The sequence below is a fragment of the Phycisphaerales bacterium genome (assembly GCA_029268515.1).
GTDB lineage: Bacteria > Planctomycetota > Phycisphaerae > Phycisphaerales > SM1A02 > JAQWNP01.
In genome coordinates this window covers 1-57671 of sequence record JAQWNP010000015.1, presented here as the reverse complement: position 1 = coordinate 57671, position 57671 = coordinate 1, and the positions used below count along the sequence as shown (strand labels likewise).

The 57671-nt window shown below is 49.0% G+C and carries 48 protein-coding genes (1 of these 48 running past the window's edge); 24 read left to right on the top strand and 24 right to left on the bottom strand.

The annotated features are described in order from the left end of the window. Window positions 1-1318, bottom strand: the 5' portion of a protein-coding gene (locus P8J86_10170; GenBank protein MDG2055061.1) for a sulfatase. Its footprint begins 200 nt before the window's first position; only the first 1318 of its 1518 coding nucleotides appear in the window; its start codon is at window positions 1316-1318; its stop codon lies beyond the left edge, outside the window. 356 nt (window positions 1319-1674) lie between these two features. Between P8J86_10170 and P8J86_10165 the strand changes: the two genes are divergently transcribed. The 4 genes from P8J86_10165 to P8J86_10150 all read left to right on the top strand — a co-directional run bounded on the left by P8J86_10165 (window position 1675) and on the right by P8J86_10150 (window position 7172). After that, a complete protein-coding gene (locus P8J86_10165) occupies window positions 1675-2244 on the top strand; it encodes a disulfide bond formation protein B (GenBank protein MDG2055060.1) in 570 nt (189 codons plus the stop codon). Window positions 2245-2465: 221 nt separating this feature from the next. After that, window positions 2466-4718 (top strand): NADP-dependent isocitrate dehydrogenase, encoded by a 2253-nt coding sequence (locus P8J86_10160; protein MDG2055059.1) that lies wholly within the window; start codon window positions 2466-2468, stop codon window positions 4716-4718. Window positions 4719-4748: 30 nt separating this feature from the next. Then, window positions 4749-5738 carry a DUF2891 domain-containing protein gene (locus tag P8J86_10155; GenBank protein ID MDG2055058.1) on the top strand — a complete coding sequence of 330 codons (990 nt, stop codon included), beginning with the start codon at window positions 4749-4751 and terminating at the stop codon, window positions 5736-5738. Window positions 5739-5843: 105 nt separating this feature from the next. After that, window positions 5844-7172, top strand: a complete 1329-nt coding sequence (locus P8J86_10150; protein MDG2055057.1) for a glycosyltransferase family 87 protein — start codon at window positions 5844-5846, stop codon at window positions 7170-7172. 69 nt (window positions 7173-7241) lie between these two features. On the opposite strand, the gene P8J86_10145 is transcribed toward P8J86_10150, so the two are convergent. Beyond that, a complete protein-coding gene (locus P8J86_10145; GenBank protein ID MDG2055056.1) occupies window positions 7242-7637 on the bottom strand; it encodes a DUF4870 domain-containing protein in 396 nt (131 codons plus the stop codon). 99 nt (window positions 7638-7736) lie between these two features. Next, on the bottom strand, window positions 7737-8027 hold the full coding sequence (locus tag P8J86_10140) for a DUF4870 domain-containing protein (protein ID MDG2055055.1): 291 nt from the start codon (window positions 8025-8027) through the stop codon (window positions 7737-7739). Window positions 8028-8434: 407 nt separating this feature from the next. On the opposite strand from P8J86_10140, the gene P8J86_10135 reads away from it, so the two are divergent. Continuing rightward, window positions 8435-9595, top strand: coding sequence for an AEC family transporter (locus P8J86_10135; GenBank protein ID MDG2055054.1), 1161 nt, complete (start codon window positions 8435-8437; stop codon window positions 9593-9595). A 167-nt stretch (window positions 9596-9762) separates the two neighbouring features. After that, window positions 9763-10701, top strand: a complete 939-nt coding sequence (locus tag P8J86_10130; GenBank protein ID MDG2055053.1) for a sulfotransferase — start codon at window positions 9763-9765, stop codon at window positions 10699-10701. 63 nt (window positions 10702-10764) lie between these two features. On the opposite strand, the gene P8J86_10125 is transcribed toward P8J86_10130, so the two are convergent. Then, on the bottom strand, window positions 10765-12771 hold the full coding sequence (locus P8J86_10125; protein MDG2055052.1) for a hypothetical protein: 2007 nt from the start codon (window positions 12769-12771) through the stop codon (window positions 10765-10767). Between the two features lie 130 nt (window positions 12772-12901). Further along, the gene (locus P8J86_10120) at window positions 12902-14143 is read right to left on the bottom strand and encodes a hypothetical protein (protein MDG2055051.1); all 1242 of its coding nucleotides are present in this window, start codon (window positions 14141-14143) and stop codon (window positions 12902-12904) included. A 78-nt stretch (window positions 14144-14221) separates the two neighbouring features. Here P8J86_10120 and mog point away from each other — a divergent pair, with 78 nt between their 5' ends. Together mog and P8J86_10110 are read left to right on the top strand one after the other, a co-directional pair. Next, the gene (mog, locus tag P8J86_10115) at window positions 14222-14812 is read left to right on the top strand and encodes a molybdopterin adenylyltransferase (GenBank protein MDG2055050.1); all 591 of its coding nucleotides are present in this window, start codon (window positions 14222-14224) and stop codon (window positions 14810-14812) included. Window positions 14813-14828: 16 nt separating this feature from the next. Then, the gene (locus P8J86_10110; GenBank protein MDG2055049.1) at window positions 14829-15701 is read left to right on the top strand and encodes a CPBP family intramembrane metalloprotease; all 873 of its coding nucleotides are present in this window, start codon (window positions 14829-14831) and stop codon (window positions 15699-15701) included. A 22-nt stretch (window positions 15702-15723) separates the two neighbouring features. Here the strand turns inward: P8J86_10110 and P8J86_10105 are convergent, their stop codons facing one another. The 8 genes from P8J86_10105 to P8J86_10070 form a co-directional block, all read right to left on the bottom strand. Further along, window positions 15724-16551 carry an alpha/beta fold hydrolase gene (locus P8J86_10105; GenBank protein ID MDG2055048.1) on the bottom strand — a complete coding sequence of 276 codons (828 nt, stop codon included), beginning with the start codon at window positions 16549-16551 and terminating at the stop codon, window positions 15724-15726. 81 nt (window positions 16552-16632) lie between these two features. Beyond that, window positions 16633-18972, bottom strand: coding sequence for a M56 family metallopeptidase (locus P8J86_10100; protein MDG2055047.1), 2340 nt, complete (start codon window positions 18970-18972; stop codon window positions 16633-16635). After that, entirely contained in the window at window positions 18969-19358 is a 390-nt protein-coding gene (locus tag P8J86_10095) for a BlaI/MecI/CopY family transcriptional regulator (GenBank protein MDG2055046.1), read from the bottom strand. The genes P8J86_10100 and P8J86_10095 overlap by 4 nt, the downstream gene beginning before the upstream one ends. A gap of 132 nt (window positions 19359-19490) precedes the next feature. After that, window positions 19491-19937 carry a hypothetical protein gene (locus P8J86_10090; protein ID MDG2055045.1) on the bottom strand — a complete coding sequence of 149 codons (447 nt, stop codon included), beginning with the start codon at window positions 19935-19937 and terminating at the stop codon, window positions 19491-19493. Next, on the bottom strand, window positions 19934-20422 hold the full coding sequence (locus P8J86_10085) for an SRPBCC family protein (GenBank protein ID MDG2055044.1): 489 nt from the start codon (window positions 20420-20422) through the stop codon (window positions 19934-19936). The genes P8J86_10090 and P8J86_10085 overlap by 4 nt, the downstream gene beginning before the upstream one ends. Further along, window positions 20412-21782 (bottom strand): deoxyribodipyrimidine photo-lyase, encoded by a 1371-nt coding sequence (locus tag P8J86_10080; protein ID MDG2055043.1) that lies wholly within the window; start codon window positions 21780-21782, stop codon window positions 20412-20414. The genes P8J86_10085 and P8J86_10080 overlap by 11 nt, the downstream gene beginning before the upstream one ends. Next, the gene (locus P8J86_10075) at window positions 21775-23274 is read right to left on the bottom strand and encodes an SDR family oxidoreductase (GenBank protein MDG2055042.1); all 1500 of its coding nucleotides are present in this window, start codon (window positions 23272-23274) and stop codon (window positions 21775-21777) included. The genes P8J86_10080 and P8J86_10075 overlap by 8 nt, the downstream gene beginning before the upstream one ends. A 100-nt stretch (window positions 23275-23374) precedes the next feature. Beyond that, on the bottom strand, window positions 23375-24304 hold the full coding sequence (locus P8J86_10070) for a fasciclin domain-containing protein (protein ID MDG2055041.1): 930 nt from the start codon (window positions 24302-24304) through the stop codon (window positions 23375-23377). 158 nt (window positions 24305-24462) lie between these two features. On the opposite strand from P8J86_10070, the gene P8J86_10065 reads away from it, so the two are divergent. Next, window positions 24463-25341 (top strand): hypothetical protein, encoded by an 879-nt coding sequence (locus P8J86_10065; protein MDG2055040.1) that lies wholly within the window; start codon window positions 24463-24465, stop codon window positions 25339-25341. A gap of 108 nt (window positions 25342-25449) precedes the next feature. On the opposite strand, the gene P8J86_10060 is transcribed toward P8J86_10065, so the two are convergent. After that, window positions 25450-26748, bottom strand: coding sequence for an MFS transporter (locus P8J86_10060; protein ID MDG2055039.1), 1299 nt, complete (start codon window positions 26746-26748; stop codon window positions 25450-25452). 195 nt (window positions 26749-26943) lie between these two features. Here P8J86_10060 and P8J86_10055 point away from each other — a divergent pair, with 195 nt between their 5' ends. From P8J86_10055 to P8J86_10035, 5 genes are all read left to right on the top strand, one after another. Then, the gene (locus tag P8J86_10055) at window positions 26944-27816 is read left to right on the top strand and encodes an FAD binding domain-containing protein (protein MDG2055038.1); all 873 of its coding nucleotides are present in this window, start codon (window positions 26944-26946) and stop codon (window positions 27814-27816) included. Between the two features lie 12 nt (window positions 27817-27828). After that, window positions 27829-30558, top strand: a complete 2730-nt coding sequence (locus tag P8J86_10050; GenBank protein ID MDG2055037.1) for a molybdopterin-dependent oxidoreductase — start codon at window positions 27829-27831, stop codon at window positions 30556-30558. After that, complete coding sequence (locus tag P8J86_10045; protein ID MDG2055036.1) at window positions 30555-31163, top strand: nucleotidyltransferase family protein; 609 nt, start codon at window positions 30555-30557, stop codon at window positions 31161-31163. The genes P8J86_10050 and P8J86_10045 overlap by 4 nt, the downstream gene beginning before the upstream one ends. Before the next feature lie 6 nt (window positions 31164-31169). After that, a complete protein-coding gene (locus tag P8J86_10040) occupies window positions 31170-31427 on the top strand; it encodes a hypothetical protein (GenBank protein MDG2055035.1) in 258 nt (85 codons plus the stop codon). Between the two features lie 219 nt (window positions 31428-31646). Then, the gene (locus P8J86_10035) at window positions 31647-32555 is read left to right on the top strand and encodes a hypothetical protein (GenBank protein MDG2055034.1); all 909 of its coding nucleotides are present in this window, start codon (window positions 31647-31649) and stop codon (window positions 32553-32555) included. Window positions 32556-32671: 116 nt separating this feature from the next. On the opposite strand, the gene P8J86_10030 is transcribed toward P8J86_10035, so the two are convergent. The 4 genes from P8J86_10030 to P8J86_10015 form a co-directional block, all read right to left on the bottom strand. After that, window positions 32672-34447 carry a DEAD/DEAH box helicase gene (locus tag P8J86_10030; GenBank protein MDG2055033.1) on the bottom strand — a complete coding sequence of 592 codons (1776 nt, stop codon included), beginning with the start codon at window positions 34445-34447 and terminating at the stop codon, window positions 32672-32674. A gap of 482 nt (window positions 34448-34929) precedes the next feature. After that, window positions 34930-36531, bottom strand: a complete 1602-nt coding sequence (locus P8J86_10025) for a hypothetical protein (protein MDG2055032.1) — start codon at window positions 36529-36531, stop codon at window positions 34930-34932. Window positions 36532-36827: 296 nt separating this feature from the next. Continuing rightward, on the bottom strand, window positions 36828-38393 hold the full coding sequence (locus tag P8J86_10020; GenBank protein MDG2055031.1) for a hypothetical protein: 1566 nt from the start codon (window positions 38391-38393) through the stop codon (window positions 36828-36830). 190 nt (window positions 38394-38583) lie between these two features. Beyond that, window positions 38584-39519, bottom strand: a complete 936-nt coding sequence (locus P8J86_10015; GenBank protein ID MDG2055030.1) for an SMP-30/gluconolactonase/LRE family protein — start codon at window positions 39517-39519, stop codon at window positions 38584-38586. A 377-nt stretch (window positions 39520-39896) separates the two neighbouring features. On the opposite strand from P8J86_10015, the gene P8J86_10010 reads away from it, so the two are divergent. The 5 genes from P8J86_10010 to P8J86_09990 all read left to right on the top strand — a co-directional run bounded on the left by P8J86_10010 (window position 39897) and on the right by P8J86_09990 (window position 45474). Continuing rightward, the gene (locus P8J86_10010) at window positions 39897-40940 is read left to right on the top strand and encodes a hypothetical protein (GenBank protein ID MDG2055029.1); all 1044 of its coding nucleotides are present in this window, start codon (window positions 39897-39899) and stop codon (window positions 40938-40940) included. A 185-nt stretch (window positions 40941-41125) separates the two neighbouring features. Then, a complete protein-coding gene (locus P8J86_10005) occupies window positions 41126-41272 on the top strand; it encodes a hypothetical protein (protein MDG2055028.1) in 147 nt (48 codons plus the stop codon). A gap of 276 nt (window positions 41273-41548) precedes the next feature. Further along, window positions 41549-42664 carry an alpha/beta hydrolase gene (locus P8J86_10000; protein ID MDG2055027.1) on the top strand — a complete coding sequence of 372 codons (1116 nt, stop codon included), beginning with the start codon at window positions 41549-41551 and terminating at the stop codon, window positions 42662-42664. A gap of 59 nt (window positions 42665-42723) precedes the next feature. Beyond that, the gene (locus P8J86_09995; protein MDG2055026.1) at window positions 42724-43734 is read left to right on the top strand and encodes a cupin domain-containing protein; all 1011 of its coding nucleotides are present in this window, start codon (window positions 42724-42726) and stop codon (window positions 43732-43734) included. Window positions 43735-43746: 12 nt separating this feature from the next. Beyond that, the gene (locus P8J86_09990) at window positions 43747-45474 is read left to right on the top strand and encodes a hypothetical protein (protein ID MDG2055025.1); all 1728 of its coding nucleotides are present in this window, start codon (window positions 43747-43749) and stop codon (window positions 45472-45474) included. Window positions 45475-45500: 26 nt separating this feature from the next. Here the strand turns inward: P8J86_09990 and P8J86_09985 are convergent, their stop codons facing one another. Further along, entirely contained in the window at window positions 45501-46484 is a 984-nt protein-coding gene (locus P8J86_09985; GenBank protein ID MDG2055024.1) for a hypothetical protein, read from the bottom strand. A gap of 561 nt (window positions 46485-47045) precedes the next feature. Here P8J86_09985 and P8J86_09980 point away from each other — a divergent pair. Then, window positions 47046-48011, top strand: coding sequence for an alpha/beta fold hydrolase (locus tag P8J86_09980; GenBank protein ID MDG2055023.1), 966 nt, complete (start codon window positions 47046-47048; stop codon window positions 48009-48011). A gap of 43 nt (window positions 48012-48054) precedes the next feature. Here P8J86_09980 and P8J86_09975 read toward each other — a convergent pair whose 3' ends face one another. Next, on the bottom strand, window positions 48055-48963 hold the full coding sequence (locus tag P8J86_09975) for a rhodanese-related sulfurtransferase (GenBank protein MDG2055022.1): 909 nt from the start codon (window positions 48961-48963) through the stop codon (window positions 48055-48057). Between the two features lie 89 nt (window positions 48964-49052). Here P8J86_09975 and P8J86_09970 point away from each other — a divergent pair, with 89 nt between their 5' ends. Beyond that, entirely contained in the window at window positions 49053-49949 is an 897-nt protein-coding gene (locus P8J86_09970; GenBank protein MDG2055021.1) for a glycoside hydrolase family 18 protein, read from the top strand. Window positions 49950-49959: 10 nt separating this feature from the next. On the opposite strand, the gene P8J86_09965 is transcribed toward P8J86_09970, so the two are convergent. Then, window positions 49960-50400 (bottom strand): hypothetical protein, encoded by a 441-nt coding sequence (locus P8J86_09965; protein ID MDG2055020.1) that lies wholly within the window; start codon window positions 50398-50400, stop codon window positions 49960-49962. Window positions 50401-50504: 104 nt separating this feature from the next. Continuing rightward, window positions 50505-52427, bottom strand: a complete 1923-nt coding sequence (locus P8J86_09960; protein MDG2055019.1) for a PAS domain S-box protein — start codon at window positions 52425-52427, stop codon at window positions 50505-50507. A 197-nt stretch (window positions 52428-52624) separates the two neighbouring features. On the opposite strand from P8J86_09960, the gene P8J86_09955 reads away from it, so the two are divergent. Further along, window positions 52625-53623: an FAD-dependent oxidoreductase gene (locus tag P8J86_09955; GenBank protein ID MDG2055018.1), complete on the top strand. Its 999-nt coding sequence runs from the start codon at window positions 52625-52627 to the stop codon at window positions 53621-53623. 67 nt (window positions 53624-53690) lie between these two features. Next, a complete protein-coding gene (locus P8J86_09950) occupies window positions 53691-54836 on the top strand; it encodes a diaminopropionate ammonia-lyase (GenBank protein MDG2055017.1) in 1146 nt (381 codons plus the stop codon). Here the strand turns inward: P8J86_09950 and P8J86_09945 are convergent. Continuing rightward, a complete protein-coding gene (locus P8J86_09945; GenBank protein MDG2055016.1) occupies window positions 54793-55221 on the bottom strand; it encodes an alkyl hydroperoxide reductase in 429 nt (142 codons plus the stop codon). The genes P8J86_09950 and P8J86_09945 overlap by 44 nt on opposite strands. Next, the gene (locus P8J86_09940) at window positions 55218-55940 is read right to left on the bottom strand and encodes an SDR family oxidoreductase (protein MDG2055015.1); all 723 of its coding nucleotides are present in this window, start codon (window positions 55938-55940) and stop codon (window positions 55218-55220) included. Before P8J86_09940 ends, P8J86_09945 begins: the two co-directional genes overlap by 4 nt. Window positions 55941-56288: 348 nt before the next feature. Here P8J86_09940 and P8J86_09935 point away from each other — a divergent pair, with 348 nt between their 5' ends. After that, a complete protein-coding gene (locus P8J86_09935) occupies window positions 56289-56903 on the top strand; it encodes a fasciclin domain-containing protein (GenBank protein ID MDG2055014.1) in 615 nt (204 codons plus the stop codon). Window positions 56904-57671: the final 768 nt, after the last annotated feature.

Here is a 57671-nt window from a genome sequence, read left to right as displayed (position 1 = left end):
CTCGCTGTGGCTGGGCCAGGGAGAGATCCTGTGATTCGCCAGGATCGGTCGAAAGATCAAAGAGCAAGACTTTGCCGCTGTCATAATTTTCAACCAGCTTCATGTTGCCTTGGATCAGCGCTGACTGTGGTCCATCTGACCCCTGATAGTGGGGGAAGTGGAACGTGACAAAGTCTTTCGAACGCGTGACCTGATCTGTTTTTCCAGTCGCCAGAGGGAGGAAGCTGCCACCTTCAACACCTTGGGGAATTGCTTCTTCGCTCCCGGCCATCTCAACAAAGGTCGGTAGCAGGTCATAGCCAACAATCGTGGTGTCTTGCGTCGCATTGGCCGCGATACCAGGGCCGCGCATAATGAACGGTACGCGAATGCCACCTTCCCACAAGCCACCCTTACCGCCACGCAAAGCGCTACGAGCGCCACCATTGTCAGACATATAGATGATGTAGGTGTTGTCGCCTAACCCAATTTGGTCAACGTAATCAATGAGTTGCCCGACACCCGTGTCGAGATCTTCAGCGAGCGCCGCCATGCCAAGAGCGCGTTCGTTGCCGCGCCGACTTCGTTGCCGGTATTTTTCAATGGTGGCAGCGTTGGCATTCTCAGGGTGATGCAGCGCGTAGTAAGACATCTGTATAAAGAAAGGTTTCTTTTCAGCAACGCTCTGATCAATAAAGGCTTCGGCTCGTTCGGTCATGCCAAAGATATCAACGGGGTTGGGGTCTTTATGGGGGATGGCATCTTCATTGCCAGTCATGCCATCATGAACGTCATAGCCGTGGGCGCCAGGTCCGTTGCTATTGAGATGCCACTTGCCAAAGTGAGCGGTGCGGTAACCAGCGCGCTTAAGCATTTCGGCCACCGTCGCTTCTGCACTGTCGACACGTTGTTTGTTGGTCGGTGGATTAAGTTTGTAGCCTTGCGTAGCGCGCACATTGGGACCAGCCTTCGTCCAGTGCAACTGCCCTGGACTTTTGCCGGTGAGAATGCTGGCCCGCGTTGGTGAACACACCGGCGCCGGTGCATAGGCGTTTGAAAAACGAGTGCCCTGGGCAGCAAGCTTTTCAAGGTTGGGCGTTTGCACCAGTGGACTGGCTGAACGTGGGTTCTGCGGATCCATACGAACCGAAAGGCCATCCCACGATTGATCATCAGAGATCAAAAGAATGATGTTGGGTTGCTTTGAGGCTGGGGTCGCAGGTTTCGTTTCTGGGGTAGGACTGTCTTGTTTCGCATCAGCAAGGGCTGAGATGCTCAAGATGCAACTCATCGCAAGAAGCGATGTGGTGGTCGTCAAGATGGCAATGCTTGATCTCATGGTTCCACATCCTATTGGTGGTCTATGTATGAAAGGGGACAAAAAGGAGGCAAACAGAAAATTGTTGCTGCTTGCCGACCCCTCTGGGCCGATGAAGATTCTCAGACAGGCGTGAGTCGTTCTTGTGGCCTGATAAGACGGCATCATGATGAGGCCTGAAGACCTCTCATAACCTTTGGAGCGATGAAATGGTTGCTGCACTGATATTTCTTCTGCTGTTTGCCACGCTGGTCAGCGCCCGTATCCAGAAACGCTGGTTAGTGGTTTCTCTCTTTATCAGTTGCTTAGTCATTATCTCACTTCTGTTCTGGCATCACGTTACCGACCCTCTCCCCATCAGTCTGTGAGCAATATTTATGTGGTCAAAGATTGAATATGTCTTGCTTCACTTATACATCCTTGGCATCTGCGCGGTGCTGGTTGGTGCCTTTGTTGTCCAAATTTCTGGGAAAGAGTTTCCATGTCCGCTGTGTCTCTTGCAGCGCATGTCGATGATTCTGGCAGCGATGGGACCAGCCTACATTATTCTCAGTGGGCGTCGTCATCACCACATTGGCATGTCAGTCTTGGCCGCTGGTTTTGGCATGGCCATTTTGGCTGCGGTTGGCGGTCTTTCCCAAGCGGCTCGTCAAGACTTGCTGCACATCGCGCCTGGTGACAAAGGATATGGCACACCAGTCTTTGGTTGGCACCTCTATACATGGTCTGTCGTGATCTTCTTAGTGATCATCATTATCAGTGGTATCACCCTGTTAGTTGGTGACAAGTTGGTGGCCGAAAACAATCGCAAGATGCGCTGGTTCTCGCATGTCACCATTTGGATTTTCGGCATCGTGATTCTTGCCAACGCCTTTAACGCACTGGCGATTTCTGGTTGGCACTGGTTCTTGCCAGATAATCCAGACAGCTACCTTCTCTTCCAATAGGTCAGCGACCAGCCCCATCTCAGATTCTTGGTTGATTCCAGAACGGCCTGTTTCCGTCGCAGTAGCGCTGCCGTCGCGCTATTTGGCAGTGCCTAGCAGGCTCGAATGGTTGACATGGTGTTGAGCATCAGCGGCCTTCAGATCGGTTAGAATACGTGGCTCTGGGATTCCCAATGAGCCCATTTTCTGACCTTTCATTTTTAGCGAGAATAAGCACCAGCATGTCAGCATCACCAACCATCATTTATACCCACACCGATGAGGCCCCAGCCCTCGCAACGTATTCTTTTTTGCCGATTGTTCGCGCTTTTGCCGGGCATACCAACATCGAGATTGAAACGCGGGATATCTCTTTGTCCGGCCGAATCGTGGCGCATTTTCCTGATCGGCTCACCAAGGACCAGCAAATACCTGATGCGCTCACTGAGCTTGGTGAGCTTGCTGAATCTCCCGATGCAAACATCATCAAGCTGCCCAATATCAGCGCATCAGTGCCACAGCTTCAAGCAGCGATTGCCGAGCTGCAAGCACGGGGATACGACCTGCCTGATTATCCAGAAGAGCCATCCAATGATGAAGAGCGGCAGATCAAAGAACGCTATGACATGGTCAAGGGCAGCGCCGTCAACCCTGTCTTGCGTCAAGGCAATTCTGACCGACGTGCCCCCAAGGCCGTCAAAGAATATGCCCGTCAGAACCCACACTCCATGGGCGCGTGGTCACCCCAAAGCAAGACCCATGTGGTCACGATGTCAGAAGGCGACTTCTTTTCAAATGAAAAATCAGTAGAGGTTCGAGAGGCCACCAAGGTTCGCATTGAACATGTGTCCAGTGATGGCACCGTGACTGTTCTGAAAGAAGATATTGAGCTACTTGCTGGCGAGATCATTGACGCAACTTTCATGAGCAAAGCGGCTCTGATTCACTTTCTAGAGAAACAAGTTGCTGATGCTCGATCGCAAGGCTTGCTCTTTTCGCTGCACATGAAGGCGACGATGATGAAGATCTCAGATCCCATCATCTTTGGACATGCTGTGCGTGTGTATTTCAAAGCACTCTTTGAAGAATATGGTCAGACCTTCAATAAGCTTGGTGTCGACGTCAACAACGGCTTCGGCGATCTGATGAGCAAGATTGAAAGCTTGCCTGCAGATCAAAAGCAAGCCATTGAAAATGACATTAAGAAGATCTATGAAAGCTGCCCCGATTTAGCGATGGTTGACTCTGATCGCGGAATTACCAACCTGCATGTACCAAGTGATGTCATTATTGATGCTTCAATGCCAGCAATGATCCGCGCCTCAGGTCAGATGTGGAATCCTGCTGGTGAACTACAAGACACACTCGCGGTCATTCCTGACAGCAGTTATGCGGGGGTTTATCAAGCAACCATCGCGTTTTGCCAAAAGCACGGTGCCTTTGATCCGACGACCATGGGAAGTGTTTCCAACGTTGGTCTGATGGCACAAAAGGCAGAAGAGTATGGTTCACACGACAAGACATTCGAAATTGAATCACCTGGAACAGTGCGGGTGGTTGATGCAGCAGGCGACACGCTCATGCATCATGAAGTTCAAACGGGTGACATTTGGCGTATGTGTCAGGTGAAAGATGCCGCAGTCAGTGATTGGGTCAAACTCGCCGTCTCTCGCGCACGTGCGACTGGCGCTCCAGCGGTGTTCTGGCTTAATAGTGCTCGGCCCCATGATGAAAACCTCATTAAGAAGATCGAGATCTATCTCCGAGACCACGATACTAAGGGACTCGAATTCCACATCATGGCCCCAGTTGATGCAGCAACATTCTCTCTAGAGAGACTCAAGGCAGGGGAAGATACGATTTCAGTTACTGGAAACGTGCTGCGTGATTATTTGACTGATCTGTTTCCAATTCTTGAAGTTGGCACCAGCGCTAAGATGCTCTCCATTGTTCCACTGATGAACGGTGGGGGACTCTTTGAAACCGGTGCTGGTGGTTCGGCGCCAAAACATGTGCAGCAGTTTGAAAAAGAGAATCACCTGCGCTGGGATTCGTTGGGCGAGTTTCTCGCACTGGCTGCTTCGCTAGCCCACCTTGGCGAACAGTACAACGATGCCCATGCGAAAGTGCTTGCGGAAACGCTTGATGAGGCAACTGCTCAGTATCTCATCGAAAATAAGTCTCCATCACGAAAGTGTGGTGAGCTTGATAATCGTGGTAGCCACTTTTATGTCGCGATGTACTGGGCTCAGGCGCTGGCATCGCAAACAGCAGATGCTGAATTAGCAGCTCAATTCGTGGAAATCGCCGAGCAGTTAGCAGCCAGTGAAAGTGTGATTGTCGATGAGCTCAATGGCGTGCAAGGCCAAGCAATGAATATCGGTGGTTACTACATGCCAGATCCAGATCAGGCGAATCAGGCAATGCGGCCAAGCCCAACGTTCAATAAAATTGTGGACGCTTGCGCAGCCCAGTGCTGTGAGACAAGTCGCTAATCAACGTGTTCTGGTGCACACGGTCTATTTATGAGTGATCAGAAAATACAACGGTTGGCTCAGCTGGCACTGGATAGTGTGCATCGACCATATCCATACCATCTGACCCATGTGATGCAATCGCCTGGAGCCATCGCATCACCACAGTCTCTGACGCCTGCGTTCTATGGTTGTTTTGATTGGCACTCCGCAGTGCATGGTCATTGGCTCTTGGCACTTGCGGTACGACATGAAGGCAACAGTGATTTCGGGGCCGCCTGTCGAGCAGCGTTGTCGCAGAGTCTGACCAAAGAAAACCTGAAAACCGAATCTGAATATGTTTCCAGTCGCCCTGGCTTTGAGCGTCCCTATGGTTTGGCGTGGCTGCTGATGCTTGATGCTGAACTATCTTTACATCAAGATAAACAAGCAGCCCAGTGGCGTTCGAGCCTGCAGCCGCTGGTAGAAGTCACCGTCGATCATTTATCTTCGTGGCTTCCGAAGCTTACCTATCCCGTGCGGTCTGGTACGCACAATCAGACTGCCTTTGCAATGACGTTGGCATTTGATTGGGCAACACTGGTCGATTGTAAGGCGATGGTGAACCTCATTAAGGATCGAGCGATGGTCTACTTTGCAGATGACCGTGACTATGCGCTCCATTTAGAACCAGGGGGCGAAGACTTTTTATCCCCATCACTGAGCGCCGCATGGCTCATGACTCGCATTCTTAAGAAAGATGCGTTTGGCGACTGGCTTGATCGAACCATGCCCGGGCTTGGTCGGGACTTTGTTTTTGAGCCGGCCCTGCCAAGTGATCGAAGTGATGGAAGACTCTGCCATCTTGATGGGCTTAACCTCAGTCGAGCCTGGATGCTCGCGGCCATCGCAGCGAAAATCGAGAATAAAGATTCACGAGTATCTCAGCTTCAGGCATCTGCTGAGTCACATCAAGCAGCCGGTATGGAAGGGCTTCAATCGGGTCACTACAGTGGATCACACTGGCTCGGTACATTTGCGGCCTACCTTCTATATAGCTAGGCATGCCAAAGGGGCCGACAGTGCGAACAGAGCCTGGGTTTATCAGACAAAAAGAGATTTGATCAGATCGTATGACGGCCAGCACGGAATAACCGTATCAAACAAATGACATCGCAATCATCTTCTTTGAGTGGCATTCATCCGACGCTTGTTTTGGCACTTGTGTGCTGGCTGGGCATGAGCCTCGTGTTGATTGTGCTGGGCTGGATACATGCCGCCGCATTTACAGAAATTGCAGATATGGATATCCGCGTGTTCTACGATGCGGCGCTGGCCGTGCGCAACGGTGATGATCTGTTTGCAGCTTACAGTGATGATCCATATCTCACTTATATATACCCGCCTCTACTTGCTATTGTCTTCACTCCACTGACGCTGCTGTCTCTTGAATCAGCGGCGGTAGTATGGACGGTCATCAGCGTGCTTTTGCTTGCCGCTTGCCTTGTGTTTGGCGGCAGGAATTTTCTAAAAAGGTTTAAAGCTCGGATCGATGTGGCTACTTTGCCGGTGGTTCTCTTTATCAGCGTGTTGTTGTTTTTTCCGCGCATCAAAGCAGAACTTGATCAAGGCCAGATCGACTTTATTGTCTTGTTGGCCATTATCCTTGGGCTGATTTGGATCAATCGCTACCCAGTGCTGGCTGGCATTGCACTGGGCCTTGCCGCGAACATCAAATATCAGACCATTATTTTTCTGCCCTTCTTTGTGGTGCGTGGTTGGTGGTCGGCAGCGATTGGATTTATTGCAGGAGCGCTGGCCGGCGTCCTTTCTGGAGTCTTGGTATTCGGTTGGTATGGCAACCTTGATTATCTTCGGCGAGCCTTTGCGGGCATGGCGTCCATGCTTGGCTTACCAGCGGGAGAAGGTCCGCTGCCGGTCATTCGACCAATGGACTGGGGCGACAGCTTGTCACTAGCGAGTACATTTGCCCGGTGGAGTGATCATGGTGCGGTCGTCATTGGCATGATTGGTCTGGCCGCGCTGATCTGTTTCTTGTTTGCTTGGCTTCTCTATCGTATCAATGGCCAATCACTTTTCTGTGGTCGTACTGGCCTCCATGGTCGAACGGATGAATCGCAGCAGCCATTAATTGCATTGGAGTGGCTTGGTCTGTTGGTCGCAATGGTGGCGTTTGCGCCGCAAACCAAGATGCGGCACCTGGTCTTTTTGCTTCCGGTCATCATGCTCACAGTACAGCTGTTAGTCGTTCGCCGTCAGGGTGTTTGGCGTTTGCCACTTTTGATTAGCCTGATCGTCATGATGATTGGTTTTACCTTGCCGCCAGGATCACCAGAGTCGATGGCGGAGTGGCGTGAGCAATGGCGCCGTGAAGGTGGGCCGACCTGGTGCGCGCTGCTGGTGTTCTTCACCATGCTTTGGACAGGACTTCGCTGGGTCAGATCGAGTCAGCAAATGAAGAGCGAATGCCCTTGAGACAGGGGCTCGCAAGTCTGATCCGTGATCTTTGGATGTTTTCAGGACAGCAATTGCTCTTTATGAGAGCTAATTAATCAAGCGAATTGTGAATGGTATGCGGTAGGGGGGCGTATCTTCGGTCGCGCTCATTGTTTGAATAGCTGCCACCAAGCAAATAATCAGTGAGTAAACGTACAGTGCAATGAGTACGAAAATGCCGACCAGCACCAAAACAAGAATTCCGCCGGCAACGCCAACGATGAAACAAAAGATCAAGAAGTTAATCGCTTCTATCGAGGTTTCACGAACGAATTTGCTCTCTTTACCTTTTGTGTTTAAGAGAACGATAGGAATGATCAAGCTGGCAAATGGAATTGGTATAACAAATGCCCAGAAGGCAAGTGACGCAATGCCAGCGTCTGGCCGTGGCGTACCAGGGCTACTGGTTGGACTCGGAGGCGTCATTTCTGGGAGTTCATTCATTGTCGTACTTTCACTTATGAGCAGTCTGTTTCTTGTTGGTAGAACAATTCTGTATAAGTGTAATCTATTGAAGTAACGTTCGTGATCGCTAGATTTCTGTTACTTGATAAATCGAAACGGAAGTGCATAGCGATATGACGGTGTGTCGGTCTTTGCTTGGATTGTATAAATGCCAGCAATGATGCCGAAGACCGTGCAGTAGAGAAAAACAAGGCACCCCAAGATCCATGCAGGCAATAGAAGTATGACTGTAACAGCCATGACAATCGTAATGATATCTAAGATGACACGCCAAATGCCTACATTGATCGCCTCAATCACGTTGGTGCGAAAGTAGGCACTTTCTTTGCCTTTAACGACCAGCAAAATGATGTTAATGACCCAGGCCAACTGAAGATCACCATCCAGTGAGGGACTGAGGCAATACCAGCTTCCGGATTTGCCGCACCCGAGCCAGAGGGACTTTGTAGGCCCGTGGTCTCTTTTATTTCAGATTTCATTTCGGACATCTTTGACGAGTTGTGTTCGTTGTGTTCATCCATAGAAGCAGTATTGGGGTTCTGGATATCTCATGTCAATAGAACATAGGCGAGGTGGATAACTTGTTTCTAGACACAAACCTTGTGCTCTAAATGGTTTGCTGAGCCATTGTCTTTCTTAGAATTATGATTCCTGGGGGCGTTTCGAAAAAGAAATCCTGTCAAGAGGCAGGTTTTTACGATACACACGTTTGCCAGCTGATAGCCCATCACACAGATTCTGAGACTCTGATCTATAAAAAGAGGTAAAGCGAGCTTATGTCTTATGACGTCATAATGTATGTGGTGATACCGATCTTTTTATTCGTCGTGGCGGGCTATATTTTTCGAAAGTTGGGCAAGTTTGATGCCAGCCAATCGGGCAATCTGATTGGCTACGTCATGAAAGTTGCGATCCCTAGCATGATTATCGTGGCCTTGGCCAGCGAGCCAGTCGAAGAATACCTCCAGTATTTAGCCTTCTTTGGCACGTTTCTTCTCATCACAGTCATCATTTTTATTGTGGCGCTCGTCTTTGCACGGTTCAGAGGCATGCCAATGCTGGAAGGCTCATACTTTTCAGCAACCGCTTGTCTTTCAAATACATGCATGATTGCACTGCCAATTTTAGTGTTGCTGATGGGCAAGCCGGGCGCGGTCTACGGAATTCTTGGTGTCATTGTGCTCATCATTGGCTTGCAGGTGATGTCAGTCATCTATGACTATCACCATGGGGAAGACGGCGACTCAGTTTTAAACAGTACCTTGAAGTCACTTTGGAGCGCGGCTAAGCAGCCTTACTTTGTCGCGATGATCATTGGCATCATCCTCTCAGTGGCAGATTTAACAATCCCTTCAACCATCAATATCACATTGACTTGGCTGGGTAATACCACAGCGCCAGTGGCACTGTTTGCTGTCGGATTAGACTTAGATTTCTCGGTCTTCAAAAGACATCTTCGAGCGATATGCGAATCAGTTGTGTTCAAGCTTATCTTGATGCCGATCTTGGCGTGGTTTTTAGCCGCTTGGATGGGTCTTTCACCAGCTTCTTATGTTGCTGTCGTACTTTGTAGTTCTGTGGCATCAGCAAAGTGCCAATACGCACTGGCCAAGCAAAAGCACATCTACGTTGAGGAAACAGCAGCTATTGTGGCCAGCGCCACGATCCTCTCAATTATCACGCTGGCGATCGTGCTCATTCTGCTGAGTAATCGTGATCCAGATGTGTTTAAGAGAGATGGTCATTTCCATAACGCGACTGATAATCCAGTGCCCAATGTGAGTGAGACAAATAAAGTGGTACCTAAGAGTGATGACAAAGACAAGTCAGCACCTAAGACCAGTGGGCTTGATCAGCTCAGACCTCTCAGCATTGATGCGCAGGAACAACGACTTTGGAGCCATCAGCACAATGTTCGGCTGGTGCTCGTTACCTAGAAAACACAATGATGTAGGTCAGGTAGTGTTTTTTGTTGTAAAGGGCTTCAGCTTAGAAGAAGAGCTTTTAGGCCATTGTTGTAAATGTAGCCGTCACGCCGATAGTAACCAAACAGGCGATATCTTGTTATTCAGTCGACACCAGTGCATTATTGCTGATAAGAATCATGACTAAGCAAACAGAAAAACTAATCGCCGTTTATGGAGCCATGCGTTCCGGTACGACGCTTTTGCGGCTCATGCTGGACCAACATCAAGATGTTTCTTGCCCCGGCGAAACCGATTATGTTTTTGATCATCTTAAGCAGGATGAGCGTGGCGTCTGGCACTGCGAAGTGCATGCACTGAACCAAGATCGAATTTTCCAGATTCATCGTTCGAAATTTCCGGATCCGTTACCCACACCAATGTCTCCGGAGTTCATCGTTGGCTGCTTGTTTGAAAAGGAGCAACACGGCATCTTGATGTTGCACCGTCACCTTGATCGAATACTCGATATCTACCCAGATATGAAGATTATTCATCTGCTGCGCGATCCTAGGGATGTGGCAAGATCTTCAATCGCTATGAATTGGGCCAGCAATGTCTATCACGGAGCTTCACATTGGATTGATACAGAGCTTTTATGGGCCCAATACGGTACGAAGCTTCCCGCGCATCAGGTGTTGACTTTGCACTATGAAAAGCTGATTAAAGAACCCGAATCCCAATTGCAACGGCTGTGTGAATTTATAGGTTTTGATTTTGATTATGACATGCTGAACTATGATCAACGATCGACTTATTCGAAGCCGGATGTGTCGTTGACGTATCAGTGGAAAAGAAAACAAACCCCGTACGAGATTGGTTTAGTCGAAGCGCGCATTGGGCCACTTCTTGAGTCGTGCGGCTATCAACCAAGCGGTCATCCACCAAAGCCATTGGCTGGGCCTCGCAAGCTCTTATTGAATGTTCGGAACCGAGCATCGATTTACCATGGACGTATTAAGCGATATGGTTTTAAGAATTGGTTGACAGCAGGTCTGGCGCAGCGTTTGCGAATGCATCGCTTAAGTGAGGCCGTTCGTCTACGACAACATCAAATTGAAAACAAAAACATTAAATAGCATTGAGTCAGTATTTATCGCCGAAGATAAGCCTTGCTTTTCTTGCGCATGATATTTGATGCTTTAGGGGCATTGACCCCATTGCTGTAAGAGTAGCCCCAGATCATCCGCCCCAACGCCGCCATCATGGTTGAGATCGGCGCGGCATGCATCTGGTGAGCTTTCCTGGCAACCTTGACCAAGGACACCAAATAGAAACAGTAGGTCAAACACATTAACCATTTGGTCGTTATTGAAATCGGCTGGCGAGCACGGTGCGCAGCGATCTCGGACAGCCATCGAGTTGTCGCCGCCTGCTGAGACCAGAACGTGATCATTGATCAGCGTTGGTTCACGAGCCTGACCATATTGGAAGGGGCCGAAGATGGAGTTTGGACCACCACCACCGCCTGGGCCTGGGCCAGAGTTAACCACGCCACCCCACGCAACGATCTGGCCGTGGCGTGTCAGTGCAATCGAATGCTCTGTGCCGCCATCAGTGACCGTGACATCTTCGAGATCGGCTGGAATGCTCAGTTGTCCGTTGCTGTTGCGTCCCCAACCAATAACGGTTCCATCTGCACGGACCGCAAGGCAATGATCTGAGCCACATGCAATGGAAACGACATCATCTAAACCGGGGGGGACCTGCGTTTGACCGTAGTTGTTGCGGCCCCAAGCCATCACCGTACCGTCTGACTGTAGCGCCAAGCTGTGGTGCTTGCCGCCGGCAATCATGGTGGCTTCATAAAGTGTCGTTGGCACCTCTGACTGCCCGTAGTTGTTATTGCCCCATGCAGTCACAGTGCCATCAGCGTTAATGGCTAAGGCGTGCTTGCTACCAGCGCCGATGGCGATGACATCGGTCAAATCTGCTGGTACATCAATTTGGCCATCGTGATTCGCGCCCCACGCGCGAACATATCCATTTGATTGCAGCGCCATCGAATAAGCATCGCCACCGTTAATGGCGATCACCTCGGTCAGATCTGCCGGTACGTTTGTCTGTCCCGATTCATTCGAGCCCCAGGCGACAACACTTCCATCATCGCGTAAGGCTAAGAGGTGGGCTTCACATGCAGAGATCGCTTTGACATTGGTGAGGTCCATGTCGACGGTGGGGGTGACACTTGCTTGGCCAGAAGAATCATCGCCCCATGCAAGGATCGTGCCGTTGCTTGTGAGCGCCATTGAATGCATAGCGCCGCAGGCAGCCACATCAACGTTGGTGAGGCCTGCGGGAATACTGGTTTGACCTTCAGCGTTGCGGCCCCAGCCAATCACCGATCCATTGGCTTGGACGGCCAGTGAGTGAAAAGCGCCACCGGCGACCGAGACGACATTGTGTAGGTCAGCTGGGACATCACACTGCTGTTGACTATTGCTGCCCCAGGTCACGACCGTACCGTCTTGGCGCACAGCTAAACAGTGGTTGTATCCACAAGCGATCGAAACAACATCATCAAGGCCGGCTGGTACATCAGTTTGTCCATGTTGGTTGTCACCCCAGACCACAACGGTGCCATCGCCTTGGAGCGCCATGGCATGGTTTGAGCCGGCGGCAATAGCTTTGACATTGGTGAGATTGGTAGGCGTCCAGTTCTCTCGTCCATGTGTGAAGATTGTTCCGTCGGCCATCAGCATTAAGGAAAAATGAACATCGGTGCCAGCGGCAATAGCAACCACATCAGTCAGGTTGTTGTATTGATAGCGCTGGTTGAGGTTGGCTCGATTGCGTCCCTGTAGCTTGCCATCATGTGAGAGTGTCAGCATCCAAGTACCACCAAAAGCAACAGCTTTGGTGGTGAACTGAGCAGATGCTGGTATGAGTGGTGGAGGGCCGTGGCTGCCTGTGAGCACGGCCGATTCTTCCTCGCCCCAAACAACGACCATGCCATCCGAGCGCAACGCGATAGAGTTGCTCTCTCCACTGCCAATCGCAGTCACGTCAACCAGCGGACTTGGTACGTCACGCTGTTTGGTAAGCCCCCAGGCCATCACATCGTCGCATCCTTCTTGAGCGGCTTGGATTGGCGTGTAAGCCAAGAGTACAGAGATCACTGTGGCGGAGACGAGGCGATAGACAGGCATAAGTAAGATCCACCAGGTAGAGATGTCCCCAGAGGCCTGATCAATTGCAGTGATCTCTTTTTAAAATATTCTTGCTCAGATCGCCTCTTGCCAAGGGCGACGGTCGAAGAGACCAACGGGCTCAATAAGACTATCCATCCCAATCTGTGATGGGGCGGGGCAGACGCAGCACACCTTCAATGGCCGCCAGTAAATCAGGTTCGCCCTCGAGGTTGTCGCCAACACTTAGCGAAGTTGCTGTTTGCACCCCAAACCATAGACGAGAAAAGGCGGCGGCAGATGCTCGTAGTAGGGGCAGTCCTTTTTCATGTTGGCTCTTAATAGAGCTCGATGGCCCCAGGGTGACACACCACTGGCCACCAATTCCACGCCAACCTTCATCGTCAGCAAGATAGGTCTCAATGGGATCATCGAGATCGAGGTTGAAGCGGACCGAATCACCAGGGAGTTGAACGGCGGCAATACAGGTAGGTAAATCGAGAATACGGATCTGCTCCCAACTCAGACTAAATGGTTTTACGTCAAAGTCACTTTTGCGGCGCGTTCGTAACACACGAAATGGTTCTTTCAATAAGTCCTGTAGCTGTACGAATGCCGGTTCTTCAAGACGGACACCATAAATCTGATCAGCCAGCGATCGAACTAGGCTGAGTAGCTCTATCAATTGCGCAGGCGTTTCATAGGCCATCCAACCAAGGGTGTATGGGCCATGTTCTTGCCCTGGCTTCATGGTCAAGTGGTGGGTCAGGCGTCCCTGATCGTTGTTAAAACCAAGGCCAAAGAAATCTTGGCGCCAGACAAAGTTGTTTTTTGTGGCGAGACTACTTTCAAGATTACAGGCGCCGTGTGTCTTCAGTCGCGTCAGGCGGTTTTGATGGACCTCTTCAACATCATCGAGGGTCAATCGTCGTGGCGTGCGGGTAAGTGAAGGCACGCGTAACTGCGCAGGGTCGATGGTCAGCTCCCGTTGGTATGAAAGAGAGCCGAAGCCGAGACGATCGTAGTAGCCTTGATCAAAGGCGCTCAAACGAGCAACGGCAGCGCCGGCGCCAGCTGTCTTTTGCATGAGAAGAGCCGTCGTTCGACTGGCCAAACCGCGCTGTCGCGCAATGCGGCTGGTGAGTACATCAGAAACATGACTCAGTGGTAAATCCTCAGTGAGATAACGCATCGTTCCTTTGACTGATTGAGCCAGCACTTCTGCGGCTCCATCAAGTTCAGTGACCAGTGTGTCACCGGATTTCCACCAAGCGTCAAGCTCAGAGATTTTTTCAAATTCGCTATGCTCAATCCAATTCGCTTCATGATAGATACGCGCGACATGGTCGCGATCGCGTTTGGAGTCATAGTTGCGCGTTACATTCTTTGCCATCACCCACCATTCTAAGCCATGTTCTTAGAATCATGCAGCTTGGTTCCTAAGGCGACCACTGAGAGGTGCCTCACAGCGATGGCATGCATTTCAGAGCAAAAAAACACGTCTACTGATAGCATTGATGGCATGTCAACCAAAGCATCTATCGGCATTGTGACGATTTCTGACCGCGCCTCTCGCGGTGATTATGAAGATCGCAGTGGCCCAGCCATTGAAGCCTGGCTTCTTGAAGTGCTGACGAGCCCTTGGCAACCGGAACGGCGTCTGGTGCCTGACGAGCAGCCGCAGATTGAGGCAGCTTTGTGTGAATTAAGTGACGAACTGAAGTGCGGTTTAATTGTCACGACAGGAGGCACTGGTCCGGCGCTAAGAGATATCACACCCGAAGCGACTGAAGCTGTTTGTCACCGAATTCTGCCAGGCTTTGGTGAGTTGATGCGCACCGAATCACTCAAGTCAGTTCCGACTGCGATTTTGTCGCGGCAAATAGCTGGCACGCGTGGCTCTTCATTGATCATCAATTTGCCAGGAAAACCAGCCGCCATTGCGGAGTGTCTCAATGCCGTCTTTGCGGCGGTGCCATATTGCATCGATTTGATTGGTGGACCCTATCTGGAAACCAATCCGAAGATCATTCAAGCGTTTCGTCCGCAATCAAAAAAATAAGAGGACTCAGTTCTATATGGCAATCGACTTACTCAAGCAAACCGATGGTTCCCGTTCATCCTTAGAGTGGATGGGTTCTGTCAAAGTAACGGCTTGGTGGTTTATTGTTCTGGTTCTGTTTGTCCATACTGTAACCAGCAGCTTCTTAAACCTAGTCTATTTCAAACAGGAATGGTCGGCACCGATCACACAGGCGACCGCTGGTCTGATCGGAGGCACACTTCAGGCCTACATCATCCAATTTATTATCATCGGGACATTGTTTTGGTGTATTGGACGGCTCCGTTTTCATGATCTGGCCTTGTTTCGAAAAAAAATATTGCCTGGTATTGCCTGGACAGTTGTTATTTGGGGTGCGGCCCAGATTGTGCAGCTCATTGAAAGTGGCGGAGATGCTACTTGGGCTCTGGGGTGGGGAACACATTTAATAGGTAATTTTCTAGGGCAGATTTTTGGGAATGCGCTCTATGAAGAGATTCTCTACCGCGCGTTCTTGATCAGTCAGATCTTTGTTCTACTGCGCATTGCTGGTATGCGAAGAACAATACCGATGCTCATTATCGCTATCTTGGTCTCACAATTTATTTTTGCTCTTGGACACGTACCAAATCGCCTCTACAAAGGTCGTTATGAAAATTGGCAGGCTGTTTGGAACGATCAATTAAGTTTGTTTATCTCTGGTCTCTTTCTGACAGCCTACTTCTTGCTAACCAACAATATCTTTATTGCCGTTGGTATTCATGCACTATCTAATGTGCCTATGCCTCTCGTAGAGGGTGCCAGCTTAAGGGGTCTTTCAGAACCATTACTTGTGGTCTTTGTGCTCCTGGCACTGTGGCGCCGCTGGCGGCGACGCACGAGGAAAATCCATCGTGAGCCTGCTAGTTAACCAGAGAGCTATATAGGTCGAGTTAGTTCTTTACGGGCTGCTCTGTCGCCTGCTCCTCAGCAGGGATCTCAGCTGGCTTGGCGCGCTGCTGAGCAAACATCCATTCTATGCCGCCTTGCGGTCCGTAAGCAATGTCCCAAGCGTTGTGGCCAACACCACGTAGCTCGGTGTGGCCCACCTGGCCGCCAGCATCACGAATCGCATTCACGAGATTACGTGAATACTTAATGTCAACCACCGAATCTTTATCGCCATGGAAGTTCCAAATTGGCAGATCGCTTTCAGCGAGTGTTTCAGCAGTGGCAGTACGCCCGCCGCCGCAGATCGGAACCACGGCTGCAAACCACTCGGGATGGCGCGCGGCCAAGTCCCATGATCCAAAGCCACCCATGGAAAGACCAGTGAGATAGATGCGCGAACGGTCTACGGAAGGATCTTGGGCGAGCTCACGAATCTTCTTGATCAGCGCTTGCATTGAGGGTGTCGGTACATTTGGATCAACCGGATCCTGGCCTCGGCGCGGGCGCGGTGACCAACCTCCGCCAGTGCACTGCGGCGCGAGCACAAATGCCTGATGTCGCATCAGGTGTGGTTCGGTCAGCATCTGTTTGGGAAAGCGCCTCAGTTGCATTTGATTGTCATTGCCGGTCTCACCACGACCATGGAGAAAGATGACCAAGGGAAGTGGGTTGTCGGCACTGGCGGTGGTGGGGCGGTGAAGACGATAGGGAAAAGTAGCTTCCGCGCCTTCAACCATGATGGTCGTATGCCCTGGTTCATAGGCTGCGAGGATATCATCCGGTGCAGAGGGTTGGGTCAGCAATAAAAGCAATATTGGCAAGACGGACATGAAGTGGCTCCTTGATGGCGCACAGCAAAGAAGAAAATAATCACGCAGCCGATTGCATTGAGCAATAAAGAGACACGGTGATTAGTCTCTCATGCGTTCATGCATCTCTCGCTCCATCTCAGCGTATTTATCTTTGGCTTCTCTTTCAGTCATGCGTCCGCTTTCAACGGCCTTTTCGAGTCGCTGAGCCACGCGCTTCATGTACTCTTCTTGCTGATCGGCATTCATGTGATCGTTGTCGCCACGTGAATGGCGCTTCATTTCTCGCTTCATCTCCTCGATACGCCGGTCTGCATCTTCTTCAGAGATTCTGCCTGATTCCACACCTCTCTTGAGTCGATCGACCGCACGGTTGTAGTCTTCTTTTGACATACCATCGCCTTGATCTCCACGCCTTTGATGATCTTGATCACGGCCCGTCATGTGCCGCTCCATCTCTTTCAGGCGTCGATGGGCATCTTCTTCACTGATATCACCACGGCGAACGGCTTCCATGAGTTCTCTTTCTTGTCGCTCAAAATCAGCATGACGTTCATCATGTTCATGGTGCTGCATCATGCCCATGCGTTCAGCGGTTTCCATGATCTGCCGCATTGCATCTTCTGGAGACATGCGTCCAGATTCAACGGCTTCGCCGAGGGTCATGAGCATGCCACCAATGCGGGCAGCCATGATGCGGTCGTGCCCCTGGTCATGATGGTCGTGCCCTTGGTCATGATGGTCGTCCCTGTGCTGGTGATCTTCTCGCCCATGACCATTTTCTTCATCGAGCATCGCCATGACACGATTACGAAATGCTGGGCCAGCGTCTTCATGTGACATTCGGCCTGATTCGATGCCGGCTTGGAATCGCTCGTAAATGGCCATAATTTGTGCAGCCTGTTCGCGATTAACGTCGCCTTCTCTGAGGCCATCTTCAATACGTGATCTCAGCGCTTCATGGGTTGGGAAAATCATTCTGCGTGAATCGGTTTCATCTTCGTCATGGTCGTTCCAGCCGAGGAGTTGGAGTACTTCTTCATGAAATACGCGAGCGGCTTCCTGCTTTGATAGCTCACCATCGGCGATCTGTGTTTGGAGCTCTTTGTGCAGTGTCATAATGTCACCAGCCTGTCGGCGACTCACTTCACCTTCTTCTACACCTTCCGCAATCATGTCGCGAAGCTCTTGGTCATCAGGGAAGTGTTCAAAGTCAATGTCATGCTCGTCGTGATGGCCGTGGTCATCATGATGCTCGTGGTCGTCATGATCTGCGTGGCTATGCCCGTCATGATCTTGGATCGCCTCACTGGTCTCATTGCCAGCATTCGCGGTGGCGTAGGCAGTGCTTGCAACATAGGTCATACCGCTCATCAGTAAAAGTAGCGTCAGGAGTAGGGCCAGCGGTGTTTTCGATTGAAGTCGATTTGCGTCTTGAGATGAAACTGGATTAACGATGCGTTTGATACGGGACATGAGCGAACCTCCGGTCAGTGCGAGTGCGGTATTTGGCAGTTGGTTTTGACGTTTAATGCGAAGTGCTTCAAGTTCGATAAGTGCTTCAGCAAATAATCGTGGTTTGCTAGTTACTGTTATTGCGGCGTCATCACAGCAATATTCTCTTTCGATACGAATATTCTTTGAGAGCCACCAAGTCATTGGGTGAAAAAAGAGCATTATTTCAATAGCACCTTGGGCGATATTGACCAGGTGGTCATAACGGCGAATGTGTGCAAGTTCATGAGTTAGGATCATTCGGATTTGATCTGTTGTCAGCGAGGTAAAGACTGATGTCGGAATCAGTACCACTGGACTCATCCATCCAATAACCATTGGCGTTTCAACGAGGCTACTTTGAAGTATTTTGATGCCTTTATTGATGCCCAGTTTTGCTTTGATTTCATCAAAGAGGCGATGCCATTTTTGATCAGGAGTGATGACTAGATTGGTTTTTAAATAGCGAGCAGTATTCCACTGCACCGCGAAGCGCGTCAACATAAAGAGAGCGCCGGCAAGCCATATCCAGGCCAGGGTATTAATAGTCCAGAGCGCGGTTGCCATTTGCCAGAAGGTGACATTTTCAGCAGGCAATGTTCCAGTGCTTTCATCGATGATGCTCATTGTCATATCGATTTGATGTTGTGCTTCTGATACAGGTGAATCAGCAAGTATGGTTGAAGACATCAGGAGGTCGCTATCGAGCCCTGATAAGGGTGCTTCACCACTTTGTGAGAAGATCAGAATGAAAGTGGTTACAAAAACAACAAGACCAAAGATCATGGAAACACAATTCACCATGTAACGAGATGTTGGAGTGGCTCGTCTTAAGATGGCGAGCACAAGTGCCGTAATGGCCGCGATCAAGAAGCCCTGCCATAGGAAGTGGGCGATTGTCAGTCCCAGTGTGGGCCATAGGTAGGAAAAGAGCGTTGCTTCATTCATTGTTGCCGCTCCAGTTTTTTGACCAAGTCACGTATTTCCTGAAGTTCTTCCGGCGTGGTTTTTCGCATTGAAAGTGCTTGGAGAACAAGATTGCCTGGAGAGCCACAAAAGGCTCGGTCAAGAAGATCTGCAACCATTGTTTTCTGTGTTTTCTTTTGTGAGTGACAGGCCTTATAAATCTGGGGTCGCACGTTTGTATCGCGGCTCAAAAGGCCCTTGTCTGTCATGATCTGCATGAACTTTAATACAGTTGTATAGCCAATCTCACTCTCGTCACTGAGATCATCATAGACCTCGCGCACAGTAGCACTGCCGCGTCTCCAGATGACATTCAGGATCTGGCATTCGGCATCGGTTGGTTTGCGTGCGCTCTTTTTCTGGGTCATATGGAGTATTGCCTCGTGTGGGATATCGTTGAGAGTATACACGAAGAAATTCGTCAGTCTAGTTGTGGCGTGTCGAAGGATAAGGATTTGACGGATAGCGATGGTTTTGGAGCCGTCCGAGGGTGATCGGCGCTAGTTGGCCATCGCCATCGCGAGCATCCATACTGTAATGCCGGCGCGGCCTGTCCATGCAATGGTTCGGACCCAGTTGGTGAGTACCAATCTGGCGATGACGGCATCGTCCTTGGCCCGCTCTAGCTTGAAGTGGCAGGGGATCTGTAAGGCAGCGGTCGAGAGCCAGATGATGACAATGAGAGCCACACCAATCCAGGCAGCCAAGAGCATCATTCCTTGAAGCGGTAATTGGACGAGCCAAACCGCGGCAATCAACTCGATGAGCATTAATGGACCGACGACAAAAGTAACACGAAACATGTGTGATGCTTGATAGTCAACAAAACCATCGGCGGGTACATGAATTTGGAGCGGATAGTGAGCGAGCTGGATAAGCCATATAAGGCCAAACATGCCACAACTGGCAAATGCCTGTGCAATGAGCAGTATCGATTCGGTGGTCATTCGTTCTTTGTGCCTGGGAAAAAGGAAGCAAGTACTTCGCCTCGATAGGCGAAGATCTTGCGTACGTCGCGTTCAACCATCAATCGATTAATCAGGCGACCGCCCCAAACGCGGTACCTGACGATGTCATCCATGATGGTGCTATCACCATCCTCTATAAAGATATGTTGGTGAAGCCATTTGCGATATGGGCCTTTGAGCTGATTGTCCTCAAATTTGTAGGGCGGGTCCCATGCGGTAATCTCTGTTCTCCACCGGATAGGTATTCCTCGAACACGAAGTTTGTAGTCAATCAAGGCGCCCTGGTGCATTTTGATTTCCCCAGGCGTGAGCACTTTGAAATTCAGAAACTCTGGTGTGAGTCGTTCTAGATTACGCGCATTTGAAAAAAAATCGAATACTTCATCACGGGGACGTTCAACGCGCGCTCTCGCTCGCAAGACAAAGTCACCATTTTCGCGTTGGACATCAGGTTCAATTGTCACTTTCAGTTGCTCCTGCCTTGGCAGACTTAAAAGCTTGGATCGCAAACGCTCTTGTCGTCTTTAGATCAACAATTTGCGTGGGGCGGCTATGCCCATTGAGCCATTGCGCTTGGTATTGCCGATCGGGATCGAACTTTTCTGCCTGTGACTCTGGGTTGAATATTCTGAAGTAAGGTGCCGCATCGGTTCCGGTCGAAGCCGCCCACTGCCAGCCGCCGTTGTTGCTCGCGAAATCATAGTCAATCAAATGCTTGGAAAAGTGTAGCTCGCCGAGACGCCAGTCGACCATCAGGTTCTTAGTCAGAAACATTGCAGTAACCATGCGAAGTCGATTGTGCATCCAACCAAGCTCTCTCAACTGAATCATAGCGGCATCGATGATATCAAAACCAGTTTGGCCATTCGTCCAAGCATTGAGTGCATCAGCGTCACTTCGCCATTCGAGTTTTTCAGTCCAATCCTGCATCGGCTGATTTTGTGAAACTTTGTCACGTGTCATCATGACATGTCGGTAGAACTCGCGCCAAACCAGTTCTTGTCGCCATACACGCGGTCCATCGGGCCATTGTTCTGGGTCCAGTCCATAGCGCTCAACTAACGGTCGAAGGCACATGACAGGTGAGATTGCTCCAACAGCAAGCCAAGGTGACAGGGTGCTGGTGCCATTGAGGTCAGGTCTGTCACGGTTGGTGTGGTAGTGATCAATAGGTCCTTGGAGAAAGGTATTGAGCCTTTCTAACGCCGAAGCTGTGCCAGCACACCAAGCGGTATGACTCCAAGTCGCTTCACCAAGATCGATATAGGGAACTTGCGGACTCGCTATTGGCGTTGCCGAGGCATGCGCTTTATCTAGATCAGGCAATCCCACCTGACTAAGTTGAGCGTCCCAGGCACGTCTAAAGGGGGTGTACACCGAGTAGGGGAGGTCTGACTTGCTACGGATGAGCTCCACTGGAAGAATTGACTCAGTTGTATGCTCAACCAATTTGATTCCGACATCACTGAGTTCTCTTTTGATGTTCTGATCACGTCTTCGCTCATCAAAGCCAGCCTGACGCCCGACATGCACGCACTTCGCTTTCATGTCTTGAGCCACTTCTGAGACGATGGTGCATTGAGATTTACATGTCGTTGCAATTTCAACCCGAAGTACAATGCCCATTGCGGCAAGTTGATCCGCAAGTGCTCGTACCGTATCTGTATACCAGGTCATGCATGGGATACCCCATCCATGAGCTTTCCATTGGATTCGATCCACAATGACAAGGCCGACGACCTCTTGAGAGGATCGCAAGGCTGCGTTGAGCGCCGGTTGCTCGGCCACTCGTAGATCATGTCGAAACCATACAAGTTCACACATCGGTTTGCCTCCCAGGTAGTGACTCGGCAAGCCTTCGGGATTCCCGGACAATCCCGTTGAGCATGCCAGAGAAGACAATTCCATGAAGTGGTTTGACCGCCATCCAATAAGCGATACCAAAGAGTCCTCTGGGACGAAAACGTGCGGTTTGAACTATTGAGGTGTTTTCATCAGTTTGTTCCAGAGAGAATTCGAGCGTGGCCGTGCCAGGCAGCTTCATTTCTGCAAAGAGGATCAATCTTCGGTCACGATCTGCGTGAAGCACCCGCCAGAAATCCAGGGCATCGCCGGTGCTAATGACGCGTTCGGTTCGCCGACCACGCCGCAAGCCAGGGCCTCCTGCAAGGCGGTCCATGATGCCACGAAGTTTCCAGAGCCAGTCTGCAGCGTAGTAGCCGTGGCCTCCACCAATCAGCGTAATGGCCTCATAGACTGCATGAACAGGTGCATCGACGGTGATCGAGCGTGAATCCGTGTAGACGCGACCGCCTGACCAGTCAGGATCTCCTGGCAACGGGCCGGCATCTGTCCAAGATGATTCAACGCTGTCGTCACGCGTGTGCTCCAAAGCAGCATCAATAGCAGCAGCGGCCGTCAGAGGTTTCCGGCCAAGCAATTCGTGGGAAGCGTTATCTCGACAGACAACACGGTTGCTCAGTCCGGCAGCAAGAGGTTGGGCAATAGCAGCGTCGACTGGCGTGACGAGATGGATCCAAAGAGCGCTGAGGCGTGGTGTTAAGATGGGGACAGGAATGACGCGTCTTGGTTTGAGGCCAAGTCGAACGGCAACCAGTCGCATGAGGAATTGATAATCGACAACATCAGCCCCTCCGATATCTAAAGTTTGGCCACTGGTCTCCGGATGTTCAATGCATGCCTCAAGTAATCGCAGTACATCAGCGATGGCAATTGGTTGCGACTCGGTGCGAACCCATCTTGGTGTGACCATGATCGGTAGTCGCTCGACGAGATAGCGAAGAATCTCAAACGACGCTGATCCGCTGCCAATAATCATGGCCGCTCGAAGCGTGGTCAGAGGTATGGACGTAGCGGCGAGGCTCTCTTCAACATCGCGTCGCGATTGGAGATGCTCACTAAGACGATCCTGTGACTCACCAAGTCCCCCGAGATAAATAATTCTCTGGACACCTGCTCGCTCAGCAGCCTGAGCGGTGTTTTTAGCAAGGTCATCGTCGACCGTGGCGTAAGACCGCCCGGCTGAACGCATCGAATGAACTAAGTAGAAGACGATTTCCTGGCCTTCAAGTTGTTTGGCAATATCGTCGGTATCTTCAAGATTGCACTTTGCGACGGTCAGGTTCGCTTGGTTCGGGAATGCTCGTGAAGTGAGCTTTTGAGGACTTCGAGCCAGGCAGTGCACCTGGTACCCGCTTCGCAGCAGCTGTGATATGAGCCGAGAGCCGACATAGCCGGTTCCGCCGAGTATGGCGATGCGAGGCTTTGGTTTGGATGATTCAGTTGGTTGGTTCATTGTTTTCATCCTTCAGGGGAGGTGCTCGAGGCACCTCCCCGAATGGAAGAAAGAGGGCTAGGGAAGTTACTTCTCAACAAATGAGCAGAGGAAGGAGCGATCAGTTCGATTGCGTCGTTTTCATGGTTGGGATCATGACGCGATCAATGACGTGGATGACGCCGTTACTTGTGTCAATATCAGTTGCAATGATTTTGGCTTTGCCAACCATGGCTCCATTTGACTGAACCGTGATCGGAAGAGTCGTGCCTGCGAGCGATGTTGCGGAGCCAGCAGAGACTGCGGTTGGTGAGTACACCCGACCTGCAACCACATGATGCTTCAAAATAGTCGCAAGCTGGTCACGATTCTCAGGCTTCAGCAGATTCGCAATCGTCTCTTTGCCCAGGGCATTGAATGCATCATCGGTGGGTGCGAAGACAGTAAACGGACCCTTTGTATCAAGCGTTTCTGCAAGTCCAGCCGCCTGAGCCGCAGCAAGCAGTGTTTTGAATGACCCAGCTTCTTTTGCTGTTTTTACAATGCTGGCGTCGGATGGCATCATCACTGTGTCGATCACATGAATGGTGCCGTTCTTGCAGACGATGTCAGCTGTCACGACTTTGGCGTCGTCGACCATGACCGCGTCTCCGGACCGCGAAAATTGGACCCAGCGTCCACCCGCCGTCTGTCCGCCGTTGGTCGACATTACCTTGCTGGCGGGCATATTCCCTGGAACCACGTGGTACGTCAGAATATCCGTAAGCGCTTGCTTGTTTTCTGGTTTGACCAACATCTCGACGGTTCCTGGCTTCAACTTGGCAAAGGCAGCGTTGGTTGGAGCAAACACCGTAAAAGGGCCGGGGCCTGCCAATGTCTCTGTCAGTTCTGCAGCATTGATCGCAGCGACGAGTGTTGAAAAGTCTGGATTGCTGGCAGCGACTTCGACAATTGTGGGTGCAGGTTGGCTGATCGAGGTTTGTACTGATTGGTTCGTGCTATCGCACTGTGCGAAGATTGCTGAGGCTGTGATGACTGAGGCGAGGAGCATGGTGAAATCCTTGTGAAAGTGGTAAATATCGTTCAAATCGTTCAAGTCTGTGTGAAGGATAGGTATATTTACGGCTTCGTCAAGCCAATATCCCAAAAAAAACGTTCAAAACATTCAATTCTTTTGTTTTATCCCATCATGGCCGATATACTCCTTATATGGCTGATGTCTGGACATCCCGCACGATTTCGCCTCGTGATCTCGCCAAGGCAGTTGGTGTGAGCGAATCTTCCGTAAAGAGGTGGGTGGATCAGGGGCACCTGCAATCAACTCGCACGGCGGGAGGTCATCGCAGAATTACTGTCCTTGACGCGCTCAGTGGTGTTCGGGCTCTCAGGCTGGAGATTCGCGATCCGGCGGTGTTAGGCATTGAGCATCTCATCGGCGCAGATGTCTCGGCAAGTACCTCGCCGGTAGAAGCGCTCGAGGCATCTTTAAGAGCTGGAGATCAGGATGCAACTCAGCAGTTGCTGATATCAGAGTTTTTAGCTGGTTGTTCCATGGCAGAACTTGCAGATCGCTTCGTTCGTCCAGCGATGCACTCAATAGGATCGGATGGGCATACGACTCAAGGAATACTGATAGAACATCGTGCGACGCAGATTTTAATGGCTGTCGTACACACGCTCCGCTCAATGACCGTTCATCAAGAACCGCTTTTTACGGCAACCGGTGGTGGGCTCGCTGGAGATCCGTATCAATTGCCATCTGCATTTATCGCCAGTGTTCTTGAGGATTGTGGTGGTTCGGTCAGCAATATTGGACCGAATACCCCGGTAGAGGTGATTCGGATGAACAGTATTGATTTGCCCAAAGAGGAACGTCCAGAGCTGGTGTGGGTTTCAATCAGTAGTGTAAAAGATCCCGTTGCTCGCTCTGAAGAGCTCAATAACCTGTTACATGATTGCCAGGCCCTTGGCGTGTTGCTCGCAGTCGGTGGTCGGCAGGTTGGAGAATTATCACTTGATGCGCTCCCTTGCCTCAGTATTCACACCTCAATGGCGACATTGAGTGAATTAGCCAAGTCGATTGGCTGAGTATCTTCAAACTATATTTTTGTAGTCAAAAATGATTGCGTTGTGTCGAATCACACTGTGCTCGTTGACTCATCGCCGAATATCTTTGTCCAAAAATTTACCTTAGCCTCATCCATCGCTCGGTTGAGTTTTGGGTACATCGCGGAGAAACAGTGATGCGATGATTGCCAGTATGACTGCGGCCATAAGTGGGAGCATGCTTATTCTAAAACTAAAGACAGTTTCTATCTGATCGCTATCAAGATTCATGTAGCTGAGCCAAGCTGACGGAAGTGTGTGAAAATCTGGAACATTTCCGAGAATGCTGGGCACGATAAGGTTGAGTATGCCAGCACCTATGTATCCACATGTTGTGACGAGACCGATCGCCGTGCCTTGAACGCTTCGTGGGCAATACTGAATCGCTGCAGGAAAGGCAAGCGTTGATCCACCTACGAAAAATCCAGATAGGAATAACAGGAGGGGCACCACAATGACAGGAAGATAGGGTGTGTAAATTAGTAAGCCGAGTAAGAAAACTGATGCGATCGCACAAATGCGACATGGAAAGGCTACTTTTCCGATCATGTCAGAAAACCAACCAAAACAAACACTACCGAAACCAAGCCCGATAGGGAGGAGGGCATTCAACAAAGCTGCAGTCTCTATTGGGTAACCATATGCTTGTTGGATTTGAATGTTCCAGAAGTCTGCGTAGGACAGAAAAGTGCCAAAAAGGCCCGTGAAGAAGATGCAAGCAAGCCAAACCTGCCATGAGCTAAACAGAAAGGCAAAGCCTTTGATCATTCCCATGGTTTCTTCTTCATCATCTATTTCGATTTGAGGCGTCTTGTTTTTGACGATCAATAGAATCAACGCCGCAATAACAACGTTGATAATCGCCCACCAAAGAATCACCGGTTTATACGGCAAACCAGCAATCGCCCAAGATCCAACTGCGCCCGCTATATTGGCAGACATATTGGTAACGCCACTCATTAAGCCAAAGCGTGATACGGGAAACCACTTGCTTGCCAAGTAGAGTGCACCTACGAATGCTGAGGAGAGGCCAATGGCCATAAGTGATCTGCCTAGATACATCACGAATGCGCTATCTGATGAGACGAACAAGAGCCCGCCTAAGGTTGCCATCACTGCTGTTACACCAATGAGCCAGCGACTTCCCAGCCGATCAATGAGTAGGCCAGCAGCAAGCTGTGCTATTGAATAAGCGAAAAAGAACAGGCCAGTCATTGCACTCAGATTTGCTTTTGATAATCCAGCTTCCTTCTCAATCATTGGCATCAGTACTGCAAATGACACGACACTAAATACACAAGACATGAGATAGAGGGCTGCGAGGCCCCAATTCCACCAGGACGCTGTATTCGGCAGTGTCTTTGGAGTCATAGACTGGTTCGTGGTCATCAAAAAATCCAAAGGTATGTTCGAGAAAGGTGCTGATAAAAAGTGACTGCAGATATCATTCTGGTATCACCAATCTTACAATATCCAGTACCGTAGTTCTGTTTTACTGTTACTACAGCTAATTGAATAGGTGCAAGTTTAGTCCCAAGTAGTTTGTTTAAGCTTGGTTTAAGAACGGGTTTACAAGGTGATGTCATGAATATCGCAGGCGTCCGTGACTATTTAAAGCCAGCGAATGATGAACAGGCTCGGCAATGGAAGCCGGGCAGTGCATTCTTGGCGGGTGGAACCTGGTTGTATTCAGAACCACAGATGACTGGGCGAATCACACCTGGGCAAGTTGACAGTAACGATGCCCCAGGCATTGAAACAATCATTGATTTGACTTCACTGAATTGGGATCCAATACAAGTCAGTGAATCTGGTCTTGAGATTGCTGCCACATGTCGCATTCACGAATTACTTGAGTATCAGTATCCATCTGATTGGCATGCTTGCGAGTTGTTTGAGAATTGTGCAAAGGCGCTTTCTGCATCATTCAAAATATTCAATGAAGCGACAGTGGGCGGTAATATTTGTATGTCGCTACCAGCTGGTTCAATGATCAGCATGGCAGCAGCATTGCATGCCGAGTACACCATCTGGCCTCATGGGGAAGACCCGATCAAGTCTTCGTCAATCGATTTTCACAGGGGTATTCTTGATAATGCTTTAGGCCCCGGTGACATACTTCGTAGTATCCATTTACCTAAAGCATGGTTGAAAAGACGTGTCTTCATGGATTTACGCTCCTTGACACACATTGGCCGTTCAGCAGCGCTGGTGATCGCAACAATTGATGACAAAACCAGAGAGGTTGAGTTCACGTTTACAGCATCGGTGACCAAGCCGTATCAAATTGCGTTTAAAAAACTACCAAGTTCAGGTGAACTGGATGTCGCTATACGGCAAGCGATTCCAAAAGAGGCGTATTTTGATGATCAGCATGGGGATGTTTTTTATCGTGAATCAATGTCGCACTATTTGGCTCAGCAGTTGCGCTCTAAAATAGACCACGGAGCAAGGTAAACAGTGTCTTTAATGGAGTTGACAGTAAACGGCATTGTGACTGAGGGTGTTCCCGAGCCAGGTGAGTGCCTTCGGAGTTATTTAAAACGCCTGGGTTTCACAGGCGTACGCCGTGGTTGTGATCAAGGTGATTGTGGAGCTTGTACGGTCTGGCTGGATGATAAGCCTGTGCATAGTTGTTTGGTTCCTGCGCCGAGATGCGCGGAGCGACATGTAACAACAATCGAGGGTTTGGCAACTGATGATGGTCTCGCACCGATTCAACAAGCGTTCCATGATGCCCAGGGTTTTCAATGTGGATTTTGTACCTCGGGCATGATCATGACAGCCGCTTCATTGGGCGACGTTGACGATGAAGACTTGCCTCAAAAACTAAAAGGTAATCTCTGTCGATGTACTGGATACCGTTCTATTCGCGATGCTCTACATGGTGTCTGTAACATTGACAAGGCGGAATCCAACGGTGGTGTTGGTGTTTGTCAGCCACTTTCATGCTCACATGAAGTGGTCACGGGCGCCACAAAATATGCGGGTGATGTTGAGCCTGAGGGAATGCTTCATGTGCGTGTATTGCGATCTGAGATTCCTGCGGGCAAGATAAAAGCCATTCATGCTGATGCAGCTCGGGCATTGCCGGGAGTGCATGCAGTGCTGACCTGGGAAGATTCACCTCGGCGACGATTTTCCACAGCGCTTCACGATGATTACAGAGTTGATGCAGATGATAAAAGGGTACTGGATGATGTGGTTCGTTTTGTGGGCCAGCGCGTTGCCGCAGTGGTCGCAGAAACGGATTCTATTGCTCAGGAAGGGTGCCAACTACTCGAAGTCGAATATGAACGGAAGCCGTCAGTACATGATCCAGAGCTTGCCATGCAAGATGACGCGCCCCGTGTTCATGATGATGATTATGGTTCAGTGCTTCTGGCTCCAAAATCAAATGTGTTGTTGGCCCTAGAAGGTGGTGTTGGTGATATTGACCAGGGATTTGCTGAAGCAGATTTGATCCATGAATCAATTGTGCAAACATCGCGTGCGCAACATGCGCATCTAGAGACACATTGTTCCATTGTGTCGATTACAGGCGAGGGCGATCTTGAAGTGCGAACAAGCACTCAGGCGCCATTCATTGCCAGAGAGAAGCTGGCACATATCTTTAGTGTGCCGATGCCAAAAATAAGGGTCTATAAGGATCGTGTGGGTGGAGGGTTTGGTGGAAAGCAAGAGGTGATTAGTGAAGATCTTGCCGTCCTTGCGGCCATGAAGACAAGGCGGCCATGTAAGTTCGACTTTACGAGGCAAGAAGAGTTTATAGCGGCCTCTTTTCGCCATCCCATGAAAGTAAGTGTCAAGACTGGGCACAAGAGTGATGGCACGATGACCGCGTTGCAGATAAAAGTCATCTCTGACACGGGTGCCTACGGAAATCACGGCGGAGAGACGTTGTACTCCGCTTGTCATGAACCTGTGTCACTCTATCGATGTCGCAACAAGAAAATTAACGGCTTTTCGGTTTATACCAACAACGTACCAAGCGGTGGTTTTCGTGGCTATGGGGCAACACAGACCGGACATGCAATAGAGACGCACTTAGATGCGGTGGCGACGAAGCTTGATATTGATCCGCTCGAACTCAGGCGAATAAATGTGATTCGTCCCGGCGATGCGATCACCGCGTTCAGTGATGATCATGGAACACATGAAATTGGTAGCTATGGTCTGTCTGAGTGTATTGATCGCGTGCAAGAACGAATGAGTGGAGAGGGTGGTGTTTCAGACCCTCCCGAAGAAGAAGGTTGGGTATGTGGTAATGGCTACGCAGTTGCTTTACAAAGCTGTACGCCACCCACCGTGCATCGCTCAATGGCAAGACTCGAGCTGCGGCCAGATGGTGCGTTTGATTATTACACTGGTTCTGCAGATATGGGCAACAGTACTGATACAACATTGGTGCAAATTCTGGCTGAGGCGATGGGTGTCCGCACTGAACAAATTCAAATTCATGCGGGTGATACTGCTGGCGGCGCCTTTGATACAGGCACTTTTGCAGGTGCAACTACTTTTGTCGCAGGAGGTGCCGCGGTTCGGGCTGGTGAGGCAATGCTCGAACGACTTAAAGATGAGGTATGTCAGATGACAGGTTGCGAGGCCGCAGAGAGTAAGCTCTCTGAAGGTGTCATCTGTACGGAAGACCGCTCTGTCTCACTTGTTGAGTTGCACAAGTTTATAAGCGATCAAGGTCGGGTTTGTAGCGTTGTTCGAAATCACCAGGCCGATCCAAGTAGTATTGGGTTTTGTGCTCAAGGTGTCCGTGTTGCGGTCAATAAGTACGATGGACACATCCGAGTGTTGAGATTTGTTGCAGGTGTTGACGTTGGTACGCTCATCAATCCAATGGTGTGTCGTGGGCAGATTGAAGGAGCGATAGCACAGGGGCTCGGTTGGATTCTCTCAGAGCGTATTTTGGCGGATGAACAAGGACGTATTCTCAATGATGCAATACGGCACTACAGGCTGCCCGCATATGCTGATATGCCTGAAATGGAAATTGACTTCATCGATACCCATGATCGGTATGGCACCATGGGGGCGAAGTCAATTGGAGAAATTGGTATCCACGCAGTTGCCCCAGCGGTAGCGAATGCTGTCTACCATGCGGTTGGAATTCGCTACAAGGAAATGCCTCTCATGCCACACACGGTGCTCAAAGGAATTGAGAAACGTGTGGGAGAAAAGATTTGAGTGTTGTCGGTCTTCTGCTTGCAGCTGGTCAAGGGCGTCGGATGGGTGGCGGTAAGCAGTTACTACCATGGCCACCACCAGATGGATCTGGCACGCTTATTGGTAGTGCTTTTGATCATCTCCAAGTTGCCTGTGATGAAATGATCGTTGTCTTGGGATATCAGCAACAAGAAGTAGAAGAGGCGCTTGTGCCCCGTGCCTATATCTCAGTTACTGCTGACCCAAGTAGAGAAATGTCTGCTTCGATAAAGTTAGGTTTAGTGCAGGCGCTCGCTTCCAAGGATTGTCAGTGCATTATTCTTCAGCCTGCTGATCACCCTGAGGTTTCTTCGCAAACGCTGGTGGCTCTCATTAGCGAGGCCTGTCAAAATAATGTAGCCGTCACGCCTTGTTACCAGGGACGCAATGGTCATCCCATAGCGATTCCAAGAAGTCTTGCTCAAACAATTGTTGATTCCGAAATACCTACAGGACTATCTAATTGGTTTCGTTTGAATGCATTGAGTCGAAAAATGATCGATGTCCATGACGCTACAGTAGTTGTCGATATTGATACCATAGAAGATGTCGAAAGAATAATAGCATCAAAGAATATGAGTAGATAAGAGAAAATGAGCGCCACGCAATACGTTCACGCGAAGTCTGATCAGACTGACTGGAATTTTGTTCCAGAGAACCTACTGCTTGGAAACGCTTTTGACTCAGTATGGTGTCGGCAGCTCATCGCGGAATTGCCAAATGTATGGCAGGTTAAATTGACCAGTGGGCAAGAGCTTCCTTCGCACTCGTTTGGATCTACAGTGGCACAGATCATGACCTATGGATCAGTATCCATAGAGGGTGAGTATGATTGCGATTCAGAAAGATGAGCCTCTAGGTGTGAACTGGTCCGATACGTAAAAGGAAGATGGGGCACCTATCTTTTACTGCAGGCAACTCTGCATGAAGTCTCAAATCAGTTTTGCTAAAGTGCGAATCTAATGACGACCGTTGACCTTGACAACTTACGCATATGTCTTCTCACAACTCAGGAGCTTGATGCTGCTCCTTTTCCGGAGGATGACTGGCCATGTGATCCGAGGCCTTTTATGCCAGAAGCTCTGTGGCATGTTGCCACACTTGTTGGTAAAGAAGCATCTGTCAATCAGGTAGAAAAACTCATTGCATCAAATGAATATGATGTCTTTTTTAACCTTTGTGACGGTGCCGCAGATCAAGATCTACCGGGTATTGAGGTGATACATGCGTTAGAGAAGGCTGGAGTTCCATTCACTGGTGCAACCTCAGAATGTTATGAACCAAGCCGTGTCGAAATGAAGGAGGCCTGTTATGCCTTGGGAATTGCGACACCGAACTATGTGCTGGCTCGCACTACTGAGGATGTAGAGCGTGCTGCTGCCACACTAAAGTTTCCTCTGTTTGTGAAGCACTACAGCAGCTATGCAAGTGTTGATTTGAGTCGTCGTTCACGCGTAAAAACTTCAGCTGGCTTGCGCATTCAGGCAAAAAAGATTATGTCTCGCCACGGTGCAGCACTCATTGAGGAATACATAGCCGGTATTGAATGTACGGTGCTGTTGGCAGAGAATCCTGAAGATCCAAGGAACCCGACAACCTATACGCCGGCACAATATAAGTTTCCTGAAGGAGAGAGTTTTAAGCACTCTGATCTAAAGTGGGTTGAATATGAAGGTCTCTCTTCTTTTGCCGTTCCAGATCCAGTCCTTGCGGCCAGACTTCGAGATGAATGCGCAAAATTTTTCGTGCAACTGAAGGCAGCAAGCTTTGCTCGATGTGATCTTCGCGTCGACAAAAGTGGCACGCCATTTATGCTTGAGATTAATGCGAATTGTGGCATCTACTATCCGCCGGCGGATTATGGCGCAGCTGATATTTGTCTCTCGTTGGATCCAGCGGGGCATAAAGGTTTTACTCGGCAGCTGGTAGCAGCTGCGTTTTTAAGAAACAAGAACCAATCTAAGGCGACGACTTCCTAAATATGGTGCAGATTGGTTTTCGAGCGGGTAGAGGTGTTCAGCACGGCAGAGCAGATATTGCAATAGATCAGCGGCCTCAAAAGAGGTCAGATAGCCTTCTCTATTGTGCCCTGAAATTATGAGGACTGAGCCATTGACTTTCTTTTGCCTTGGCCTTTGGGGTAGCCGCCAGACTTAAACTGAGTTGTTCCGTTCTTCTTGAACTTCTTCTTGAAGGGGCGTTGCTGCTGGTTGTTGCCATCGCGCTCGTCACGTGGTTTGTAGCCACCCTTGGCAAAGGAGCCTGCTGACTTCTTGAACTTCTTCTTGAAAGGGCGTTGCTGCTGGCTGTCGCCATCGCGCTCATCGCGTGGTTTGTAGCCACCCTTTGCAAAGGAGCCTGCTGACTTCTTGAACTTCTTCTTGAAAGGGCGTTGCTGTTGGTTGTCGCCATCGCGCTCATCGCGTGGTTTGTAGCCACCCTTGGCAAACGTTCCGTAGGACTTTTTGAACTTCTTCTTGAAAGGGCGTTGCTGTTGGCTATCACCATCACGCTCATCGCGTGGTTTGTAGCCAACCTTGGAGAAGGAACTTGCTGACTTTTTATGTCTGCTGTTTCGATCACGCGATTGTGTATCGCGTTGATCTCGACGTCCTGTTCTCTGTTTCTCTTCTCGATGATCACGTGAAGAGCGAGATTGGCCTGGCCGGTCCTCTTGATGGGCAAGCTTCTCGAGCTCCGGTAGCGGTTCAAAAGGTGCGAGTTGTATGTCAGCCCTACGTTCAATTGACTGGAGCATCCGCTTCTGGCCTGGCTCACAGAATGTAATCGCAATGCCACTGGCGCCAGCACGAGCAGTGCGGCCAATACGATGGACATATGTTTCAGGATCGATAGGCATGTCAAAGTTAATGACATGAGAAATCTGATCTACATCAATTCCGCGTGAGGCAATATCAGTTGCGACTAGCACATGTATTTTGCCTCTGCGAAAGTCGTTCATCGCATTATTTCGAGCTGCCTGAGTTTTATTTGAGTGAATCGCATCAGCATTGATGCCAGATCGGCGTAGCCATTGTGTAACGCGATCGGCTTTGTATTTCGTACGAGTGAAAATTAAAGCGCGTTCAAATTGCTCATTATTAATCAGCGAGATTAGAAGTTGGCCCTTGGCTTCTTGTTTGACCTTGAAAAAACGTTGTTTGATTGTGTCTACAGTTGTTGCCTCTGGTGCTGTTTCAATGACAACGGGATCACAAAGAAGATCATTAGCGAGTTGCCTAATATTCTTTGAGATGGTCGCTGAAAAAAGCATCGTTTGATGTTTTTCAGGAATGAGCGTTACAAGCTTCCGGATGTCGGTGATAAATCCCATGTCAAGCATGCGATCAGATTCATCTAGAACGAGCGTCTCAATCTTGGACAGGTCAACAATGCCCTGGTCATACAGATCTTTGAGACGACCAGGTGTTGCGATGAGTACATCTACGCCTTGGCGAATTGAACGGGTTTGATGGTATTGGCTGACACCGCCATAGATGACACTAAAGTTGAGTTTGAGATTGCGTCCATAATCAACGAAGCTCTCATGGATTTGCGTCGCCAGTTCTCGGGTGGGGCAAAGCACCAGTGCGCGAGCCGCTCTTGGCTGGGCTCTGCGTCCATATTTATTGGGACGCCGTTGGTTCAGATCTTGATTCTGTTCTCGATTTTTGGGATCGGCAAGGCGCTGCAGGATAGGCAGTGCAAAGGCGCAGGTTTTTCCCGTGCCTGTTTGAGCCGTGCCGAGAATATCACGCCCTGCCAAAGCAGGTGGTATCGCAGCGGTTTGAATTTCGGTAGCGGAGATATAGCCTTTGTCTGTGACTGCACGAACGATAGGCTCTGCAAGTTGCAGTGCGGAGAAGCTCATTGTTTTTAGATCCGTATTAAGAGTGGCTTAAAAAGCCTGGCGGGGGGATATTGTGAATGTGATTAAATTCACCTTGTGTACTACACAGAGCGCCTCCCCCCGCGGTCAGAATCACATCTGATTCTGCCAGTGGCGTCTGATCAAGCCCCACACAGTACTCGATCTGGCTTCACAAAGGTCGTAATTGATGGAGGAATTGCCAAACCTACTGATGGTTTAAGGCCTTTCAAGGTCCAGATACGAGGTTATTGGTGAAGCAGTGGCATCAGATCACCAGGATCTTGGGCCTTTCGGCCCACCCGGCGTTTCCTTTGTTGGATCTATGGATCAGCTGATTTACATCTTCATCGCCTTCATTGAAATAGAAAACGGTACAGAGCTATAGATTTCAGGGGGCTTGGCTTATGTACGAAACAGCCCGGCCTTGAGGGCCGGGCTGCGTGAGGAATCACGTTCTTGATTGAGCAATCAGTTTGTGCGGATCACTCTTTGCAGAAGGTGTTGTCACCTTTGTCAATGTAATCACCCTTGATGTCCTTGGCGTCATTGCCACAAGAAGTGGTTTTCTTGATCTCAACGGTAGGGGAGTCAACCAGCTTAAGGCCGTGGTCTTGATTGTCTTCAATCGTGCACTTGCCGATTTTACCAGTACAGCTCACGAGGCTGATGCCACCGATCGATTGTGCAGTCTTGTTTTTTAAAACTTCGAGATCTTTGAAGTGTATGGAGGTGTCAATCATGGAAATGGCACCGCCAATGTTTTCGTGGCCTGCAAGTAAGGTCGTCGCTTTGTTCTTTTCTAGAAGTCCGTTCTCAAAGGTAACGTCAGAGGTGTCTGCGAAGAGGCCTCCACCCTCGAAAGCCTTGTTTTTTGAAAAGCTCACGTTATTGAATTCTACTGTTGCCCAATCGCAATTGGCGCCACCGCCCGTGCCGTAAACGACGTTATTTTTCACAAACCTAACATCTTCGAATGAAGCCATGGCTTCTTCGATGTTGATGGCGCCAGCGTTTTCGTTCGCGGAGTTCTTCTTGAAATCGCTCGAGAAGAAGAAAGCGGTACTCGTATAGACGTCGATGGCGCCACCAAACTCACTCGTGTTCTGGCTGAACAGACACTCTTCGAAGTGGGCAGAAGAATATTGAAGCTGTACAGCGCCACCATACGAGCCAGGCCTGCTCACCGAGTTCTTATTGAACTTGCAATGACGGAAAAATACCTCGCTCGCACTGTCATATATTGACACAGCTCCACCATTGTCTGCGGCAGTATTTTTCTTGAATTCCGTGTCATGTATACCCGTCATAAATCTGAATTTAGTATCTCCGATGAAGATCGCGCCACCATCACTACTAGCAGCGTCGTTACCTTTAAAATCAGCGTTGGTAATCAAAAAAGGCGAATCGTCAAAAAACAGAGCGCCTCCTGCTACAGAGGCCTGATTCGAGATAAATTGAGTTTGATCGATCTCAAGAACGGCATCTGGATTGGAATCTTCTGCGTAGATGGCGCCGCCATATGTTGCATAGTTGTTCTTAAAGTATGAGTCTACGACGACGAGGCCATCGAAATTACTAGCATAGATGGCACCGCCTAAACTACCAATTGAGCCATTATCGATAAAGTGGCACGTGTCTATAGTCAGCTCACCAGCGAGTAGGTTAACAGCACTATTCGTAGCTATGACGGTTTGACTAATCGTGAATCCTTCAAGTGTCAGCTGAGGCGAAACACCGTCTACGAGTATGGTAAACGTTTTATCAATTTGGATGAATGTTGTGTCAGGGCCCTCTGTTGAGACAATGTGAAGTTGCTTTGAGTCGATATCTACATTCTTGTCTATGCTGTCAACGAAGTATGTGCAGGGAAGGACACTGATCGTGTCACCCGATTCGGCGGCATCAACAGCCTCTTGCAGGGTTTCATAGTCGCCACTACCCATGCAATCGACAACAATCGTGTCGGCGGACAGGAACGTTATATCCAAACTGGGTGGTCCCGCGAGAGAGGTGCCCGCTACAGCCAAGCTCGCCGATGCCGCTAAAGATATAGCTGTGCTCCTGATGTATTTGTCGGTATTCATTCGGTTACTCCCATTTTGTGAGTTTGTCGGCAGGCTTGCTGCCTAAAGAAACCTTTGCTCTATGAGGTACCGCGTAAGAGGGGCCTGGATGGGGCAACAGTCTCGGCTTCAAGGGCCAAAAACGCCATTTTTTTATCTATGGATCGACTTCTTTGACCTGTGGAGCTTTATCGAGACAGAAATCCGTATGGGGCTATAGATTTCAGGGGGCTTGGCTTATGTACGAAACAGCCCGGCCTTGAGGGCCGGGCTGCGTGAGGAATCAAGTTCTTGATTGAGCAATCAGTTTGTGCTGATCACTCTTTGCAGAAGGTGTTGTCACCTTCGTCAATGTAATCACCCTTGATGTCCTTGGCGTCATTGCCACAAGAAGTGGTTTTCTTGATCTCAACGGTAGGGGAGTCAACCAACTTAAGGCCGTGGTCTTGATTGTCTTCAATCGTGCACTTGCCGATTATGCCAGCACAGCTAGTGAGGCTGATACCACCGATCGATTCTCCAGTCTTGTTTTTCAAGACTTCGAGGTTCTTCAAGTTTATGGTTGTAGTAATCATGTAAATAGCACCGCCAATGTTCTCAGAGCCCTCGACAAAATTCGTCGCTTTGTTCTTTTCTAGAAGTCCGTCATCAAAGATAACATCAGAGAGTTGTGTGAAAAGGCCTCCGCCCTGAATGGCCTTGTTTTTAGAAAATCTTACGTTAGTAAATTCTACTGTTGACCACCAGGAATAGGCGCCACCACCCCAGCCGTCGCCGGCGTTATTTTTTGCAAACGTAACATCTTCGAGTGAAGCTGTTGCTTCCTCGACATTGAGAGCACCAGCACCATTAAGTGATTTATTCTTTTCAAAGTCGCACGACACTAAGGAAGATTCACTCGAATAGACGTCAATAGCGCCAGCATAGTAACTTTGATTATTTTTAAAAGAGCAGTTGTAGAATCGGCTATAAGAATGTTCGACCTGGACGGCGCCACCATACGAGTCGTGTGCAGTCGTCGAGTTTTTCTTAAAGCTGCAATTTTCAGTGATTACTGATGTTTTAGAGCTAGAAATTAATATCGCGCCTCCATTGTTTTCAGCGGTGTTCTTATTGAATAGTGAGTCAGATATACTGGCGTCGTGATTTGGTTCTTCGGTGCTGTAGTAGATCGCTCCACCAGAATTAGTGGTAGCTTTATTGTCTTTGAAGCGGCACCGGAAGACATCAAAAGACGTATCTTTTAGATGCAGGGCCCCGCCAGTGTTGATGGCCTCATTAGAGACGAAAACACAGAAACTGATCGCCACATATCCTTGCTCATTGGCATCTTTTGCATAGATTGCGCCACCTCGAGAGGCATGATTGCTCTCGAAGCGTGTGGACTGGACCCATAACTGATCAAAGTCAGTAGCGTAAATAGCACCACCGTTATCAGCAAATCGTCCATTGTCAGCAAAGATACAGTTGGTAATTGTTAGCTCGCCAGCAAATTGTCTGACAGCGTTCTGAGCGCCAGCATCGCTTTGGCGAATTGTAAATCCCTCTAAGCTGACATCTGGACCGATACCAGAGACAATGAGGGAAAATATTTTATCAACCTCGATGAACGTCGTCTGTGGGCCATCGGTTGAGACAATGTGAAGTTGTTTGGATTCGATCAACACATCCCCATCTACGTGGTCAACTACGTATGTGCATGGAAGCACGTTGATGGTGTCACCAGATTCGGCCGCATCAGCGGCCTCTTGAAGTGTTTCGTAGTCGCCACTACCCATACAATCCACGACGATCGTGTCTGCCATGGCTGTGGTCGCGATACCCAAGCTTGCCGATGCCGCTAGTGAGATCGCAATGCTCTTGATGTATTTGTCGGTCTTCATTCGGTTGCTCCCATTCTGTGAGTTTGTCGGCAGGTTTGCTGCCGAAAGAAACCCTTGCTCTATGGGGTACCGCGTAAGAGGGGCCTGGATGGGGCAACAGCCTGGGCTCCTAGAGAAAAAAGTCGTCTTTCTGCCTGAAAAAGCACACTATTGGCCTTGAGGGATGGGGAGCTGTCCGAACGCGGCGTGGTCAATGGTTTGCGTAGAACGACGAGCCCATAAAGGCCTCTTTATGCGGTCCGACCAAGGTACGTAGCGCATAGATCGAGGTGTTTGCAGCTATATATAAGGTATGCCAGTCTGGACCACCCCAATGAAGATTGGTGGCGTGTTCTGGTATGTGAAGCGTGCCAATGTGCTGGCCACCTTTATTGAATATCCAAAAGCCTTTCGGGCCACTGACCCAGATATTGCCGAACTCGTCACATTTCATGCCATCAGGGATGCCGCCTTCCATTTGGCCGTTACCGATGTGCTGCGCAAAGCGTTGGCGGTTGCTGAGACTTCCGTCACTACTGACCTCGTAGACATCAATAAGAGCTCTGGGGGAATCGGCGATGTACATCAATGATTCGTCAGGAGAGAAACAGAGGCCATTGGGTTGTTCGTAGGCGTCACGTTCGACGACCAGTTCGATCTCGCCGCCATGGGGTGACACTCGAAAGACGCCTTGAAAATCCAGCTCCTGCTCGCGTTCTTCACCAAAGACAGGCATTCGTCCATAGGACGGATCTGAAAAGTAGATCGATCCATCAGCTCGTATGCACACATCATTGGGACTATTGAGCTGCTTGCCTTCATAGTGAGAGGCAAGAACGCTACGAGTTCCGTCTGGAGACTCCATGACCAATGACGAAGTCAGATGTTCGCAAACGATCAGGTTTAGATCTGTGTCATAGGTCATGCCATTACATTTATTTGATGGTTGGCGTGTCGTAACCATTTGTCCATCAGGCGTGTACTTGCAACGCGCATTATTAGGAATATCAGAAAACAGAAGGCATTGTTGCTTCGGATGCCAAATAGGACCTTCTGTAAAAGCACAGTCAGTTGCAACCTTCTCAAGAGTGGCTTCTTGATCGACTAACTTCCAAACTTCATCGGTGTGCGACTCTATAACGACCATCGTGTTCGGCTTCCTTTTATTGGTTCCTGTGTGGGCTTGCACCAGTAGGAACAGATTTCAAGCTGAGGTTGAATGATAATCAAGAGCGAGTATCTGTTGAGAGCAGGTAAAAGATCTCTATGAAGCAATGCCTGCGATATCGACTATCGACGTTGAGCCAGCTTGGTTTCTGGCATTATCCAGAATCTGCCTTACCCGGTCTGGGCGCATGTAAGGCTCTTTTTGCAGCCTGAGAGGAGGCAAATGTGAGCGTCGTCTTGAGTATGGCTGGTATGGGTTTGTGATACTTGACGAAAGTGTTCGTGAATAATATCCTTGTCTCGGAATTGTGGAAGTTATTTCAACGATGAATTTCTAGCAAGTGAGGAGACGCACTGATGTCTGAACATATTGAACGGCCATTTTCAACGGTCAAAAACTTTGTTGCAGTTGCGACGATTTTGGCCAGTGGATTTGTGGCAACGACAGCTGTGGCTCAGTCACGTGGTGAACGTGCGCCTCAGCGAGCCGCCCAAGAAGCTCCACGGACCTTTACGGTTAGTGACATGGTGGCGCGACTCATGGGTGGATTTGAGTCTGGGAAGATCACCTCAACACAGTTAGGTCAATATCTTCTTGGTTCTCAGGACCGACTCAAAGACGAAAATTCTTTTGTCAAACTAAGAGAACAGCTTATTAGTGATCATCAAGCAGGCGAGATCAGCCGCGAAGACATTCGTCCTTTACTCGGTGAGTATATGGAAGATCTCAAGGAACAAATGCTTGAAGATATGACTGAAAGCATGAAGAAAGCAATTCAGAAGGGTGCCATGACCCAGGCGCAAGCCGATGAAGCCCTTGGTACCTACGAGACGCTTTCAGCATTTAAGAACGAGGGTCTCACCAGAGAGTCATTTGGTAAGTCTCAAGATGCAATGCAGAAGATGGTTGCCAGTGGCAAGCTCACACAGCAGCAAATGGACGATCGACTTGCAGTCATGAAAGAGATGATGAAGCCAAAGACTGGCGATGCTCGTGGTGAGATGCGTGAACAATACGCCAAAGCCAAAGCTGATCTGGATCAGATGGTCAAGGATGGCAAAATCACGCAGGCGCAAGCCGATGCGCGACTCAATCGGATGGTAGAGGGCATGAAGTCAAAGACTGGCGATGCTCGTGGTGCCATGCGTGAACGATACGCCAAAGCAAAAGCGGACATGGATCAGATGGTCAAAGATGGAAAAATCACGCAGGCGCAAGCCGATGCGCGACTCAATCAGATGGTAGAGCGCATGAAGCAAGCTGGTTCAAGGGACGACCAAGACAAGACCTCAGATGAATGCATGGAAATGCGCCGAGCACTTGGAGAAGCAGTGCGAAACGGCGAGATCACGCGTGAAGAGGCCGGCAAGAAGTGGAAAGAGTCCGACTGCGGCAGCTGATCAGTACCGTTTTATAAGAATCAAATCCAGAGGCCCTCATCAAAAGCGATGGGGGCCTCTGTTCTCTTTTGTACGATACGCTTGCTAAGGCGAGGCTCACTTAGTGTCATGCTACTCATTGAGGTGGTGATAGGCCGGTAGAGCCTTGTGTTCGTTATTTTGTATAGCAATAAGATCTACATCAGATGAATGATCAGACGCCTGCACCCAAAGGCAATCAGCCGAGCGATCCCGTTGAGCGTTTAGCGGATTTACGCCACGAGTTTGGTGAGCATGGTGGTGTCAATATGTCGATTGGTTTGACTGGTAGTCTTGAGCAGCGATGGGATTAGTTTGATCACTCATTGCAACGCTGTGGCCTGATCAGATAAGACACTGATCCCCAAAAACGCATCAAATTTGCAGATCATCTTAAAAAACTAAAAATATTTCAGGTAACTGGATCGCATATATTACAAGGCATTGACAAGACTGTAGCCTTCATGGCACCATAGTACATCTGCGACAGTAAGCGGGGGATTGACAAGGCGAGAAGAGGTTCTTGCAATCGATATATTGTTGAGCAAAATTGCATTCTCAAATAACAAGTATGAAGTGGGAGTATTTGAATGAGTTATAAAAAAATTCTGACAGTAACCGTTTTCTTTGCGATGGCGATCACATTTGGCGCATGGGTATCAGAGCCAGAGCAATTCGTTGATAGTGAACAAACGCATAGTATTCAACGCACCAGTACACAGGACGGGGCGAAAGAAGATGTTATTGAGCTTCAGTATCAAGAGCGGGGCATCATTATGGATCCCATTGTGGCCGCCTTTATCTCAAAAGCCGAACAGGGCCCACCGCTCCAAACACTGGCTCCTCACCAAGCTTGGGAGAACCTCAATAAGTTGCAATCGGGATATCAGATTCCTGATGACATTGAGGTTAAGGACATGGTGCTGAAGGTCGGCCCGACTGGGGAAACGGGTGTCAAGATCTATTCCAAGAAGGGCCTTAGGAAGCCGGCTCCAGGTCTGGTCTATATGCATGGTGGTGGGTTCGTCATGGGTAGCGCCATCACGCATGCCCGACTGATGTGTGATTTGGCAGCATGTTCTGGCATGGTGATTGTCTTTGTTGAATACACCAATGCTCCCGAAGGTAAGTATCCCACTGCCCACCATCAATGCTATGCAGTTCTCGAATATGTTGATGCTCATCCAGCTGAGTTCGGCATAGAGGCAAACAATGTCAGTATTGCAGGTGATAGTGTCGGTGGAGCAATGGCAGCAACATGCTCACTGAGGGCCAAAGAGCACAATGGTCCTGCAATCAAGGCGCAGCTTCTGTTCTATCCCGCCGTCAATCTAGACGCTGATGCGGTTGACTATGGTAAATTGGAAGATGGCCCTTGGTTGAGCAAAGCAAACTTGAAGTGGGCTTGGTCCGCATATTTCACAAGCAAAGATGATCTAAAGACACCGTACATTTCACCTGTCTATGCAACTGTGGATCAACTTGTTGGCCAGCCTCGCACGATGGTGATTACTGATGATTGTGGTCCACTTCATGCCTCTGGAGAAACGTATGCGAAGAATCTAATTTCTGCAGGTGTCGAAGTGACTGCGACAAGATACTTTGGCATCACGCACGATTTTATGATGCTTAATGCTCTGAAGGACACGCCTGCGGCGAAGGCAGCTCTTGCGGAAGCATGTAACTTCTTGCGATCCGTAGACTGATTCAAGAGCTAAAAAAACAGCGTTTATATTTGGGTTGAGAGGCAATCTGGCGAGAAAAAATGCAAAACCAAAGTAAGTATTTCTTTACTTCAGGGCTCATTAAAGAGTTGGAGAATAGTGAGGGCGGTTCAATACATATGCTGACATCCCATGAGCTGTCAGGGCTAAATGGAATGTCATTTTTAGAAGTAAAGCTCAAAAACAAAGGTGTACTCAATCCGCTTTGGCATTCAAATGCAGAGAAGATTGGTTATTGCACGCATGGAAAAATATTGGTTTCTATGCATGGCCCAGGTGGCAGTGAGCAGTTTTTAGTCAAAGCTGGTGAAATATTCTACATTCCCCAATGTCAGATTCATCACATTGAGAATGCATCAGAGAGTGAAGGTATCGTCAAGTTTGCTCTGAATAATCATGATCCAGAAAATATGCTCTTGTCGCTGGCAGTAGATGCAACGGCTGATGGTGTGATTCAATCGAATTTTTCAACAACTGCTGAATATGCCAGTTGCCTCAAGAAAAACGCTAGCCATGCGTTTATTGGGACACTTGGTAAGAAGAGCCCGGGGGCGCACTCCAGTGTGAATCGATATAAATTCGATATCGAACGAAGTGCCAAGGTTATCTCTGCAACCGGTGGCTACCTTCAAGTTGGCCTTAAGGTGAATCTCACAGAACTCAATGGAGTTGGTATTCTTGGTTTTGGACTGGAGCCTGGCGGTGCGGTCGAGCCTCATTGGCATCCGAACTCGAGTGAGATTGTCTATATTACCAAGGGGCGCATTCGAGGAATGGTCCTCTCTCCTGATAAGAATATAGAGACGCATGATGTTGGTGCAGGGGAAGGTTTCTTTGCGCCAGCCGGTCATTTTCACAGTATTGATAATATCGGTGATGGTCAGGTAGAGGGGATCGCGTTCTTTAATAACGCTGAGTCCTCATATGTAGGTCTTGGGGAAGCAATGGGTTCATTTTCAGATGAAGTACTTGCCTCTACGTTTGGGCTCAAGGCTGATCAACTAAAGGAACTCAATAAGCCAGGTGGTCCTCTGGTTATTATTCCCAGCTAAAAGAGAACGTGCTTGACTCTTGTTGATGATGAAGTGCGGCGTGCGAATCATATGAGTGTGAAATCGCTAATCTTATCTCATCACAAAGTCATGTCACGATACGGCGGTTATGTCGTATGTTGGTTTAGCATCTGTGTTAATGGCATCGCAGCTGCGCAGGTTGCTGAGCGTGAGATAAAGCTTCAGTATCGCGGTCTCCATGGCTACATAGGGTCGCATGCTGGTGCGACACCAAGCAGCTATCGCTACGGTGCAGGTTTTTATGCCTCAGTGTGGTCTCTTATTGAGCAGCCTATTGGTGGATTCCAGATTGGATTGCCTTCAACATGGCTCACGCCAGAAAATTCTGACAATACAACCGAGCCACTGTGTCCGGTTGGAACAATCGCTCGTGATAATTGGCCCGAACGTGGCCCCACGTATGGAAGCGTGTTTCAGACCATGGAAGGAGGCCTTGGCTATTGGGCGGGTAATCGTTTCCACTACGGGCCTCCCAAGTTCTCGATGAATGCAACGCCGAATTGCTATAACACCGAAGTTGCCTCGCCAGGTTGGCCATTCTTTCACAGTAGTCGGCCCCTTGCTGATGATATGCTCGGTATCGCGCAACTCAGTAATCGTCTTCTGATTCCACCAGATGGACTTACCTTCGAAGGTACGCCCATGGGACAGCAGCTTGGCTATGCCTATATGGCACTTCCATTAACCGAGCCGCGCGAAGACCCGCAGCCAACCGGTCCTCAGAGTTGGACACTCTTTCTTGATGCGGCGAACTTTAAGGGACCGCTGGCTTATTACCTGCCTGAGTGCTGGAGCCGCATTTCACGTGACTATGCATTTGATCACGGGCGCTGTCTTGACAGTCGTCCAGCAGCAGGCGGGATGGCTGGTTCGATGGAAATTAATACTGTTCCAGAATTTCTGGCTACCGATGATAAAGGTGTGGTTTATTCAAAGATTCCACAGCTCCAGTTTCCAGTCAATCAAGAGCGGCAAACGGTACTGGTTCGAGATGTCACGATGTACTCAAAAGTTGCACTCTATAACGATGTTCTTCAATGGCGGCTCGGCGGGCCTGCGCCGTCGGGGGTTTTCAATAGAGCGGGTGCTGCGCTGCCTGATATTGGTACGGGATCAGTGACGTACCGTCAGAATAAAAAGAAGATTGAAGGCATTAACAAACTTGCTACGCCTACGGTATTTGCTGGAAATGTCTTTGGTCTTCAATGGAGTCCGGATGCAGTCATTAAAAAGGGCGTCGCCAAGTTTCCAACATACTTCCAAGAGCGGGGAGAGATTCGGCAGGCGGTTACAGCAGCGGAAGTTCCAAAAGAGACGGAACTAATTGGCCAAATATTTCCTAATCCCCAAGTGAATCCTCCACCTTATTCCGCAGAGCCACTTCAAGGATCATGGGCATCGCCAGGCCCGAAGGCTGGACCCTTTGAGACAATCTTGGCGGATGGTTCGACCGTGCGATACTACTGGTACCGCTTCATTGACCAGCCAGTGTTTCAACAATTCGATTGGTCACAGGAAGAGCGCGACGCGTTACAAAGCATCATTGTGAAAATGCATACCTCTTGGGCGATTGATGGTACTTATCTTCCTGGTCCCAGTGCTGGTGAATTGGTCAGCTTTGATCCTCATCTCTTTGTCTTGCCTCCAGAAGGGCTATCGGTGGGGTATGTACCGATTGTGACTTGGCAGGGGATCAAGTCGCTAGAGAAAAAGCCATAAGAAAATGCGTTTTGGTCAGTGCCTTGTTATGGCTTGATCGCGTCTAAGGTCAGAAGTTGTTTTTGGATAGGTAATTCCATGAAGACTTCAAAAGCCTCATAAAACTCATCTTTGCTTTTCATTCCTACATACTGAGCAAGCGCCGCTTCCCAGCCAAGCTCTTTGACCAGTGGATAAAACTCGTTCTTAAGAGAAGAGGCGCTCTGGGTTGGAGACTGATGGATCATAAAAACAGTCGCCCAGCCACCAGAGTCATAGGCAAGTTCCATGTAGTACTGAGAAACCTCTTCTGGTGCAGTTTCAATTTCTTCCATGTCCGCGATTGTGAAACCAGCGTGCCGCATGCGTTGGGCACGTTCCATGATCCAGCCCATGACACGCTTCGGATCACGTCGCCCATCGATCTTTGGCAGCCATGCTTCTGTGAAGACCGCGCCGCCTTCAACCATCCATGTTGGCATGTGCCCAACAGACTGTTGGAAGACGTGTGTGTACTCGTGGATGCCCCGTAAAACTGGATCAGGGATGGCGTCTTCCTCATAAAACCATTCATGAACGTTTATAAATATCAGCTCAGCCATGCGTTGCTGTGTATCACGAACATCAGAGAGGTAGGCTTCTGGTTCGCCTTGTTCCATCACTTCGATGAAACGTTCGCGGGCATAAGGTAGGCATTCGCTCACTGTTCGCTCAGATGATGCAGTACGCCAAGTACAGTATTCGTCAATGAATTGTTGTTTGGCATCTTCGCTGATTGGACTACCATCTTCTTGGCCGACGACCCAAACGTGTGCTGGTCCATAGCTGCCCCAATAAGTGCGAGCGCGTTCGACCCCTTCCTGAATGTAGGTGAGCCAGATCGGATCGTATCCATCAATAACGTGATAGGTCGGACCAGATGATGTGGAAACGAGTGGTTCGACATCTGCCCATGGGGAAGTTGCAGCACCATCACTTGAAACATCTGTCTGAGGTGTTGTTGAGCGGCAGCTGCCTAAGCAAGCTGTCATAAGCAAACAAGAGAAAGACCGCATCATCTGATGAGAAAAAAAAGTAAGAAGCACTTATGGTGATCCTTTGAGATTAGTCAAGACCCAACATTGTTCATCTCAATGCGAGACAGCTGTCCCACAATAACACGATGCTGGGGGCATCACATCTACGCTCGGCCATTTGCAGGGAAAAAATCAAGGTTTCGCAACTAGACTTTTGCAGCTTCTTGATATTGTCTTAAATCAATAAAGCAGCCTGTGCCAACAAGCATTCTTATCTAAATTAAAAGGAAATGATATGCTAGTGCGTCTTCACGAACCTACAGGTTCAAAGTAGTTAATCCGAAAAAAATAATTGCATGTGCCAATGTCAGCAAAACACAGAGAAGCATCTTCATGAAAATAGTAAGAGCGTGTAGTTATTTATGTGTATTCGTATGGATCAGTCTTGGGTGTTCGGTGGCCCCATCTCAACAACCTATAAATCAAGTACATCAAAATACGAGAAAGCCCCAAGACCCTGTAGGGCCATTTTCTTATCAAATTAAGGAAGTCAGCTATCGCAATGAGAATGCTAGAGTGACTCTTGCTGGAACGTTAACTACTCCAGCCGGTGATGGATTATTCCCAGCAGTTCTATTGATCACTGGATCCGGGCCACAGAATCGTGATGAAGAGGTCTTTGGGCATAAACCTTTTTGGGTGATTGCCGATTATCTGACGCGTCAAGGTATTGCCGTGCTGCGTGTGGATGATCGAGGTGTTGGTGGCTCAACCCGTCGAGGCGCCCCATTGACAGCTACTTCTTTTGACTTTGCAGAGGATGTTGAGGCGGGTATCTCATTTCTTAGGACACAGCGTGAAATTGACCCGGCAAGTATTGGGCTTATTGGTCATAGTGAAGGTGGAATGATTGCGCCGATAGTTGCGGCACGCGATCCTCGAGTTGCATTCATCATTCTATTAGCTGGTCCCGGTGTTCCATGTGAACAGTTGTTGTTAAGACAAGATGAGCTGATGTTGCGAGCGAGTGGTGCGTCAGAGGAGGAAATAGCTCAAAGTAGAGTAGGTCAGAAAGCAATCTTTGAAATCGTACTGAATGAAGAACTGAAGCCAGAGAATGCAAATAATCAAATTCGCGAAATTATTGAGGCGATGCCTGAATTGAATCAAGATACAGATGCTTCTTTTCAGCGTGACAATCGCGAAAAGTTAATTGGCAAAATAAGCTCGCCCTGGTTCAAAACATTTCTTAGATATGATCCTCAACCAACACTAAGTCAAGTAACTTGCCCGGTGCTTGCCATTAATGGTGAGCTTGATCTTCAGGTATCCTGTGAAGAGAATTTAGAGGGCATTGCGACAGCGCTGAACCAGGGAGGTAATAGTGATACAACGATTCAGTCATTCCCTCAATTGAATCACCCATTGCAGCACTGCAAAACTGGTCAAATATCAGAGTATGCACAAATTGATGAGACAATCTCTGAAGAAGTGTTAGTACTGGTCGCGGCTTGGATTACAGAGCGGTTCATTGAAAAGTAAGTAAAGCTGTTCGGATGTCTTTGAGTTGCTGTTGAGAAGTCACTCAATCTGAGAAGTGATCTTCGCCACGTGCCTTTGCGAGCTCAATCTGTTTTTGCCGCTCTGCAAATCGATCTTTCTGTTCTTCTGTGGTCTGATCATGACAGTGTGGACAGCTGATGCCTTTGCGATATGACTCAGATTGCTTATCTGAAACACTAATGGGGCGACGGCATGCTTTGCAGAGTTCATATTGGCCGGCTTCAAGGCCATGTCCCACCGACACACGCTGATCAAAGACAAAGCATTGGCCTGACCAGAGGCCTTGATCTTCTGGAATCTGTTCAAGGTACTTAAGTATGCCGCCCTCAAGATGGTAGACCTCACGAACGCCTGCTTGCTTGAGAAGGGCGGTCGACTTTTCACAGCGAATGCCACCAGTGCAGAACATTGCAACCCGTGGCTGTTTGGATGTGTCAATATGATCATTTAGCCATTGAGGAAATTCCCCAAAGGATTGAATATCTGGGTTGATCGCGTTCTTGAATGAGCCAATTTCAACTTCATAGTCATTACGCGTATCAATGACGATGACATTCGGATCGCTAATCAGTTCATTCCAGTCTTCTGGTTTGACATAGGTTCCTGCGAGTCGGGTGGGATCAATGTCTGGAACACCCATGGTTATAATTTCTTTCTTGAGTCTGACGCGAATCTTACGAAATGGCTGCTCTTGCGCAGTTGATTCCTTCCAGGTCAATTCAGAAAAACGCGGGTCACGTTTCAAGAGTTCGAGCACATTCATCACGCCTGGGTGCGTCCCCGAAATCGTGGCGTTAATGCCCTCTGGAGCTAACAGAACAATCCCACGAACATCGTTTTGCTCACAGCACGCTTGTACATCATTCTGAATGAAAGCGAGATCATCGAGTTTGGTGAACAGATAGAAATTTGCAATAAAAATATCTTGCAAGAAGAGCTCCAACAGGAATGGTGTTCTGATTCAAGGCATTATAATAGTCAAAAATAGATGGTGCCTGCTGAATAAAAACGAATGGGCTGATGTCATTTAAGCGGTGGACTCATGCAAATGGTGTTGCGATGTACTTAAAAGAGTTGATTTTGATAATGGTCGTTTGTCTGTGTGTGAGTTGTCACTCCAATAGAAAGGCCGCAGTGACACCTGTATCAGACTCAAATGCCGAAGAATTCAAAGTGATAGGTTTTTTTGGAGGAGGTCAGTGGCGTTACGCACACATGACCCACTTTATTCCTGGTTTTCTTGGGTTTGATGGTGACGGCAACCTTGCCCATTGGGACCTACGTGACGTCGTATCTCAGGCACATGCCAATCAAGTCAAGGTGATTGTGAGCTTTGATGGCGAGCATTGGGAAGAAAACTTCTTGCCGATGAGTGACAACGCGGACGGATCTAGAGATCGCTTTATCTCCAATCTCACCCAATTTTTAGTCGAGCAAGATATCGATGGTGTTGATTTTGATTGGGAGATTGGTGGGGGATTCTCGCCTGAGTACCAGAAGCAATACAGTGATCTTGTTATTGCGACCAAAGAATCATTGCATCCCTTGAATAAAACGGTCAGCATTGATGTGTATTTTCGCGATGAGCTCAATACACAAGGTCTTGCAGCAGTCGATTGGATTCAATTGATGTCGTATCAAGATCTTGATGAGATGCACGCCATGATTGACTACTGGCGATCGAAAGGTGTTCCGCCAGAAAAAATGGTTGTTGGTATGGCGGTGGGTTGGGGTGATGCCAATGAGGGGTTCGATCATGATTTAGTGGCAAGCAAAACTGAGTATGCAATCAAAAAAGATTTTGCTGGCGTGATGCTTTTTCGAACAGATTTAGATACAACTTCGCGCGATTCAATGCTTCACGTTGTATCTGATGTCATCAAGCATACGGATGCTCAAGAAGTTGCCAATAACTGAACAGTTAGGTTCAGTTATTAGGGCTGCACTCATCTAAGATGCGATTGAAAGTGTTTCGTGGTTGTGCTGTCGTCATGCCACCAGAAACACGCTTGTCACCTTCCCAGATGTAGTAGTTCTTGCATTGGAAGCAGATCAGATAGTCGACATTAATGCCTTCCATTTCAACTGATATGGCATGACGAGGATTGAAGCAATCAACCGGCGTACCACTCCATTGGTCGATGCCATTATCAAGTGCTTTAAAGAGTGTTTCACGCGTCGTGAGCGATGTGATTGAACACTTTTTTAGAATGACCCAGCCATGGAGTAGTTCTGCGCCTTCTGGCGCCGGCTCGCCTGGGTAGCGATCCCCATCTAACTTGTAAAGTATGAAACTGCCTTTGAGTCTTGGGTCAGAGGTGTTTTTACCAGTGATGTTGTTGGACTTACTTGAGCAGCAAGTCAACATGAAACAAATTCCTAAAAAGAGGCAATAGCTAATTCTCATAGAAAAAGATCCTGTCTGATGTAAGAAATTATCTCTTGCGTAATTGAGCCAAGCAGAATGGGCGATCAGTCACTGGTCAGCATCTTCGATATCGCTTCAATCAGCCGCTCTAAATCAAATGGTTTATAGAGTAATATTGTGGTGTCGGAATCATCAATTTTGAAACTACTATTACCGGTGATAAAAATAACTGGAATCTCTTTCTTCCAATGGGCACGAAGATCGGCAGCCAGCTTGTCTCCTCGTCCACCGGGAAGATCGATATCCATGACCATGAGATCAGGCTGACATGCTGTGCCCGTCGCCAATACTTGCGCTGCATCTTCAGCGACCTCTACGTGATGTCCTGTGATAGCGATGGCACTTTTGAGCATAGGGCGCAGTAGGGGATGATCTTCTGCAAGAAGAATGTGAGATGGAGTAACACCGTCGCCAATGGCTGGTAAGGTTTCAATCTCCGGTTGGCCTGCGTGCCAAGGCAACTCAATTTTGAACGACGTTCCTTGATTAACTTCTGAATCAATTGAAACCGTACCATGGCAATTTTCAACGAATTTCTTTACCGTTGAAAGACCCAGGCCAGTTCCCTTCTGGCCCTTTGTCGTAAAGAATGGCTCAAAGATCATCGCTAATGATTCTTTCTCAATACCGCATCCGGAATCGATGATCTCAATGAAAATGCTCGGTTGGCCAGATGCAGGTGATAATGCATTGGATGCTTTTATCTCCAACGTGCCGCCTTGGCCCATGGCATCACGCGCATTGAGCATAAGATTTAAGATTGCTTGCTGTAGTTGTTCAGGGTTTAGGAAGACATTGTCCGTTTCATCGAGATCAATGTTGCGTCTTACTTGTATCGAATTCGGTATCGAGGGCTGTATAAGTTGAAGTGTCTCCGATAGTAATTTCTTGACCCCAGTAATCTGTTTATGGCTCTTGATTGGCCGGCCAAGTTGGAGCATATTCTGAGTCAAAGTGCGTGCTCGCAATACTGCAAGATCAATTGTTTGAAGCGAATCCAAAGTATCTTTGGGCAGTTCTTTATTCAATTGTTGGATTGATGTATAGCTTTTAATGATACTCAAGACGTTATTGATGTCATGGGCAAAGCCGCCGGCAATAAGCCCCAATGCTTCACGTTTTTGAGCGGAAAGAAGTGTCATCTCAAGATGTTTTTGAGCAGTGATGTCTACAACGCTACCGACTGCCCTTAGTGGTTTTCCATCATCATCGCGACGCACAATGATGCCACGTTCTCTGACCCAACGGGAATGCTTACTGTCTTGTTGTTGGAGGCGATATTCAAGTTCAAAAGTGGCTTGCACTTGGTTCCAGTGAAGTTCCCAGGCCCGATTTACACCATCTCGATCTTCGGGGTAGATATTTGAGCGTTTTGGTGGAATCGTGCTAGCGCCTTCACCGAGTAGTTGCCTTGTTTTTTCTCCGAAAAACGAATCAATGACAGCGCCATCTACATCAAACTGGTAATCCCAAACCCCCTCATGAGCAGCATCAAAAATGAATTGAAGTCTCTCTTGGCCTTCACGAATCAATTTCTCTGCTTCAAGTCGATCTGAGATATCACGAATAAAACCACTGAATCCAAGGCCTTGTTTCGTTCGGATTGGATTGATAGAGAGTTCGACGGGGAAGCGGCGGCCGTCTCGGTTAATGGCTTCAATTTCGATGCGCTGGCCAAGAACAGGGCCTTGGCCAGTTTTTAGATAATGGGCCATTCCTCGGTTATGTGCTTCGCGAAATTCAAGTGGTATGATCGTATCCGTCAGTGTCATGCCAATTGCTTCAGTGGCAGGCCAGCCAAACAGCTTTTCGGCGCCGCTATTCCACACCACAATTCGACTCTCAGCATCACAAGTAATCACAGCATCAAGAGCTGTATCCACCAATTGTTGGAGTTGTTGCTCGGCATCGGCAATTGGGAGGTCTGGGCCCCGAGCTTCAGGATTTGAATTGGTGGTGTCTGCCATCAGTCAGCCTATGGTAGTCGTTGAAGTCAATTGCTAAAAGAACCAGATATGTTTCAATCTGATTTTTTTCTTGAGTAGTCACATAAAGTCAATCTGCGAGCCAATTAGAGTCAGAAATAGGCCCAAATACGAGGGGTCAATTTTTGATACGCTAAAATTAGAAAGTCATTTTGGATTGCAATAAACCAAGGAATGTTATGTGCGTCAGACGTTATGAAGTTGTTATCGTAGGAGCGGGATTGGCTGGACTCACAGCGGGGCAGGATCTCAGCAGTGCTGGTCACGATGTCTTAATTCTTGAAAAGGCAAGAGGGCCAGGTGGGCGGACGTGCACACGACGTGGTCAGTCCAACATACGCTTAGATCACGGTTGCCAGTTCATATCATCAGCTTCGAAACAACCTATTTCTGATGTCTCAGATTGGATGAATTCGGATCTGATTGTTCCATGGCACGCCAAGCAGGCGCCAGGATCACCAACACCAGACTTTGCCGGCGATCATTGGGCAGTAGGAACACCTACGATGAGCGTAGTTGCCAAGAAACTTGCCCAAGGTCTCGATGTCTTGACACAATGGCATGTTGATTCCATCGACAGAACTGGAAAATGCTGGTGTCTGAAGGAGAAAGACGGCGTCAGAAGCTATGAGTCAGATCTTGTGATCTTGGCGACTCCAGCACCACAAGTATTGAGCTTGCTTGGTGAGCATGCATTTTCCCAACGTGATCAGCTTCACCACGCGAGCTATCACCCCGTGTGGTCCTTGCTGATCGAAGGACCAGATATACCTGAGGTGCCTTTTGAATTCTATGGTTCGCAGACAGAACCACTTCAGTGGTTGGTCGCTCAACATGCTCGCCCTCACCGCGATTCAGGCCGTGCATGGGTTGGCTTAGCTTCCTACGCTTGGAGTCTTGAGCATCTTGAAGAAGATCATCGCGTAGTAGCTGATGCACTGCTCGCATCGGCGAATCGTCTGGCCGGCGTCAATCTGTCAGCTACAGCTCAAGTTCATCGTTGGCGGTATGGAGTCGTTTCAGATCCAGTTGGTATACCCGTGTTGGCCGACACAGATCAGCGGATTGTTGCCTGTGGTGATTGGTGTCTCGGAAAGACAGTAGAGCATGCAGTTCAGAGTGGGCATGCGGCTTCTCAAGCGGCGATACAGATCCTTGCAAGTGATCATTCAAGTTAACCGCACGAGATAATCGTAGTGTGCCTAGGAGATCACCATCACGATTCACCGGCATTGTCATAACGATTTGGTACTCACTGAGCAACGCTGCCCAGAGTTACTGTATGCGGCCATCCCTGAGCAGGCTCGTCAAGAGGCGTTTCAAGAAATTACCAGGTGGCAGGGTTATCAAAGCACGGATCTGATTGAGCTGAGTGACTTTGCCGATGAACTTGGAATTGGTGCGTTGTACTACAAAGATGAGAGCAGACGATTTGAGTTGGCAAGTTTTAAAGCTCTTGGCGGGGCTTATGCAGTGCAGTTGGTCCTTCAAAAATGCATCAGCATGGAGCTTGGCCAAGATGTCACACTCAAGGAGATTGAGCAAGTTCGCTATCCCGAAATGGCTGGTCGCTTTACAGTCGTGACAGCAACTGATGGGAATCATGGTCGTTCGGTCGCATGGGGCGCCAAAAGATTTGGTTGCCAATGTGTGATCTACATGCACGATCAAGTGAGTCGCGGTCGGCAGAACGAAATTGAGTTACTTGGTGCCTGTGTGCATCGTGTAAAAGGGAACTACGATGATTCTGTTCATGCCGCAGCGGTCGACGCAAAGGCACAGAACTGGCTGATCGTTTCTGACACATCATGGCCAGAATATCTAGAGATTCCAAGAAGTGTCATGGCTGGCTATACCGTGATGACCCAAGAGGTCATGTCTCAGTGGCCACTTCAAGCACCACCGACACATGTGTTTATACAAGGAGGTTGCGGGGGACTTGCTGGTGCCGTGTGCCTGGACATGTGGTGCCATTATGGAGCTCATAAGCCGGCGTTCATTATTGTTGAACCTGAGCCTGCGGCATGTCTTTATGAGAGTGCCCATGCTCGTGGTTTGCGCTCGGTGAATATTAAGCGGGAGAGTGTGATGGCAGGCCTCTCCTGTGGCGAGGTCTCCTTGATTGCCTGGCCGATCCTGGAGTCAGCTGCCGATGAATTTCTTACAATCACAGATGATCCGGTTGCACCATTGATGCGCAGGCTTGCTCAGGATTATTCAATCGTTGCAGGAGAGTCAGCCGTTGCAGGTTTAGCGGGTTTGACAGAGGCCCGTTTAAATAAAGCCCTCTGGCAGCAACTCGCGTTGACGGAAGACAGTCGCGTGCTTGTGTTCGGTACGGAAGGCGCTACTGATCCTGAGATTTATCGAGAACTAATGCGGTTGAGTTGAGCCAAGCGGCCCGAAGTAAGAGTGCAAAGGGTAGCCACCATATGAGATCATTTGTGATAATGATGACGCCGAATGACCAAGTAATCGATCCACTCAATGCTGCTTGTAAGAAACCAATTGGCCCGAGTATTTTTCCAAGCAGTCCCACCATAATGATGGGCCAGTGGCGTAGTGGACGGCGAGCTGAGGCTAAATAGCCCAATCCATAAACACCAACGATCATTCCGATGCATTGCCAGAGAAATGGATAGCGGGGGACTTCCATGCCAACCAACTCAAAGGCGCAATGAGGCCATAAAACAACCCAAACACCAAACGCAATGTTATAGAGGCCAGCTAGGATGAGCACTGGAGTCATCCATGGTGCGACATACTTCTTATTCATTTGGATTGAGCCCGCGTCTGCCCCAAACCTCCATCAATGCCCAGTACCTGTCCAGTGACCCAGTCACTTTCACTCGACAGAAGCCATGCAATGGCAGCTGCAACATCAGCTGGTTGTCCAATACGTCCGAGCGGATGCATTTTTCTTGAGTGCTCGAGAGCACGTTCCGATCCAGTGATCTGGTTTGCTAATGGGGTATCAACAAGCCCCGGCGCAACAGCATTACATCGAAGGCCTCGGCTTGCATATGTTGCAGCCGCGCTTCTCGTGAGTCCCTCTACTCCAGCCTTGGCAGCGGCAATTGCTTCATGATTTGGCAATCCAGTGTGAGCCGCAACGGTTGAAGTCAGCACAATACTTCCACCGCCGCGCATGCATTTTCCTGCAGCATGGACACAAGCAAAAGCAGTCGTCAGATTTGTTTCAAGCGTGTGTGACCATTCCGCTGCGGAAGTCATGTGCGCTGGTTTGAGGAGAATAGATCCAGCTAGGCAAACCATTCCAGTAACGGGTTGACTTGCACCAATTGTCTGAACAATTGTGGTCAGTCCATCAATATCTCGCGCATCACCAACGATGCAGTTTGCATCAAGGTTCTCATGGTTATCACCATCACGACTGATGATGGTGACATTGTGTCCTGCGGTTCGGAGTCGAGGAACAAGCGCTCGACCAATACCGCCAGCTCCTCCAATGACAACGCTATGAAAACCCGACATGGTCAGCCTCACTTTCTGTGGTTTCAGTGTAGGCATCAAGAAGCCGCTGTCGCTGGCGATTTAAGTCAATTAAACCGCGGGTCGTTGGCGTGTAGCTGATCGGCAAAGAGGTCATCAGACGCCCCCCATCGTGCATAGGCATCCATTTTGCCAATACACCAGAGAGAACGATTTGAACGATATATTTACAAATAACCTATTGACTCATCTGTTACAGAGGGTATATTCCTAACTAATTGAACGATTTGAACGATTTATGCCCCTTAGAACTACTTGACTGAATGTGACGCCGTTAGGGCGTCTGTCCCCCTCAAACCCCCCAGATCCCGAACACAGGAGTTTTCCCCCATGCTATCCCTACGTACATGCTGTTGCGCCGTTGTTGCTGCCATCTCATTCATTGCTGTCCCGCAAGCCCAAGCATCTTCTGGTAATGGCACCATCACAGATATTGTCATCTCTAGAAGTGGTGGCGAATTCGATAACAAAAAGCGCGACTATGACATTCTGCTGACAGCCGTGGTAACCGCTGGGCTCGCTGAAGCACTTGCCGATCCAGACGTGACACTGACCCTCTTTGCTCCAAATGACAGGGCCTTTTTCCGTCTTGCTCGTGATCTTGGTTACGAAGGTGGTTATGACGAAGAGGCAATCTGGCTATTCCTTGTTGGCGCTCTTACAGAACTCGGTGGTGGCGATCCAATTCCAGTATTGACTGACATCCTTCTTTATCACGTCGTTGACGGCAATATCCGTCCAATCAATCTGATCTTTGCGACCTTTTTGCAGCAGCCTTTGACGACGCTTGCTGCTGGAGCCACCTTCCAACCCTTCTTCTTTACACTAATCGATAACGATCCAAATCTCCGAAACCCATCAGTGACTTGGCCATTCAACATTCGTGCCAGCAATGGTCGTGTTCACTCGATCAATCGCGTGCTCATCCCAGTTGACTTGCCGTAACTGTTGACGTTCGAATACTCTCTTCTACGCGGCCCTGGTCATTGATCAGGGTCGTGTTCTATTGTCCTAAGGCGATAGCGTGAATGGTGTTGATACGAAGGATGGTGTGTAGGCCATCGAGTTAATAGGTTGGATTACAAGCCATGCTAAGGTGAAGATTCGCTATCAGTTTCATGAAAGCAACTCTCAGCGAGCGCCGGGCATGGTTCAGGGGTGAGGTAAATCGATCATCGAAGATGGCTCGACCATTGCAGCTCAGATACAGGTGGGTTGGCGATGATCCACTTAGCCTGGTTAGGCTAGCGGCAGCTATCGGTAAAAGGGCGCAACCCAAAAGCGTAGAGGATATTGTTGATTCAATCCGTGACTAGGGAACTTTTTTACACGGGCTAAGAATATCGACAGTAACTCCTAGATTGGTTCGCATTACTGAATTCAGGTTTTGTTGACTTGCGAGGATGGGGCGTACGGTTAATCAGTACCTATCGGTAGGGTAGGTTGGGTCATATCAGATCTAGATGTTAAGACTCACTGCTTTGCTGAAGGGCTATGCTCTGTATTAGGCACGCAGCATTTTAAACGTATCTGATTTACGCCCAGAAGGCTTCAATATCTTTGGCTTCCGTATTGGCACGCTGCGCACCTGACGTCAGTGCCGAGGCGATGTTCTTAGGATCCATCAAGTTGATGTCGGGTGGGTTGGCGATGATCCACTTGGTCTTGGTGCCGGTGGCATGAAGGTCCTTGATGTTCTGACCAATGGGATGA

Bases quoted from the DNA above. Each gene is read 5' to 3' on its own strand.
- P8J86_10165 (MDG2055060.1), top strand. From the start codon at position 1,675: ATGTGGTCAAAGATTGAATATGTCTTGCTTCACTTATACATCCTTGGC.
- P8J86_10050 (MDG2055037.1), top strand. From the start codon at position 27,829: ATGGAGTTGACAGTAAACGGCATTGTGACTGAGGGTGTTCCCGAGCCA.
- P8J86_10120 (MDG2055051.1), bottom strand. From the start codon at position 14,143: ATGGCAAAGAATGTAACGCGCAACTATGACTCCAAACGCGATCGCGAC.
- P8J86_10065 (MDG2055040.1), top strand. From the start codon at position 24,463: ATGGCTGATGTCTGGACATCCCGCACGATTTCGCCTCGTGATCTCGCC.
- P8J86_10145 (MDG2055056.1), bottom strand. From the start codon at position 7,637: ATGAATGAACTCCCAGAAATGACGCCTCCGAGTCCAACCAGTAGCCCT.
- P8J86_10100 (MDG2055047.1), bottom strand. From the start codon at position 18,972: ATGAATGAAGCAACGCTCTTTTCCTACCTATGGCCCACACTGGGACTG.
- P8J86_10135 (MDG2055054.1), top strand. From the start codon at position 8,435: ATGTCTTATGACGTCATAATGTATGTGGTGATACCGATCTTTTTATTC.
- P8J86_10160 (MDG2055059.1), top strand. From the start codon at position 2,466: ATGTCAGCATCACCAACCATCATTTATACCCACACCGATGAGGCCCCA.
- P8J86_09960 (MDG2055019.1), bottom strand. From the start codon at position 52,427: ATGGCAGACACCACCAATTCAAATCCTGAAGCTCGGGGCCCAGACCTC.
- P8J86_10060 (MDG2055039.1), bottom strand. From the start codon at position 26,748: ATGACCACGAACCAGTCTATGACTCCAAAGACACTGCCGAATACAGCG.
- P8J86_09955 (MDG2055018.1), top strand. From the start codon at position 52,625: ATGTGCGTCAGACGTTATGAAGTTGTTATCGTAGGAGCGGGATTGGCT.
- P8J86_10075 (MDG2055042.1), bottom strand. From the start codon at position 23,274: ATGAACCAACCAACTGAATCATCCAAACCAAAGCCTCGCATCGCCATA.
- P8J86_10155 (MDG2055058.1), top strand. From the start codon at position 4,749: ATGAGTGATCAGAAAATACAACGGTTGGCTCAGCTGGCACTGGATAGT.
- P8J86_10015 (MDG2055030.1), bottom strand. From the start codon at position 39,519: ATGGTCGTTATAGAGTCGCACACCGATGAAGTTTGGAAGTTAGTCGAT.
- P8J86_10000 (MDG2055027.1), top strand. From the start codon at position 41,549: ATGAGTTATAAAAAAATTCTGACAGTAACCGTTTTCTTTGCGATGGCG.
- P8J86_10090 (MDG2055045.1), bottom strand. From the start codon at position 19,937: ATGACCACCGAATCGATACTGCTCATTGCACAGGCATTTGCCAGTTGT.
- P8J86_10005 (MDG2055028.1), top strand. From the start codon at position 41,126: ATGAATGATCAGACGCCTGCACCCAAAGGCAATCAGCCGAGCGATCCC.
- P8J86_10105 (MDG2055048.1), bottom strand. From the start codon at position 16,551: ATGTCCGTCTTGCCAATATTGCTTTTATTGCTGACCCAACCCTCTGCA.
- mog (MDG2055050.1), top strand. From the start codon at position 14,222: ATGGCATGCATTTCAGAGCAAAAAAACACGTCTACTGATAGCATTGAT.
- P8J86_10070 (MDG2055041.1), bottom strand. From the start codon at position 24,304: ATGCTCCTCGCCTCAGTCATCACAGCCTCAGCAATCTTCGCACAGTGC.
- P8J86_09940 (MDG2055015.1), bottom strand. From the start codon at position 55,940: ATGTCGGGTTTTCATAGCGTTGTCATTGGAGGAGCTGGCGGTATTGGT.
- P8J86_10055 (MDG2055038.1), top strand. From the start codon at position 26,944: ATGAATATCGCAGGCGTCCGTGACTATTTAAAGCCAGCGAATGATGAA.
- P8J86_10130 (MDG2055053.1), top strand. From the start codon at position 9,763: ATGACTAAGCAAACAGAAAAACTAATCGCCGTTTATGGAGCCATGCGT.
- P8J86_10025 (MDG2055032.1), bottom strand. From the start codon at position 36,531: ATGAATACCGACAAATACATCAGGAGCACAGCTATATCTTTAGCGGCA.
- P8J86_10125 (MDG2055052.1), bottom strand. From the start codon at position 12,771: ATGCCTGTCTATCGCCTCGTCTCCGCCACAGTGATCTCTGTACTCTTG.
- P8J86_09970 (MDG2055021.1), top strand. From the start codon at position 49,053: ATGTCATTTAAGCGGTGGACTCATGCAAATGGTGTTGCGATGTACTTA.
- P8J86_10080 (MDG2055043.1), bottom strand. From the start codon at position 21,782: ATGTGTGAACTTGTATGGTTTCGACATGATCTACGAGTGGCCGAGCAA.
- P8J86_09985 (MDG2055024.1), bottom strand. From the start codon at position 46,484: ATGACAGCTTGCTTAGGCAGCTGCCGCTCAACAACACCTCAGACAGAT.
- P8J86_10010 (MDG2055029.1), top strand. From the start codon at position 39,897: ATGTCTGAACATATTGAACGGCCATTTTCAACGGTCAAAAACTTTGTT.
- P8J86_10040 (MDG2055035.1), top strand. From the start codon at position 31,170: ATGAGCGCCACGCAATACGTTCACGCGAAGTCTGATCAGACTGACTGG.
- P8J86_10035 (MDG2055034.1), top strand. From the start codon at position 31,647: ATGCCAGAAGCTCTGTGGCATGTTGCCACACTTGTTGGTAAAGAAGCA.
- P8J86_09935 (MDG2055014.1), top strand. From the start codon at position 56,289: ATGCTATCCCTACGTACATGCTGTTGCGCCGTTGTTGCTGCCATCTCA.
- P8J86_09965 (MDG2055020.1), bottom strand. From the start codon at position 50,400: ATGTTGACTTGCTGCTCAAGTAAGTCCAACAACATCACTGGTAAAAAC.
- P8J86_10030 (MDG2055033.1), bottom strand. From the start codon at position 34,447: ATGAGCTTCTCCGCACTGCAACTTGCAGAGCCTATCGTTCGTGCAGTC.
- P8J86_10095 (MDG2055046.1), bottom strand. From the start codon at position 19,358: ATGACCCAGAAAAAGAGCGCACGCAAACCAACCGATGCCGAATGCCAG.
- P8J86_09945 (MDG2055016.1), bottom strand. From the start codon at position 55,221: ATGAATAAGAAGTATGTCGCACCATGGATGACTCCAGTGCTCATCCTA.
- P8J86_10150 (MDG2055057.1), top strand. From the start codon at position 5,844: ATGACATCGCAATCATCTTCTTTGAGTGGCATTCATCCGACGCTTGTT.
- P8J86_10110 (MDG2055049.1), top strand. From the start codon at position 14,829: ATGGCAATCGACTTACTCAAGCAAACCGATGGTTCCCGTTCATCCTTA.
- P8J86_09995 (MDG2055026.1), top strand. From the start codon at position 42,724: ATGCAAAACCAAAGTAAGTATTTCTTTACTTCAGGGCTCATTAAAGAG.
- P8J86_10020 (MDG2055031.1), bottom strand. From the start codon at position 38,393: ATGAAGACCGACAAATACATCAAGAGCATTGCGATCTCACTAGCGGCA.